54 protein-coding genes and 2 pseudogenes (1 of these 56 only partly in view) are annotated in these 55,929 nt (G+C 72.4%); 12 read left to right on the forward strand and 44 right to left on the reverse strand.

Annotated elements, in window-relative coordinates; translation table 11 throughout:
• The 23 genes from ACFZCP_RS09215 to ACFZCP_RS09325 all read right to left on the reverse strand — a co-directional run.
• A partial coding sequence (locus ACFZCP_RS09215; RefSeq protein ID WP_391425536.1) for an amino acid adenylation domain-containing protein occupies positions 1–2,136 on the reverse strand: 2,136 nt, incomplete at its 3' end.
• A 46-nt stretch (positions 2,137–2,182) separates the two neighbouring features.
• The gene (locus ACFZCP_RS09220) at positions 2,183–6,127 is read right to left on the reverse strand and encodes an amino acid adenylation domain-containing protein (RefSeq protein WP_391425537.1); all 3,945 of its coding nucleotides are present in this window, start codon (positions 6,125–6,127) and stop codon (positions 2,183–2,185) included.
• Positions 6,128–6,345: 218 nt separating this feature from the next.
• On the reverse strand, positions 6,346–6,558 hold the full coding sequence (locus tag ACFZCP_RS09225; RefSeq protein ID WP_391425539.1) for an MbtH family NRPS accessory protein: 213 nt from the start codon (positions 6,556–6,558) through the stop codon (positions 6,346–6,348).
• A 58-nt stretch (positions 6,559–6,616) separates the two neighbouring features.
• The gene (locus ACFZCP_RS09230) at positions 6,617–7,240 is read right to left on the reverse strand and encodes a DsbA family protein (protein WP_391425541.1); all 624 of its coding nucleotides are present in this window, start codon (positions 7,238–7,240) and stop codon (positions 6,617–6,619) included.
• 64 nt (positions 7,241–7,304) lie between these two features.
• On the reverse strand, positions 7,305–8,051 hold the full coding sequence (fabG, locus tag ACFZCP_RS09235; RefSeq protein ID WP_362685275.1) for a 3-oxoacyl-[acyl-carrier-protein] reductase: 747 nt from the start codon (positions 8,049–8,051) through the stop codon (positions 7,305–7,307).
• Positions 8,052–8,075: 24 nt separating this feature from the next.
• Positions 8,076–8,555, reverse strand: coding sequence for a 3-hydroxyacyl-ACP dehydratase FabZ family protein (locus ACFZCP_RS09240; protein ID WP_391425543.1), 480 nt, complete (start codon positions 8,553–8,555; stop codon positions 8,076–8,078).
• Positions 8,552–8,953 carry a hypothetical protein gene (locus ACFZCP_RS09245; RefSeq protein ID WP_362685269.1) on the reverse strand — a complete coding sequence of 134 codons (402 nt, stop codon included), beginning with the start codon at positions 8,951–8,953 and terminating at the stop codon, positions 8,552–8,554. Before ACFZCP_RS09245 ends, ACFZCP_RS09240 begins: the two co-directional genes overlap by 4 nt.
• Positions 8,953–9,201 carry a phosphopantetheine-binding protein gene (locus ACFZCP_RS09250; protein WP_391425545.1) on the reverse strand — a complete coding sequence of 83 codons (249 nt, stop codon included), beginning with the start codon at positions 9,199–9,201 and terminating at the stop codon, positions 8,953–8,955. Before ACFZCP_RS09250 ends, ACFZCP_RS09245 begins: the two co-directional genes overlap by 1 nt.
• A 52-nt stretch (positions 9,202–9,253) precedes the next feature.
• Complete coding sequence (locus tag ACFZCP_RS09255; RefSeq protein WP_391425547.1) at positions 9,254–10,366, reverse strand: beta-ketoacyl synthase N-terminal-like domain-containing protein; 1,113 nt, start codon at positions 10,364–10,366, stop codon at positions 9,254–9,256.
• Positions 10,367–10,594: 228 nt separating this feature from the next.
• Positions 10,595–10,996, reverse strand: a complete 402-nt coding sequence (locus ACFZCP_RS09260) for a hypothetical protein (RefSeq protein ID WP_362685260.1) — start codon at positions 10,994–10,996, stop codon at positions 10,595–10,597.
• Positions 10,996–11,403 (reverse strand): hypothetical protein, encoded by a 408-nt coding sequence (locus tag ACFZCP_RS09265; RefSeq protein WP_391425549.1) that lies wholly within the window; start codon positions 11,401–11,403, stop codon positions 10,996–10,998. Before ACFZCP_RS09265 ends, ACFZCP_RS09260 begins: the two co-directional genes overlap by 1 nt.
• On the reverse strand, positions 11,404–11,766 hold the full coding sequence (locus ACFZCP_RS09270; RefSeq protein ID WP_391425550.1) for a hypothetical protein: 363 nt from the start codon (positions 11,764–11,766) through the stop codon (positions 11,404–11,406).
• Positions 11,767–11,786: 20 nt separating this feature from the next.
• Positions 11,787–12,758 carry a hypothetical protein gene (locus tag ACFZCP_RS09275; RefSeq protein ID WP_391425551.1) on the reverse strand — a complete coding sequence of 324 codons (972 nt, stop codon included), beginning with the start codon at positions 12,756–12,758 and terminating at the stop codon, positions 11,787–11,789.
• Positions 12,755–13,603, reverse strand: coding sequence for an alpha/beta fold hydrolase (locus tag ACFZCP_RS09280; protein ID WP_362685248.1), 849 nt, complete (start codon positions 13,601–13,603; stop codon positions 12,755–12,757). Before ACFZCP_RS09280 ends, ACFZCP_RS09275 begins: the two co-directional genes overlap by 4 nt.
• Before the next feature lie 22 nt (positions 13,604–13,625).
• Positions 13,626–14,501 (reverse strand): beta-ketoacyl synthase N-terminal-like domain-containing protein, encoded by an 876-nt coding sequence (locus tag ACFZCP_RS09285; protein ID WP_391425552.1) that lies wholly within the window; start codon positions 14,499–14,501, stop codon positions 13,626–13,628.
• Complete coding sequence (locus ACFZCP_RS09290) at positions 14,498–15,649, reverse strand: beta-ketoacyl synthase N-terminal-like domain-containing protein (protein ID WP_391425554.1); 1,152 nt, start codon at positions 15,647–15,649, stop codon at positions 14,498–14,500. Before ACFZCP_RS09290 ends, ACFZCP_RS09285 begins: the two co-directional genes overlap by 4 nt.
• On the reverse strand, positions 15,646–16,953 hold the full coding sequence (locus ACFZCP_RS09295) for a beta-ketoacyl synthase N-terminal-like domain-containing protein (protein ID WP_391425556.1): 1,308 nt from the start codon (positions 16,951–16,953) through the stop codon (positions 15,646–15,648). The genes ACFZCP_RS09290 and ACFZCP_RS09295 overlap by 4 nt, the downstream gene beginning before the upstream one ends.
• Positions 16,954–16,984: 31 nt before the next feature.
• Entirely contained in the window at positions 16,985–17,239 is a 255-nt protein-coding gene (locus ACFZCP_RS09300) for an acyl carrier protein (RefSeq protein WP_361130947.1), read from the reverse strand.
• Positions 17,240–17,396: 157 nt separating this feature from the next.
• Complete coding sequence (locus ACFZCP_RS09305; RefSeq protein WP_391425558.1) at positions 17,397–18,149, reverse strand: helix-turn-helix domain-containing protein; 753 nt, start codon at positions 18,147–18,149, stop codon at positions 17,397–17,399.
• On the reverse strand, positions 18,146–18,898 hold the full coding sequence (locus ACFZCP_RS09310) for an alpha/beta fold hydrolase (RefSeq protein ID WP_391425560.1): 753 nt from the start codon (positions 18,896–18,898) through the stop codon (positions 18,146–18,148). The genes ACFZCP_RS09305 and ACFZCP_RS09310 overlap by 4 nt, the downstream gene beginning before the upstream one ends.
• 31 nt (positions 18,899–18,929) lie before the next feature.
• Positions 18,930–19,799 (reverse strand): acyltransferase domain-containing protein, encoded by an 870-nt coding sequence (locus ACFZCP_RS09315; protein WP_391425561.1) that lies wholly within the window; start codon positions 19,797–19,799, stop codon positions 18,930–18,932.
• Positions 19,800–20,083: 284 nt separating this feature from the next.
• Positions 20,084–20,875, reverse strand: a complete 792-nt coding sequence (locus tag ACFZCP_RS09320) for a LuxR family transcriptional regulator (protein ID WP_391425563.1) — start codon at positions 20,873–20,875, stop codon at positions 20,084–20,086.
• 216 nt (positions 20,876–21,091) lie between these two features.
• A complete protein-coding gene (locus ACFZCP_RS09325; protein WP_362685224.1) occupies positions 21,092–21,883 on the reverse strand; it encodes a LuxR C-terminal-related transcriptional regulator in 792 nt (263 codons plus the stop codon).
• Between the two features lie 708 nt (positions 21,884–22,591).
• Here ACFZCP_RS09325 and ACFZCP_RS09330 point away from each other — a divergent pair.
• The 3 genes from ACFZCP_RS09330 to ACFZCP_RS09340 are packed head-to-tail and all read left to right on the forward strand — an operon-like array spanning position 22,592 to position 26,847.
• Positions 22,592–25,408 (forward strand): AMP-binding protein, encoded by a 2,817-nt coding sequence (locus tag ACFZCP_RS09330; protein ID WP_391425566.1) that lies wholly within the window; start codon positions 22,592–22,594, stop codon positions 25,406–25,408.
• Positions 25,405–26,361 carry an NAD-dependent epimerase/dehydratase family protein gene (locus tag ACFZCP_RS09335; RefSeq protein ID WP_391425568.1) on the forward strand — a complete coding sequence of 319 codons (957 nt, stop codon included), beginning with the start codon at positions 25,405–25,407 and terminating at the stop codon, positions 26,359–26,361. Before ACFZCP_RS09330 ends, ACFZCP_RS09335 begins: the two co-directional genes overlap by 4 nt.
• 15 nt (positions 26,362–26,376) lie before the next feature.
• On the forward strand, positions 26,377–26,847 hold the full coding sequence (locus tag ACFZCP_RS09340; RefSeq protein WP_391425570.1) for a nuclear transport factor 2 family protein: 471 nt from the start codon (positions 26,377–26,379) through the stop codon (positions 26,845–26,847).
• 51 nt (positions 26,848–26,898) lie between these two features.
• On the opposite strand, the gene ACFZCP_RS09345 is transcribed toward ACFZCP_RS09340, so the two are convergent.
• Both ACFZCP_RS09345 and ACFZCP_RS09350 read right to left on the reverse strand, forming a co-directional pair.
• Positions 26,899–27,114 carry a hypothetical protein gene (locus ACFZCP_RS09345; RefSeq protein WP_391425571.1) on the reverse strand — a complete coding sequence of 72 codons (216 nt, stop codon included), beginning with the start codon at positions 27,112–27,114 and terminating at the stop codon, positions 26,899–26,901.
• Positions 27,115–27,313: 199 nt separating this feature from the next.
• A pseudogene (locus tag ACFZCP_RS09350) lies at positions 27,314–27,604 on the reverse strand (sigma factor); the annotation flags it as partial.
• Between ACFZCP_RS09350 and ACFZCP_RS09355 the strand changes: the two are divergent.
• Both ACFZCP_RS09355 and ACFZCP_RS09360 read left to right on the forward strand, forming a co-directional pair.
• A pseudogene (locus tag ACFZCP_RS09355) lies at positions 27,594–27,692 on the forward strand (hypothetical protein); the annotation flags it as partial. The pseudogenes ACFZCP_RS09350 and ACFZCP_RS09355 sit on opposite strands and share 11 nt — an antisense overlap.
• A 516-nt stretch (positions 27,693–28,208) precedes the next feature.
• On the forward strand, positions 28,209–28,451 hold the full coding sequence (locus ACFZCP_RS09360) for a hypothetical protein (RefSeq protein ID WP_391426218.1): 243 nt from the start codon (positions 28,209–28,211) through the stop codon (positions 28,449–28,451).
• Positions 28,452–28,505: 54 nt separating this feature from the next.
• Here the strand turns inward: ACFZCP_RS09360 and ACFZCP_RS09365 are convergent, their stop codons facing one another.
• The 8 genes from ACFZCP_RS09365 to ACFZCP_RS09400 all read right to left on the reverse strand — a co-directional run bounded on the left by ACFZCP_RS09365 (position 28,506) and on the right by ACFZCP_RS09400 (position 39,638).
• Positions 28,506–30,593 (reverse strand): SWIM zinc finger family protein, encoded by a 2,088-nt coding sequence (locus ACFZCP_RS09365; RefSeq protein WP_391426184.1) that lies wholly within the window; start codon positions 30,591–30,593, stop codon positions 28,506–28,508.
• 440 nt (positions 30,594–31,033) lie between these two features.
• Complete coding sequence (locus ACFZCP_RS09370) at positions 31,034–33,916, reverse strand: SNF2-related protein (protein ID WP_391425573.1); 2,883 nt, start codon at positions 33,914–33,916, stop codon at positions 31,034–31,036.
• A 94-nt stretch (positions 33,917–34,010) separates the two neighbouring features.
• A complete protein-coding gene (locus ACFZCP_RS09375) occupies positions 34,011–34,592 on the reverse strand; it encodes a sugar kinase (RefSeq protein WP_391425575.1) in 582 nt (193 codons plus the stop codon).
• The gene (locus ACFZCP_RS09380) at positions 34,589–35,734 is read right to left on the reverse strand and encodes an ROK family glucokinase (RefSeq protein ID WP_391425577.1); all 1,146 of its coding nucleotides are present in this window, start codon (positions 35,732–35,734) and stop codon (positions 34,589–34,591) included. Before ACFZCP_RS09380 ends, ACFZCP_RS09375 begins: the two co-directional genes overlap by 4 nt.
• Before the next feature lie 117 nt (positions 35,735–35,851).
• Positions 35,852–36,643, reverse strand: a complete 792-nt coding sequence (locus ACFZCP_RS09385) for an ATP-binding cassette domain-containing protein (protein WP_362685200.1) — start codon at positions 36,641–36,643, stop codon at positions 35,852–35,854.
• Entirely contained in the window at positions 36,640–37,704 is a 1,065-nt protein-coding gene (locus ACFZCP_RS09390) for an ABC transporter permease (RefSeq protein WP_362685197.1), read from the reverse strand. Before ACFZCP_RS09390 ends, ACFZCP_RS09385 begins: the two co-directional genes overlap by 4 nt.
• On the reverse strand, positions 37,701–38,702 hold the full coding sequence (locus ACFZCP_RS09395) for a sugar ABC transporter substrate-binding protein (protein WP_362685194.1): 1,002 nt from the start codon (positions 38,700–38,702) through the stop codon (positions 37,701–37,703). The genes ACFZCP_RS09390 and ACFZCP_RS09395 overlap by 4 nt, the downstream gene beginning before the upstream one ends.
• A 198-nt stretch (positions 38,703–38,900) precedes the next feature.
• Entirely contained in the window at positions 38,901–39,638 is a 738-nt protein-coding gene (locus ACFZCP_RS09400; protein ID WP_362685341.1) for a GntR family transcriptional regulator, read from the reverse strand.
• 130 nt (positions 39,639–39,768) lie between these two features.
• Here ACFZCP_RS09400 and ACFZCP_RS09405 point away from each other — a divergent pair, with 130 nt between their 5' ends.
• Positions 39,769–40,791, forward strand: a complete 1,023-nt coding sequence (locus tag ACFZCP_RS09405; RefSeq protein ID WP_391425579.1) for a Gfo/Idh/MocA family oxidoreductase — start codon at positions 39,769–39,771, stop codon at positions 40,789–40,791.
• 31 nt (positions 40,792–40,822) lie between these two features.
• On the opposite strand, the gene ACFZCP_RS09410 is transcribed toward ACFZCP_RS09405, so the two are convergent.
• The 3 genes from ACFZCP_RS09410 to ACFZCP_RS09420 form a co-directional block, all read right to left on the reverse strand.
• On the reverse strand, positions 40,823–42,013 hold the full coding sequence (locus ACFZCP_RS09410; RefSeq protein WP_391425580.1) for a cytochrome P450: 1,191 nt from the start codon (positions 42,011–42,013) through the stop codon (positions 40,823–40,825).
• A gap of 71 nt (positions 42,014–42,084) precedes the next feature.
• Positions 42,085–42,762: a response regulator gene (locus ACFZCP_RS09415; RefSeq protein ID WP_391425582.1), complete on the reverse strand. Its 678-nt coding sequence runs from the start codon at positions 42,760–42,762 to the stop codon at positions 42,085–42,087.
• Between the two features lie 83 nt (positions 42,763–42,845).
• Complete coding sequence (locus ACFZCP_RS09420; RefSeq protein WP_391425584.1) at positions 42,846–44,120, reverse strand: histidine kinase; 1,275 nt, start codon at positions 44,118–44,120, stop codon at positions 42,846–42,848.
• Positions 44,121–44,289: 169 nt separating this feature from the next.
• Here ACFZCP_RS09420 and ACFZCP_RS09425 point away from each other — a divergent pair, with 169 nt between their 5' ends.
• Positions 44,290–44,490, forward strand: a complete 201-nt coding sequence (locus tag ACFZCP_RS09425; protein ID WP_391425586.1) for a hypothetical protein — start codon at positions 44,290–44,292, stop codon at positions 44,488–44,490.
• A 55-nt stretch (positions 44,491–44,545) separates the two neighbouring features.
• Here the strand turns inward: ACFZCP_RS09425 and ACFZCP_RS09430 are convergent, their stop codons facing one another.
• From ACFZCP_RS09430 to ACFZCP_RS09440, 3 genes are all read right to left on the reverse strand, one after another.
• Entirely contained in the window at positions 44,546–44,941 is a 396-nt protein-coding gene (locus ACFZCP_RS09430) for a ribonuclease domain-containing protein (protein ID WP_391425588.1), read from the reverse strand.
• Positions 44,942–45,098: 157 nt separating this feature from the next.
• On the reverse strand, positions 45,099–45,725 hold the full coding sequence (locus ACFZCP_RS09435) for a dihydrofolate reductase family protein (protein ID WP_391425590.1): 627 nt from the start codon (positions 45,723–45,725) through the stop codon (positions 45,099–45,101).
• A gap of 74 nt (positions 45,726–45,799) precedes the next feature.
• Positions 45,800–46,612 (reverse strand): AIM24 family protein, encoded by an 813-nt coding sequence (locus tag ACFZCP_RS09440; RefSeq protein ID WP_362685171.1) that lies wholly within the window; start codon positions 46,610–46,612, stop codon positions 45,800–45,802.
• A 132-nt stretch (positions 46,613–46,744) separates the two neighbouring features.
• On the opposite strand from ACFZCP_RS09440, the gene ACFZCP_RS09445 reads away from it, so the two are divergent.
• Positions 46,745–47,554 (forward strand): SDR family oxidoreductase, encoded by an 810-nt coding sequence (locus ACFZCP_RS09445; RefSeq protein WP_391425591.1) that lies wholly within the window; start codon positions 46,745–46,747, stop codon positions 47,552–47,554.
• A gap of 63 nt (positions 47,555–47,617) precedes the next feature.
• On the opposite strand, the gene alc is transcribed toward ACFZCP_RS09445, so the two are convergent.
• Together alc and allB are read right to left on the reverse strand one after the other, a co-directional pair.
• Positions 47,618–48,733 (reverse strand): allantoicase, encoded by a 1,116-nt coding sequence (gene alc, locus ACFZCP_RS09450; RefSeq protein ID WP_391425593.1) that lies wholly within the window; start codon positions 48,731–48,733, stop codon positions 47,618–47,620.
• A gap of 53 nt (positions 48,734–48,786) precedes the next feature.
• Positions 48,787–50,127, reverse strand: coding sequence for an allantoinase AllB (allB, locus tag ACFZCP_RS09455; RefSeq protein WP_391425595.1), 1,341 nt, complete (start codon positions 50,125–50,127; stop codon positions 48,787–48,789).
• Between the two features lie 273 nt (positions 50,128–50,400).
• Here allB and ACFZCP_RS09460 point away from each other — a divergent pair, with 273 nt between their 5' ends.
• Positions 50,401–51,195 (forward strand): IclR family transcriptional regulator, encoded by a 795-nt coding sequence (locus tag ACFZCP_RS09460; protein ID WP_362685162.1) that lies wholly within the window; start codon positions 50,401–50,403, stop codon positions 51,193–51,195.
• Positions 51,196–51,393: 198 nt separating this feature from the next.
• Here ACFZCP_RS09460 and ACFZCP_RS09465 read toward each other — a convergent pair whose 3' ends face one another.
• Complete coding sequence (locus ACFZCP_RS09465) at positions 51,394–51,708, reverse strand: DUF5955 family protein (protein WP_362685159.1); 315 nt, start codon at positions 51,706–51,708, stop codon at positions 51,394–51,396.
• A gap of 130 nt (positions 51,709–51,838) precedes the next feature.
• Between ACFZCP_RS09465 and ACFZCP_RS09470 the strand changes: the two genes are divergently transcribed.
• Complete coding sequence (locus ACFZCP_RS09470) at positions 51,839–52,447, forward strand: NTP transferase domain-containing protein (RefSeq protein WP_391425598.1); 609 nt, start codon at positions 51,839–51,841, stop codon at positions 52,445–52,447.
• A 184-nt stretch (positions 52,448–52,631) separates the two neighbouring features.
• Complete coding sequence (aceB, locus tag ACFZCP_RS09475) at positions 52,632–54,257, forward strand: malate synthase A (RefSeq protein WP_391425600.1); 1,626 nt, start codon at positions 52,632–52,634, stop codon at positions 54,255–54,257.
• A gap of 50 nt (positions 54,258–54,307) precedes the next feature.
• On the opposite strand, the gene ACFZCP_RS09480 is transcribed toward aceB, so the two are convergent.
• A complete protein-coding gene (locus ACFZCP_RS09480; protein ID WP_362685151.1) occupies positions 54,308–54,583 on the reverse strand; it encodes a SelT/SelW/SelH family protein in 276 nt (91 codons plus the stop codon).
• Positions 54,584–54,593: 10 nt separating this feature from the next.
• Positions 54,594–55,505, reverse strand: coding sequence for a HipA family kinase (locus ACFZCP_RS09485; RefSeq protein WP_362685148.1), 912 nt, complete (start codon positions 55,503–55,505; stop codon positions 54,594–54,596).
• A 259-nt stretch (positions 55,506–55,764) separates the two neighbouring features.
• On the opposite strand from ACFZCP_RS09485, the gene ACFZCP_RS09490 reads away from it, so the two are divergent.
• A protein-coding gene (locus tag ACFZCP_RS09490; protein ID WP_391425603.1) for a hypothetical protein crosses the window boundary here: on the forward strand, positions 55,765–55,929 show its 5' portion. 12 nt of this gene lie beyond the right edge of the window; only the first 165 of its 177 coding nucleotides appear in the window; the start codon lies at positions 55,765–55,767; its stop codon lies off the right edge, out of view.

Genomic DNA, 55,929 nt, shown 5'->3' on the forward strand with positions numbered 1-55,929 from the left:
CAACAACACCTGATCCTCGGCACCCAGCACGAACAACTCCGCCCGCACCGGCACCTCACACCCCAGATCGAACCCACGGCCCGCCGCAGCCGACAACACCCCCTCAAGCTCCCCCTCACCCACCTCCACCACCGGCAACTCCAGGCGAACCCCCTCCAGCACCTCCTGCCACGGCACACCCCCCTCCTCCGGGAACACCGTCCGCAGACTCTCGTGCCGCGCCACCACATCACCCAACGCCGACCGCAACGCCTCCCGGTCCACCACACCCCGCAGCCGCAGGGCGTAGGGGAGGTTGTAGGCGGCGTTCCTGTTCTCCAGGCGGTTGAGGAACCACAGCCGGCGCTGCGCGGAGGACAGCGGGATGCGGGCAGGACGGACGGCGGGGCGCACCGCGGGGCGGGCGGTCTCCGCGTCGCCGAGCCTCTCGGTCAGCGCGGCCACGGTGGGGGCCTCGAAGACGGTGCGGACGGCGAGTTCGACGCCGAGGGCGGTACGGACCCGGCTGACCAGACGGGTGGCGAGCAGCGAGTGGCCGCCCAGCGCGAAGAAGTCGTCGTCGATGCCGACCGACGGCAGCGAGAGCACCTCGGCGAAGAGCCCGGCGAGCAGCTCCTCGTGCGGGGTACGGGGTGCCCGGCCCGTGGTCGTGGCGGCGAGGTCGGGGGCGGGCAGCGCGCTGCGGTCCAGCTTGCCGTTGGGGGTCAGCGGGAACCGGTCCAGGGTGACGAAGGCGGCCGGGACCATGTAGTCGGGCAGTGAGCGCGCGGCCAGTTCGCGCAGGCCGGCGGTGCCGGGGGCGGCCTCTCCCGCTGCGGGTACGACGTAGGCGGCCAGGAGAGGAGAGCCGGGGCGGTCCTCGCGGGCCACGCAGGCGACCTGGGCCACCGCCGGGTGCGCGGCGAGGACGGACTCGATCTCGCCGAGCTCGATCCTGAAGCCGCGGATCTTGACCTGGTGGTCGACGCGGCCCAGGTAGTCGATGTCGCCGTCGGCCCGCCGGCGGGCGAGGTCACCGGTGCGGTACATGCGGGCGCCGGGGGCCCCGAAGGGGTCGGCGACGAACCGCTCGGCGCTCAGGCCGGGCCGGCCCCGGTAGCCGCGGGCCAGTCCCTCGCCGCCGATGTACAGCTCGCCCTCGTCGCTGGGGCGCAGCCGGTCGTCGAGGACGTACAGGGAGGTGTTCCAGACGGGGCCGCCGATGCTGGGCAGGACGCCGGCGTCCTCGAGGCGCAGGGTGCTCGACCAGACGGTGGTCTCGGTGGGCCCGTACAGGTTGGTGACCTCGGCGCCGAGCGCGGTCATCGCGGAGGCGAGCGACGGGGGCAGGGCCTCGCCGCCGACCAGCATGCGCAGGCCGCGCACGGCGTCGGGCTGTTCGGCGGTCAGGGCCTGCCACAACGAGGGGGTGGCCTGCAGGACGGTGGCACCGCTCGCCGTGGCGAGCGCGCCGAGCCGGGCGGGGTCGATGACGGTGTCGCGGGGGGCGACGACCACCCCGGCTCCGGTCATGAGCGGCAGGTACAGCTCGACGACGGCGATGTCGAAGGCGACGGTGGTCACGGCGAGCAGCCGGTCCCGGGCGGTCAGGGGGAAGCGGTCCGCCATGAAGGACAGGAAGTTGAGCATGTTGCGGCGGGTGATGAGCACGCCCTTGGGCCGGCCGGTGGAGCCGGAGGTGTAGATCGTGTACGCGGGGTGGGCGGGCCGCAGCGGGGCGAGGCGTTCGGCGTCGGTGAGGTCCGCGCCGGGGAGACCGGCTCCCTCGGCCTCCGTCGCGGCGAGCCGGTCGGCGTCGAGGAGCAGGGCGGGGCGGGCGTCGTCGAGGATGTAGCGGACGCGTTCGGCCGGGTAGTCGGGGTCCAGCGGCACGTATCCGGCACCGGTCTTGAGCACGGCCAGCAGCGCGACGGGCAGGTCGAGGGAGCGGGGCAGGCTCACCGCCACCAGGGTTTCGGGGCCGGCGCCGCGGGCCACGAGTGCTCGGGCGAGCCGGTTGGCACGGGCGTTGAGCGTGGCGTAGGTGAGGTGCTGCCCCTCGAAGAGCACGGCGGTGGCGTGCGGGGTGCGGGCGGCCTGGGCCTCGATCAGCTCCGTCGGGTCGGCGTCCGGCACGGCGCGCACGGTGTCGTTCATCGTGTTAACCACCCTTGAATGGCTGTCGGTTGCGCTGTCGGTTGCGTCAGACGCCGGTTGTGGACGGCTCGGGGACCGCGGCGTCGATGCGCTGCAGCTCGGCCGCGAGGATCCGGCCGATCTCGGCGAGGGCCGCGGGCTTCATGAGGTCGTTGTGGCTGCGCTCCAGGTGGTGGGCGGTGATCTCGCCGCCGACGTAGGGGCGCCAGGTCTCCGGGGTGGGTGAGATGTCCACCTTGTCGAGGGTGGCGACCAGGACCGTGACGTCTCCGTGGAACCGGTCGGGCACGAACTCGTGGACCAGCTCCCGGCCGTTGGCGTAGACCCGGCCGATGGCCTCGATGTGGTGGGGTTCGAGGCTGGCGAGGGAGCTGCCGAGCTTGCGCAGGATCTGGATGACCTTGTCGTGCCTGAGGGGCTTCCTGCCGAGGTAGCGGCGGTCGTATCCGACCCAGCGCAGCAGGTCGGCAAGGATCTCCTGTTCGCCCAGCTCGGCCAAGGTCTGCCCGGGGTAGGTGTCGAGGATCGCGAGCAGTCCGACCTCCTCGCCGGCGGCCTGGAGGGCGCAGGCGATGACGTGGGCGGCGATCCCGCCGGAGGAGTAGCCCAGCAGGTGGTAGGGGCCGTGCGGCTGTACCCGGCGGATCTGCTCGATGTAGTCGGCCGCCATCTCGTGGAAGGAGGCGGGCAGGGAGCCGGTGCCGTCCAGGCCGCGGGCCTGGAGCGCGTACACGGGCACGTCCTGGTCGAGGTGGCGGATGAGTCCGGCGTAGCACCAGCCGAGCCCGCCGGCCGGGTGGACGCAGAAGACGGCGGGGCGGTTGCCGTGCGGGCGCAGCGGCAGCACCACGTCGAGCGGGTCCTCCTGCCGGTCGCCGCCCGCGATCCTGGCCGCGAGGAGGGCGGGGGTGGGGGCCTCGAAGATGCTGCGGATGGTCAGTTCGGCGCCGAAGGTGGCACGGACCCGGGCGACCAGGCGGGTCGCGAGCAGGGAGTGGCCGCCCAGGCCGAAGAAGTTGTCGTCCATGCCGGTCCGGGGCACGCCCAGCACGTCGGCGAAGAGCTGGCAGACCATCTCCTCGCGCGGGCTGCCGGGGGCGCGTCCGGTGCCGGGCGCGGCGCGTTCGGGGGCGGGCAGCGCGCGCCGGTCGAGCTTGCCGTTGGGGGTGACGGGGAGTTCCGGCAGGCTGACGAACGCCGTGGGGACCATGTGGTCCGGCAGCCGGCCGGCCAGTTCGCCGCGCAGCTCGTCGGGGCCCGGACCGCTGCCGTCGGCAGGTACGACGTAGGCGACGATCCGTTTCTCGCCCGGCTGGTCCTCGCGGGTGACCACGGCGGCGTGGCGGACGCCCGGGTGCCGGGCGAGGACGGCCTCGATCTCGCCGAGTTCGATGCGCAGGCCGCGGATCTTGACCTGGTCGTCGGTGCGGCCGAGGTAGACGAGCGCGCCGTCGGCGGTCCAGCGGGCGAGGTCGCCGGTGCGGTACATCCGCGATCCGGGCGGGCCGTACGGGTCGGCGACGAACCGCTCGGCGCTCAGGCCGGGCCGGCCGAGGTAGCCGCGGGCCAGCTGCACGCCGGCGAGGTAGAGCTCGCCCGGGGAGCCGGGCGCGGCCGGGCGCAGCGCCGCGTCGAGGACGTAGGTACGGGTGTTCCACACGGGCCGGCCGATGGGCACGGGGCCGGCTCCGGGGGCGCACTCCCAGCAGGTGACGTCGACGGCCGCCTCGGTCGGTCCGTAGAGGTTGTACAGCCCGACCCGCGGGAGCACCTGGAAGAAGCGGTTCTGGAGCTCCTCGGGGAGCGCCTCGCCGCTGCAGATCACCCGGCGCAGTCCGGTGCAGCGTGCGGCGGCCGGTTCCTGGAGGAAGACGTCGAGCATGGAGGGGACGAAGTGCGTGGTCGTGATCCGCTCGGCCCGGATCAGCCCGGCCAGGTAGTGGGGGTCCTTGTGTCCCTCGGGGCGGGCGACGACGAGGGTGGCGCCGGTGATCAGGGGCCAGAAGAACTCCCAGACGGAGACGTCGAACCCGGACGGAGTCTTCTGCAGGACCCGGTCGTCGGTGCCGAGTCCGTAGCGGTGCTGCATCCACAGCAGCCGGTTGGCGATGGCCCGGTGGGAGACGACGGCGCCCTTGGGGCGGCCGGTGGAGCCGGAGGTGTAGATGACGTACGCCGGCTGGTCGCCGGCCGGGGCCGGGCCGCCGGGCGGGGTGCCGGGCTCGGCGGCGAGCCGGTCCGCGGTGTCGTCCGTGTCCAGGACGAGCAGGGGCACGGGCAGTTCGTCGGGCAGGGCGGCGGCCGTCGACGTGGTGGTCAGCAGCAGCGCGGGGCGCGCGTCCGAGAGCATGAACCGGATGCGCTCGGCCGGGTAGTCGGGGTCCACGGGGAGGTAGGCGGCGCCCGCCTTGACCACCGCCAGCAGGGCGGTCACCAGTTCCACGGAGCGGGGCACGGCCAGCGCCACGAGGCTCTCCGGCCCGACGCCGGCGGCGCGCAGCAGGTGGGCGAGCCGGTCGGCGCGGGTGTGCAGTTCCCGGTAGGTCAGGCCCGTGTTCTCGAAGCGCAGGGCCTCGGCCTCGGGAGTGCGCCCGGCCTGCTGTGCGAGCAGCTCGGCCAGGGTGGTGTCCGGCACGGGGTGCGCGGTGTCGTTGTGCGCCCGTACCACCAGGTCGCGGTCGGCGGTGTCCAGGAGTTCGATGTGCCCGACCGGGGTAGCGGGGCCGGCCGCGGCCAGCCGCTCCAGGAAGCCGATGAAGCGGTGCTGATGGGCGGCGATCTCCTCGTCGGCGTAGAGGGCGGGGTTGGCGTCGAAGTCGACCTGGAGGCCCCGTCCGTCGGAGCGCTCGTAGACGATCACGGAGAGGTCGTCGGAGGGGCCGATGGAGAGGTTGTGCACGACGGCCGGGTACGCGCCGAAGGCGAGCCCGTAGTCGAACATCATGATGTTGATCTCGGGGCCGACGAGCCGTCCCCCGCCGCCCAGCAGATTGCGGTCGCGGACCAGGTCCTCGTACCGGTAGTGCTGGTGCTTCATCACCGCGCGCAGCTCCGCCGAGACCTGGTGGAGCAGTGTGTCCAGGGTCAGGTCCTGGGTGACGGGCACCCGCAGCGGCACCACGTTGGAGACCATGCCGGGCACCGAGCGGGCGGCGCGGCCGAGGCGGCAGGAGACGGGGACGCCGAGGACGACCTCGTCCGCTCCGGTGGAGCGCTGCAGATACAGGGCGGCGGCGGTCATCATCATCGCCGGCCAGGTGACGCCGGCCTCGCGTGCGGTGTCCCGCAGCCGCTCCAGGCCGTCCGCGGGGAGGAAGGAGGTGCGGCGGACCAGGCCGTGCGCCATGACCGGGGTGCGTCCGGACAGGCCGACCGGCTCGGGGCAGCCGGCCAGCCGCTCCTGCCAGAACGTGCGGTCGGCGGTGAAGCGTTCACCGGCGCGGTAGTCGGTGTCGGCGGCGACCAGGCCGGCGACCGTGCCGAATCCGCTGGGCTCCGGCTCCTGACCGGCGGCGAGCGCGGTGTACAGGTCGGCGGCCCGGCGGGCGAGCAGGGCGACGGCGAAGCCGTCCACGGTCACGTGGTGGTAGCGGTAGAACCAGAGGTAGCGGTCGGTGGCCACGCGCAGCAGGGCGAAGCGGAACAGCAGGTCGTAGCGCGGGTCGACGGGTTCCGCGAGGGCCTGGCGCATCCACTGCTCGGCCGCCGTCTCCGGGTCGTCCTCGTGCCGCAGGTCCAGCTGTTCGAGCATCCAGTGCGGGTCCGGGTCGGCGGTCTGCCACAGGCCCTCGCCGTCCTCGACGACACGCATCCTGAGGGCTTCGGCCTCCTCGACGAGGCGGCGCAGCGCCTGCTCGAAAATGCCGGTGTCGATGGCCCCCCGGATCTCCAGATATTCGGCCGCGTTGTAGATCGGGTTCTTCGGATCCAGCTGCTGGGCGAACCAGATTCCGGCCTGGGCCGCGGTCAGCGGTATACCGTCTCCAAGCATGACTCTCATCCACCCCTAACAGGCAACTTCATTGAAAAATCCCGAGCAGTGAGCGGGTCCGTACCGTGGTTTGCCGGGGAACGCATTGAACTCTCGCACCCATCGGAATTCGCCGACAATGCCCACTGCATCAAGCTGCCAAACGGTCCCGGACACGCGGAACGGGCGTTGGCAGCCAACTGCCAACGCCCGTTCGTATCCGACCGCGTGTGCCCTGGTCAGCCGCCCATGGAGCGGACCAGACTGGTCGGACGCATGTCCGTCCAGTGCTCGTTGATGTGGTCGAGGCACTCCTGCCGGGCCGCCGCGCCGTGCCGCACGGTCCAGCCCGCCGGCACCTCGGCGAACGAGGGCCACAGGGAGTACTGGCCCTCGTCGTTGACGAGTACGTAGTAGGTCGCGCCGTCGTCCTCGAAAGGATTGGTGGCCATGATGCTGTTCGCCTTTCTCTGAGACTTCTGCAGTCTTTTTGCGATGCTTCCCGATCGGTCAGGCTGCGGCTTTCGCCCGTACCGATTCGACGAATCCGGGCAGTCGGTCGACTCCCCAGTACTTGTCGAATCCGACGATGAAGAAGGGCACGCCGAACACACCGTCGCGGTGGAGCGAGTTCAGTGCTCGCAGGCCGATCTCCCGGATGGTCGGATCGTCGTGCGCGTGTTCCAGGACGAAGGGGTCGACACCGATGTCCCGGCCGATCCGGGCCATGGTGCGGGGGTCGGAGATGTCCTCGCCGTGCTCCCAGCGCGCCCGGTAGGTCTCGGCGATGAACTCGCGGCCGGCGCCGAGGTGTTCGGCGGCGAGGTAGGCGAGGTGCGAGACCTCCCAGCGCGGCGCGGGGTCCACCGGCCAGACCATCTCCAGGCCGCGCGCCCGGGCGAGGCGGCGCACGTCCTGGAGGATGTAGAGGTGCTTCTCCCTGGACATGGGGACGTAGGGCAGCGTGACGTTGTCGCGCTCCAGTTCGTCCAGGGCCGGCTGGTCGGGCTCCCAGAACGGCAGCCACTCGATACGGTCGGCGACGTCCGGGTGGTGGTCCAGCAGGTCCCGGTAGGCCATCCAGGAGTAGGGGCTGCGGAAGGAGAAGTACCAGCGCGGTCCGCGTCGTGCCATCACCGCCTCCAACTGTCGTCTTTTCAGGGGTTGTTCGGGGTCGGGGTCGAGCCGGCCGGGGGCCTCAGAGCGTGATGCCGCCGTCGATCTGGAGCACGGCGCCGGTGATGTACGCGGCCCGGTCCGAGACCAGGTAGGCGACCAGGTCGGCGACCTCCTCGGCGGTGCCCATGCGGCGCAGCGGGATGCCGGCCAGGGCGTCCTTGCGGGCCTTGTCGTTCATCTCCGCGACCATGTCGGTGTCGATGAAGCCGGGGGCGACGGCGTTGACCCGGATGCCGGAGCGTCCGGTCTCCTTGGCCAGGGCCCGGGAGAAGCCGATGATCCCGGCCTTGGACGCGGAGTAGTTGGTCTGGGTGGCGTGGCCGTGCACCCCGGCGACCGAGGAGATGTTGACGACGGCTCCGCCGCGGCGCTTCATCATGCCGAAGACCGCGGCACGGCACACGTGGTAGACGCCGTCGAGGTTGGTGTCCATCACCTGACGCCACTGCTCGTCCGTCATGAGGACGAGCGGGTTGTCGCGGGTGATGCCGGCGGCGGTGACGACGGCGTCCAGGGCGCCCAGGTCCGCTTCCGTCGCCTCGACCCAGGCACGTACCGCGGTGGCGTCGGCGACGTCCACGCGGGTGCCGGCGATCCGGACGCCGAACTCCTCGCCCTCCTTCTCCAGGGTGCGGGCCGCGGCGTCGTCCGAGCGGTAGCAGAAGGCGACGTCGAAGCCGTCGCGGGCCAGCGCGCGGACGGTGGCCCGCCCGATGCCGCGCGACCCGCCGGTGACGAGTGCCACCCGGTTGGTGCTGTCGGTCATGGCTGTCTCTTTCGTGAGGGTGTGTCAGTCGCCGTCCGGTCGCAGGACGGAGGCGGGGCGGAAGGCCATGACGATGCGTTCGACGCTCATCACCGGCTCACCCGCGGACCGGCACTCGCCCTCGAAGAGCACGGTGTCGTCGACCCTGCGGTCGAGCCGGACGCGGTGCTCCAGGACCTCGCCGGGCAGCACCGGGCGGTGCAGGACGACACCGGTCATCCCGCCGAACAGCATCACCTGGCCCTTGAGGACGTCCGGGTTGGGGTCGTCCCAGGTGGCGAGGACGCCGGCGGCCTGGCACCAGGACTCCACCAGGAGCGCGGGCGGGTAGGCGAAGTCCTCGTCCGGGGTTTCGGGGCCGTGCTTCTCGTACCAGGGCTCGTTGCAGGTGACCGCCTTCAGGGCGACCAGCCGCTCGCCGGGGACGATGTCGACGAGCCGGTCCACCAGCAGCATGGGAAAGCGGTGCGGCAGCCGGGCCCGGATCTCGCGCTGGCCGGTCATGCCGCCGCCTCGCCGGCCGCCCGCGGGGCGTAGCGCAGCCGGACGCTCGCGGCCGGTCCGCGCCCGGTGCGGAGCTTGGCCCGGCACTGCCAGTCGCCTGCCGGGGTCTGCTTCCAGGCCATGGCGATGTCCACCCGGTCGCCGGGGAAGACGGGGCCGGTGAACCGGGCCGACTCCACGGCGGCCAGCGAGACGGCCTCGGCCTTCTCGGGCACGGTGGCGAGGGCGCCCTGGTGGGTGCACTCCACGAGACAGACGCCGGGGAAGATCGGGAACCCCGGGTAGTGGCCGGGCAGCACGGTCTCGGCGGCGTCCACCGTGAAGCGGGCCGCGGTGGCGTACTCGCCGTCGCCGGGCAGCACCTCCACGGCCCCCGCGAGCGGACTGGCGCCGGTCATCAGGCCACCCGCGCCGCGTCGAGCTTGGCGAGCAGGAGCTCGTAGGCGCTCTGCAGGGTGACGATCTGCTTGAGGTCGGACTCCGGCAGCTTGATGCCGTACTTCTTCTCCAGGATCACGACGACCTCCAGGGCCATCAGGGAGTCGACCTCCAGGTCGTCGACGAACCGGGCGTCGTCGGTCACCTCGGTGACGTCGACGTCGAGCACCTGCGCCACGACGGCGCGCAGTTCTTCCTTGTCCAGCACGGCTGGGTCCTTTCCGGAATGCGGGGAGGCGGGCAGTGGGGTCGGGCGGTGGTCAGCGCAGCCGGAGCAGGGCGCAGCCGACGCTGCCGGTGCGGTCCACGGAGGTGATCACACCGATGCGGCCGGCCGCCCGGTCCGGCCGGTCCGCGGCGTGTGCGAGGAGGGCGGCGGCCTGGAAGGCGGCCGCGGCGGCGCCCGTGTCGCCGATCAGCGGGGCGGGCGTCAGGTCCGCGGGGGCGGCGGCGCCCAGCACCTCCTGCACCGCCTCGGTCTCGGCGCCGCCCTCGCGGCCGGGCGCGCCGGAGCGGGCGACGGCCGCCACGTCGGCGGGCTCGACCCCGGCCCGGCGCAGCGCCGTGCGCAGGCAGGACACGAGGGCGGGGTACGGGTCGGCGCCGTCGAGGACGATGCCGAGTTCGACGGCGAGGATCTCGGCGAGCACGGGCTGCCCGGCGTCCTCGGGTGCCGGCGGTTCCACCAGGAGCATCGCGCAGCCCTCGCCGAGCGGCGGGGCCGTCGCGTCGGCGCCGTCGCCGCAGTGGTGCTCCAGCCAGGCACGGGCCTGCGAGAACTCCTCGGCGGCTCCGCACAGTACGGTGCGGGCGCGGCCCGAGCCGAGCAGCCGGCGCGCGTAGTTGAGGGCGTGCAGGCCCGCCGTGCGGCCGCCCGCGATGGTCGCGTTGGGGCCCTTGAGCTGGTACCAGATGGCGCTCTGGCCCGCGGCGCAGTTCATCACGGTGTTGGGGAAGCGCGCCGGGTCGACGAAGAAGGGCTGTTCGCCGGTGAGCGAGTCGCGGGTGAAGTCCATCATCGACTGGGCGCTGCCGGTGGTGGTGCCGAGGGTGAACGCGGCGCCTTCGCCGGTGCCCACGGCGCGGTTGCGCTCGGCGTCGTCGAGGAGCGCCCCGACGGCGGTCACCGCGAGCCCGGTGACCCGGTCCATGGAGCGTGTGCCCTTCTTGCCGAGCACCTCGCGCACGCCGAAGGAGGGCACGACGCAGCCGACGCCGTCGGGGGTGTCGCCGTGCTCGGGGCCGAGGCCGGTGACGGTGCCGCGCCGCTCGCGCAGGCCCGCTGCGTACGCGTCCCTGCCGATGCCGTACGGCGACACGGCCGACCAGGCGGTGATCACCGGGTGCCCGGTGTCCGTGGCGGGAGTGGTCATGACCGTCACGTGTTCCTTCCGTTCGGAGCGTTCGGAGACGCAGGTGTTCGGTGGCCCGGTCCCTGGTCCCCGGACCCCGGACCCCGGTACCGAGGGCCGGAGACCGGGGCAGCCGGGGTCCGGCGGTTCGGGCGGTGCGGGTGGGGGGATCCGGGTGCTGGGGATTCGGATACTGGGGATTCGGATACTGGGGATGCAGGTGGTGGGGGGCGTGGTGGGGCGGGCAGGTCAGAGGAAGAAGACCGCCCGGTAGTCCTGCCAGTGGGCCGCCACTTCGCCCTCCTGGGCGAGCCGGATGCCGGGCAGGGGCCGGCGGGGGGAGCCGAGTGCCGCGAGGGCGGGTTCCTCGACCCAGACGCCGACTCCCGCCGCGAGCAGCGAGCGCAGGCCCGCGCGGGGGTCGGTGACGGTGTCGACGGTGCGTGCGCCGATCCGCAGGGCCGGTGGGGGCGGCGCGTCGAGTGCGTAGGTGACGGCGGAGCCGCGCAGCAGGATGTCCAGGCCGCCCAGCTGGCGGTGCAGTTCGGTGGCGAGGTACAGCTCGTCGAAGAACTGCTTGTCCAGGGTGCCCCGGTAGCCGCGCTCCACGATCGCCAGCACCCGCTGACCACCGGATGACCGATGATCCATCAGATCACTCCGATCAGCAGGGTCTTGTCGGCGGCGGCGACGTTGGCCGCGTAGCCGGCGGGCGGGCGGAGCACCACCTGGGGCAGGTGTTCCACCACGCCCCGGTCGTCGCTGCAGAACCGGCAGCCGTACCAGTGCAGCCGGTCCGGGAAGGCGTGCAGCAGTTCCTCGGCCAGCCCGGGCAGGGACGGGTAACTCCGGTTCCACTCGGCGAGGTTGCGCGGCTTGTCGGGGCCCTGTCCGGCCTGGGTCAGCAAGGTGGCGTACCCGCACGTCCACACCTGGACGGCGGCGCCGCGCTCCAGCAGCGCCTGGGTGAGCCGCAGCGCGCTGGTGACCTGGTCGCCGGCGTGCGGGGCGCCCATGAGGGTGAGGAGCACATCGGTGTGCGGAATCTGCCTGGCCACCTAATGCCACACCACCCGGACCGCCGGATCGAGGATCCAGCCCGCCACCACGTCCATGCCGACGACGCGCAGTTCGGGCCTCAGGCCCGCGGTGTCGAGCCCGTGCTGGGCCAGGGAGAAGCTGTCCGCCGCGAGCACCCCGCCCTCCTTCTGGAACCGGTCCAGGTCCGCGTCGCTGCCCGGTACCGCGAGCACGACGCCTTCCTGGACCAGGAAGAGCAGGGCGGACTGCCCGGTGATCACCTGGGTGACCGCGTCGCGCCGGAACCCGGTGTCCGCGCCGGTGCCTGCCTGGCTCTCGACGAGCAGCAGCCGGGGGGTGCTGCCCTCCCAGTCGGCGCCGTCGGCCGCCTGTTCCGTCACGCCGCCTGTCGCCTGCTCCGTCACGCCTGCTGCGCCGTGCCGTTGAGGGCGTCCAGGACGCGCTGGTCGAAGTTGACGAGCTTCCAGTCCCGGCGGTTCTCGATGAGGGCGTACCCGTGGACGATGCGTCCCGTGGCGGTCTTCACCAGCTTGCCGTCGCGCAGCACGTACCAGTCCATGCGGGAGGTGTAGGTGAAGTCCTTGAAGACCTCCTCCACCGTGTACACGGTGTACAGGTCCTCCTCCATCAGGGCCTCGTCGAGGATGCGGATGTCGGAGCGGGGCACGACGGGGATCCAGCGGCGGTCGTCCAGCAGGGTCTTGATGGAGATGCCGCGGTCGGCGACGAAGCGGTCCTTGCCCTCCTCCATCAGCCTCAGGTAGCCGGACATCTGGATGCGCTCGGTGAAGTGGCAGTACGGGTAGGGGATGTTCCACTTCCAGGCGTAGGCGTTCTGCCCGGCGGTCAGAGAGGCGAGGATCTCCTCCTCGGCCGGTGCCGCGGTGCCCGGCTCGCGCTCCAGGTCGTCACCGAGGCCGGTGACGGCGAAGCGGGCGAGCTGTTCGGGCACCTCGCCGGCCGCCTCCAGATAGGTGTCCATGCGCAGCGAGACGCGGACCTTGGAGGTGACGGCCTTGTGGATCTCGCCGTCGCGCTCGAACTGGACGGTCACCTTGAACCCGAGGGTCGCGTCGCCGTCCTTGGTCCAGGGCACGACCTGCGCCTCGGCGACGTCGTCCATGTGGAAGGCGTGCAGGATGCGCGTGTCGATCGAGACCAGGTCCAGGCCGAGCCCGTGCTCCTCGTACAGCGCCCGGGCGGGCAGTCCGGCCTGCCGGAAGTGGTCCAGGACGGCTTCCTCGACGAGGTAGTTGACGTGCTTGAACCCGATCCAGGTGCAGATGTTGGAGCCCTCGTAGCGGGGGCGCACCTGCGTGGTGGTGGCGGTGGTGAGCAGCGCCTTGACGGCGGTGTCCGTGACGAGGGTCATCGCTGGGGCTCCAGTGCGTGGACGGGGGCGGCTCCCTCGCGCGGGGAGAGGCCCAGGGTCGAGTTGACGAAACTGCCGACCTCGGCGGCGAACTCCTCGGCCGCCTCGATCATCGGGAAGTGTCCGCAGCCGGGCAGGATGCGGGCGGTGGCGTCGGGCAGGGCCCGGGCGAGCGCGAGGCTCTCCGCGGGACGGGCGGCGAAGTCGGTCTCGCCGCCCAGCACCAGGGTGGGCACGGTGATGCGGCCGGTCTCCAGCGCGGGAGTGCGCAGATAGAGGTCGAAGAACCGCAGCCAGCCGTGCGGGCCGACCCGGTCGCGCACCCGCAGGCCCATGGCCTCCTGGACGTCGGCGGGGATCCGGCCGCCCGAGTGGACGCGGATGCCCTCCTCCATGATCAGGTGGAAGTCGTTGAGGTAGTAGCTGATGGTGGTCCAGTCGAACTCCTCGGCGGCCGCCCGGTAGAAGGGCGACACCAGCACCAGGGCCCGGATGCCGAAGCGGCGCAGCGCGTCGACACCGCCCCGCTGCTTCTGGTCGAGGAGGTCCAGCAGGACGTTGGCCGCCATGGAGTGGGCGACCACCACCTCGGCGCCGCCGGGCACGGCCGAGAGGGCCTGGGCGAGCCGGCCGCGCAGGTTGGGCTGCTCGTCCCAGTCGGCGATGGTCTCGGTGCGCCAGGGCAGCCGGGCGGTCCACACCCGGCACCCGTCCGGCAGCAGCGGCAGGGTGCGCTCCCAGACGCTGTCGTTGGCGGCCAGGCCGTGCAGCAGCAGGACGCGGGGGCCGCTGCCGTCGGTGCGTTGTTCGACGGAGACGGGTCGCAGGTCGATGTGCGTGTTCATGGGGTTCTTCTCCTCGCCGGTCTCAGGCGGCTTCGGGCGCGAGCAGCAGCAGGCCCGCCCCGGCGTCGTGGTGGGCGCCGCCGGCCACGGCCCGCACCGGCTCGCGCCGGCCCGCGTCGAACCAGCCGACGGCTGCGGCCACCTGCAGCACCCCGTGGGCGCCGGAGGCGCTGCCGAGGTGTGCGGGCAGTTCCCAGTGGCCGGCCGGCCGGTGCGTCTCGTCCGCCGCCCTGCGGTAGGCGCCGAGCACGGCGCGGACGGTGGCGGAGCGCCGGGTGGCGGCGGCGCGGGCCTCCAGGACGAGGGCCGCTCCGCCGTCGACGGCGCGGCTCCCGCCCAGCAGACGGCGTACGACCTCGTTGTCGGGTTCGACGCCGAGCACCAGGAACCGGTCGGCACGGCCGGCCGCGATCATGGTGGCCGCCCAGTGGACGGCGTCCAGGCCGGACGTCTCGCCGTTGCAGACCATCAGGTTCGGGCCGCGCAGCCCGTAGCGGATGGCCGCGGAGGAGGCGATGACGTTGCTGGAGGCGTTGGGCAGGTCCATGGGGCTGGTGGCGGTGACGGTCTCCTCGCGGATGGTGTCGAGGGCGCGGGCCACGGTGTCCAGGTTGCCGAAGTTGGAGCTGGCGACGATGCCGGTCGTCTCGGCGGCCACCGTCAGGCCGTCCTCGCCGAGCAGCCCGGCGTCCCGCAGGGCGGCGGCGGTGAGGGCGTAGCCGAGCTGGGTGGCCCGGTCCTTGTAGCGCAGTCCCTTGCGGCCGACGTGGTCGGCCGGTTCGACGGGGGCCGCGCCGGGGGCCGGTCCGTCGGCCAGGGCCCGTACGGTGTCGGCACCCGGCAGCAGTACGGCGGCGCCGGAGACCACCACGGTGGCTTCGGTGGTCGTGTCGGTCATCGGGTCCCCTCCACAAGGGCGACGGCGTTGATGCCGCCGAATCCGAAGGCGTTGAGCTGGGCCACGTTGAGTTCGCGGCCGATCGCGGGCTCGCCGGTGACGAAGCGGAACGACGCCGCCTCGTCGACCGGGTCGTCCAAGCCCGCCGTGGGGGGCACCCGGCCCTCCTGGAGGGCGCGGACGCCGACGATCAGGTTGATCAGTCCGGAGGCACCGGAGGTGTGACCGGTCATGGACTTCACGGCGGTCATCAGCGGCGCGGAGGCGTCCTCTCCGAGCACCTCGCGCAGGGCGGCGGCCTCCGCCTCGTCGTTGAGCAGGGTGCCCGTGCCGTGCAGCATCACCAGGTCGATGTCGGACGGCTTGACGCCGGCGATCCGGTGGGCCGTGCGCATGGCCTGGGCGATGCCGTCCGGGGACGGTGCGGTGACGTGGTAGGCGTCGCAGTTGACGGCGACGCCGCGCAGCCGTCCGTGGACCCGGCGGCTGCCGTCGTCGGTGCGGCGCAGGACGACGGCGGCGGCGCCGTCGCCCATGAGGACGCCGGTGCGGTTGCGGTCGAAGGGCCGTACCCGGTCCGGGGGTTGCGGGTGGACGCGTTCCAGCAGCCCGTACATGGACTCCGTCAGGACGTCGACACCGGCGACGATCACGGTGTCGGGGGCGCCGTCCCCCTCCTGGTCGAGCAGGTCCGAGGCGAGCGCCAGCGCATACAGCGAGGCGGAGCAGGCGTTGGAGAAGGTGTGGGTGACGTCGGCGTCGAAGCGTTCGCGCAGCCCGGTGCCGAAGTGCAGTCCGGAGTCGGCGAACGGGGAGCCGTCACGCCACCACAGCTCCATCGAACGCAGCTCCCTCAGGCCGGTGCCGACCAGTACGGGTATGCCGCGGAGGTCCTCACCGAGCCCGGCGTCGGCGGCGGCCTGGCCGACCGCGTCGAGCAGCAGCCGGGTCGCCCGGCCGGGTATGTCCTGGCCGGCCACGGGCCGGTCGTCGACCTCGTAGGCGTGCTGGGCGCGGAACCTGGTGCGGTCGAAGCCGCGCAGCTCCGCGCGGCCGCTGGTGCCGCGGCACAGGGCGTCGAAGAGTTCGTCGACACCGTGGCCGGTGGCGGCGACGGCGCCCATTCCGACGATGGGACGGTGCGTCATGACGCCTCCCTGGTCATGTCGTTCGCGTCGGCCACCGTGCCGGCGTCGGCCGGGTCGGCGTCGTAGCGGCCGAGCAGCACCGCCGCGTTGTTGCCGCCGAACGCCAGCCCGTTGTTCTGGACGATCCTCAGGTCGGCTTCCACCGCGTGGTTCGGCACGCAGTCGACGTCGCACTCGGGGTCGGTGGTGACGTGGTTGATGGTGGGCGGGATGAAGCGGTTCCTGATGGCCAGGGCGCAGCCGATGGCGCCGAGTGCGCTGGCCGCGCCCATGGAGTGACCGAGCATCGACTTCATGGAGACGGTGCGCGGAGGCGTGTCCCCGAAGACCTGGCGGATGGCGCCCGCCTCGGTGATGTCGTTGGCCTTGGTGCCGGTGCCGTGGGCGGAGATGAGGTCCACCTCGTGCGGCGCGACGCCGGCGTTGTCCAGGGCGAGCCGCATGAGGCCGGCGACGCTGTCCTGGTCGGGCGCCACCTGGTGGTGGGCGTCGCAGTTGAGGCCGTAGCCGAGGACCTCGGCATAGATGGTGGCGCCGCGCTCCAGGGCGGTCTCCAGCCGCTCCAGGACGAGGACGCCGGCGCCTTCCCCGGTGAGGATGCCCTTGCGGTCGACGTCGAAGGGCTGGCAGCGGTCGGGGGCGATGGTGCCGAGCCGGTAGAAGCCGGTGAAGGTCTTGCGGCACATGGCGTCGGCGCCGCCGCAGAAGGCGAAGTCCGCCTCGCCGGAGCTGACGGCGTCGAAGCCGTAGCCGATGGCGTAGTTCCCCGCCGAGCAGGCGGTGGGGATGGTGAGTGCCTCCACATTGCTCAGGCCCAGTTCCTGGGCGATGGCCACCGACAGTCGCCCGGCCGGTACCCGCCGGGCGACCGCGGGGTCGAACGTTCCTGTGCCGTGGGCGAGTTCGTGCTCGACCAGCTGGTCGAGATCGTAGCTCTCGCCGTCGGTGGTGCCGATGGAGATCAGCCCGCGCCGGGCGCGCAGCCAGGTCAGGTCGAGACCGGAGTCCTGAAGGGCCATCCGGGCAGCCGCCGTCGAGAACTGCGCGGCCCGGCCGAGCTGTTCCACGTCGAGGGTGCTGATCCAGTCCCGCGGGTCGAATTCCGTGATCTCGCACCCGTTCGCGTGGGTGAAGCCCTCGGTGTCGAACACGGTGATGGGCCGGGCACCGCTGCGGCCCTCACTGAGTCCCTGGAGGAACTCCTTCGCGCCGAGTCCGATGCTGGAGACCACCCCGAGTCCGGTGAGGACCACCCGGTGCCGCTCCGGCCGTATCCGGCCGGGGCCGCTCACTGCCGTCGTCATGCCAACCTCCCAGTCCGCGTGAGCGGTTCGACTACCAGCCGGCCGGCTCCGAGACGACCTCGTAGACGCCCTTGAGGTTCACCATGCGGGGCAGTTCGCTCTGGTTGATGACGACGCCGAACTCCTTCTCCAGGGCCGCGAGAATCTCGATGGCGCGGAGCGAGTCGGCGTTGTGCTCCTCCTTGAAAAGACTGACCTCGGTGACCTCGTCCTCCTCGATCTCAAGAATGTCGCAGACGATTTCCTTGATGGTTTCCAGACGCTCGTCGCGCGTGACAGTCGACACGCTCTTACCCCTTTTCTCAGTAGGCCGCTAAATCCGCTCGAATCGGCGTGCGGCACGTTTTTCATCGCCAGGAAAATGGTGCGGGAGGAGCTTGTTCCCCCACAATGACGGCTGCAACAAGCTGCCATCACCCGGGGGGAATTCAGGCGGCGCCGGGTCAGACCGGCTGGAAATCCGGGCGCAGTCGCAGCAATGCGTCCGTCAGCCCGGCCACCGCGTCGAACATGGCACCGCCGAGCCGGCGCGTGGGCGCCTCGGGCATGCGCGCGGCGGGCCCGGTGAGGGCGAGCGCGGCGGCGATCCTGCCGTCCCCGGCGCACACCGGTACGGCGTAGGAGACGCTGCCGGGTGGCACGGCGTCCGGCCCGTAGGCCCACCCGCGGCGGCGTACGACGGTGAGCTGGGCGGCGGTGAACCGGGCGGAGGTCAGTCCCTGGTACAGCTCGTCGGGTTCCGCCCAGGCCAGCAGCACCTGGGCGATCGGCCCGACGGAGGCCGGCCGGATCGAGCCGACGGGCACCGCTGCGGGGCGCCCGGAGGGGTCGACGGAGGCGGCGACGCAGATCTGCAGGCCGTCGCGGCGCCGGTAGAGGCGGGCGTCCAGGCCGGTCATGGTGTGCAGTTCGGCGAGGACCGGTCCGGCGGCCATCGCGAGCCGGTCGTGGTGCACACCGACGGCAGTCGCGTCGAGCCGGGGGCCGAGCACCCAGCGGCCGTGCCGGTCGCGGGTGAGCAGTCCGTGCCGCTCCAGGGCGATAGCGAGGCGGTGCACGGTCGGCCGGGGCAGGCCGCTGAAGGTGACGAGGTCGCCGAGCGAGGCGGGGCCGCCCTCGACGATGTCCAGCAGGGTCGCCGCCTTGTCGAGTACCCCGACCCCGCTGGTCCGCCGGGGCTGGGTCGCGGTGCTCACCACTGTGCCGCCAGCCGTGCGCGGATGTCCGCGACGAGGGCGTCGCGCCGGGGCACCAGGTAGAAGTGGTCGCCGGGCAGCACGGTCAGGCCGAAGCCCTGCGGTGCCACGGCGGCCCAGCCGGCCATGTCGTCGGCGGTGACGTCCGGGTCGCCGGCGCCGACGTAGGCGGCCACCGGGCAGTCCAGCGGGATGCCGGGCCGGGCGGAGTAACGGGCGACCGCGGCGAAGTCGGCGCGGATCGCGGGGAGCACCAGCTCGCGCAGGTCCGGATCGGCGAGCAGCGCGGCATCGGTGCCGCCCAGGCGCCGTACCTCCGCGATGAGCGCGGTGTCGTCGGTGACGGCGGCGGAGCGCGGCGTCAGCAGGTGCGGGGGCTTGCGGCAGGAGACCATCAGCAGCTGCGGGCTCACCTGGTGGCGGTCCCGGAGCCGCAGCGCGAGTTCGTATCCGACGGATGCGCCCATGCTGTGGCCGAAGACGGCCAGCGGGGTGTCCAGCAGGGGCGGCAGCTCGTCGGCGAGGGCCTCGGCGAGCTCCTCGACACTGCCGGGAGGATCATCGGCGATGCGTTCCTGCCGGCCCGGGTAGCGCACGGCCAGGACCTCCACGTCGTCGCCGAAGGCATGCCCCCAGTCGTGGAAGAAGCCGGCCGAGCCGCCCGCGTGCGGCAGGCACAGCAGCCGCAGCCGGGGCGGCGCGGCGGTGGCGTGCCTGCGCAGCCAGATGCTTTCGGTGCCAAGTGCCATGGTGGGTTGGTCTCCTTGTGCGTGTCAGTGGTCAGTCCAGGGCGCCCGGGGCGTCCAGCGACACGACCTCGGTGTCCGGGGTGATCCGCCGGACCAGCCCGGCCAGGGTGCGGCCGGGCCCGAGTTCGACGAGGCGGGTGCAGCCGAGCGGGGGGCCGACGAGGGTGTGCACGCTCTGTTCCCACAGCACCGGGGAGGTGAGCTGGCGGGTGCCGAGGTCGGGCCAGTCGCAGTCGGCGGCGTGTGCCTCGGCATCCACGTTGGCCACGACGGGCAGGTGCACCGGCGCGAAGGCGGTGTTCTTCAGGGCGGTGCGCAGGGTCTCGGCGGCAGGTGCCATGTAGGGGCTGTGGAAGGCGCCGCCGACCTGGAGCCGGATCAGCTTGGCGCCGATGGAGGGGGCCTGGTCGGCGATGCGGTCGATGCCGTCGGCGGAGCCGGAGACGACGGTCTGGCCGGGGGCGTTGACGTTGGCGACCCAGAGCTCGAAGCCGTCGGCCCGCAGCCGTTCGGTCAGGGCGGCCACCTCGTCCAGTGGCGCGGCGACGAGGACGCCCATGGTGCCCTCACGGGCCTCGGCGGCCTCGCGCATGGCCCGGCCCCGGGCCGCGACCAGGGCGGCCGCCGCGGGCACGGTGAGCGCGCCGGCGGCGACCAGGGCGGCGTACTCGCCCAGGCTGTGCCCCGCGCAGGCGGCCACCGGGCCGCCGAGCACGTCGCGGCGCACCGCCTCGGCGTGGGCGATCACGGAGAGGCTGAACACGGCGAGCTGGGCCAGGTCGGTGCGGCGCAGCCGCTCGCCCGGGGTGTGCAGCAGGAGTTCTTCGATGTCCTCTCCGGTGACCTCGGAGATGTCCTCGGTGAGTTCCCAGGACGGACTGTCCCGCCAGGGTTCTCCCATGCCCTCTTTCTGCGATCCCTGCCCTGGAAACAGCAGGGCTACCGGCATGCGACTCATGGACCCGCCTTCCGCGTGAATTCACCGGGTAGGGGCGGGGATCCGCGCCGGGATGGGTGGGCGCGGATCCCCGCACACCGGCGGACCGGAAACGGGGGATTCTCGGTCGCTGCCGGGGAAGGAATTCAGCAAGCCCCGTACGGGGTGAATCCCTTTCTTGCGCTCCATACAACTGTCGGGGCGCGCCGGGCGGCAACAGAGGTTTCAGGAAGCTGCCAGCGGTGAGGTCACGGCCGGGTGCCGGGGCGGCCGCCGGGCGGGGCGGCCGGGGGCAGCAGGCCGAGTTCGGCGGCCCGTACTCCGGCCTGGAAGCGGGAGTTGGCGCCGAGCAGGGCCATGATCTCCGCGACATGGCGGCGGTAGGTGCGCACCGAGACGGCCAGGTCGCGGGCGGCCACCTCGTCGGTGACGCCGGCCCACAGGGCGGCGAGGATCTGGCGGGCGAGGGCGCTGCGGTCGCGGTTGCCGAAGACGATGCGCTCGCCTGCGGGCACGGCGTCGCGCCAGACGTTCTCGAAGAGAGTGGACAGCGTGTGCAGCAGTTCCGGGGCCCTGATCATGGAGGCGCGGCGCCCGACGGCGGACTCGGCGACGACGAGCGCGGCGGCGCCGTCGACCATGAGCGCCTGCAGGGGCGGTACCCGGGCGATGCGGATGGCCACCGGTCTTTCCATGCCGAGCTGTTCGCGGACGAAGTCCTCGTCGACCAGCGCGGGACTGCTGAGCAACCGGACCGTGACGGTGTCGGCCGCGTCGTAGATCAGTTGTCGTTCGGCTCCCTCGCCGCCGCCCGGTTCCTCCTGGGCGTCCGGCATCCGGGCGTGCACGATGTCGATGCTGCGCGTCGCCCCGTGGATGAGTTCTCGCGCCTGTCTGAGCACCGTGCGGTAGCCGCCGTCGATCACGGTGATCCGCTGTTCCTGGACGCTGCGGTCGCGGTGGATGGCCACCGTCGACTCGATCAGGGTCTGCACTTGGAGGAGCGCCTGCTCCAGCTCGTCCTCGGCCCTGTCGGACACGTCGTACTCCCCGTTCCCCGTTGTCCTCGCCGAGGGTGCTTTCCTGCTCGTCGGGCGCCTGCCCGTCGGCGGCCGGTGGGATCGGCCGCGTCCGGGGGCGGGCCGTGTGCGCACCGGCCGGCGAGGGCGTGCGGGTGCGCCACGGGCACCCGGCTGCGAGAGGGGCCGCCGTACACCCGGGGCGCGCGGTGTGTACGGCGTTGTCGGGCCGCCCGGCTACTTCGGCTGCATCAGCCCCAGTTCCACCGCGCGCGCTCCGGCCTGGAAGCGGGAGGTGGCACCCAGTTCCCGCATGATCTCGGCGACGTGGCGGCGATAGGTACGCAGGGAGACGTTGAGCTCGCGGGCCGCGACGTCGTCGGTCTGACCGGAGCGCAGCCGCTCCAGGATCCTGCGGCTGAGATCGCTGTGCAGCCGCTGCCCGAGGGCGAGGTGGTCGTCGAGCCGGCGGCAGCGGGACCAGGTGCCGGCGAAGAGCAGCTCCAGGGCGCGTACGGCGGCGGTGTCGGTCACCAGGGTGGCCTGGGCCCCGCCGTCGTCGCTGCCCGGCAGGGTGCGCACCAGGGCGCGGGCGCCGTCGACCACGACCGCGTCCCGCAGTTCGCCCTCCGAGCACCGCACCTCGAAGCGGGCGCCGCCTGCGGCGCTGAGCCGGGCCAGGGTGCAGTCCACGACCGCGGTGGCGCACAGCACCCGGACGTTCGGGCCGGGGCGGGCCGAGGTCAGCAGACCTTTCACGGTGGCGCTGAACTCGTCGGGCGCGGTCAGTGCGACGCACACCGTGTGGCGGGCCTCGCCGAGGAGCTGGACGAGGGCCTCCCGCGGAACCGCGACGCTCGTGTGGGTGCCGTCGGATCCGCCGGGCCGGTGCCGGCGGTAGTGGGAGACGGTGGATTCGATGAGTGCCCGGGCCTGCAGCAGCGTCTGTTCGACGTGGGCCGCATGGCCTCCTGGGTCGGGCTCCCGTCCTCGGTTCGTCCCTGGTGAGTCGATGACGGCTCCGGTCACATTTCCCCCTTGGTTAACCACGAGACGTGGTCGCGTCTCACGCACACCGCTCACCGGCGGTCGGCGTACCCTCCGGACTCACCCGGCCAAGATCTGTGAAATTAGAACTGTTCAACAGTGAATCTTCTTGGCGGGGAGCGAGGTCGAGATTCGTTCCAGACACTAGTTCGTTTACTCTGAGTCGGTCAACAAGATCAAGCCTGCTGAGGCAGTCGTGCATGTCCTCTTACTTTTCGCGGTAGTCACTGCATTCCTCCAGGAACGCTGACAGCAAACTGACACCCCTTCCCCGAAGTCGACCCTCCACTTCCGGTTGTGCCACGGTCCGCGACCTTTGCCCTCACTCGCTGTCGCAACGCTGTCCCCTTCCGGCCAACCACCCTGTCTCGAACCGCCCTTGAGCCTTGACCAGCCTACGGTGACGGGGTGACGACGAGCCATCTGCGCACCGCTTTCCGAACGCACCGAAGCGGTCGCCACACGGGGGAAGACACAGGCCGGAAGGTACGGCCGACATGATCCGGAAATCCCGCGGCGAGAACCGGTTTTCCGCACGACGTCCGAGGAAATCCGGACGGCCGAAGAGCAGTCCCGGCCGACGCGCATAAGTCACTCACATCGCACCTCACGTCCGTTCCTTCACGTCCTTCACATTCCGGCCCGCGCGGTGTCCGCCGCGATGTGCCGAAGACAGGGAGAGACACGACCGTGAACCCCGCATGCCCCACACCGGGTTCTATCGCCGACCTGCTGCTGAGCGCCGCCGACCGGTACCCCGCCTCGGGTCTCGTCCACTGCCTCGGCCCGGCCGACGCACCCTGGCGGGACCAGTCGTATCCGGAACTGCTGGCCGAATCCGCCCGCCTGCTGACCGCGCTGCGTGCCCGCGGGCTGCGGCCGGGCGACCGGGTCGTGCTGATCCTCGAACGGCCCCAGGAGTTCCTGCCGATGTTCTGGGCGGCGGTGCTCGGCGGATTCGTCCCGTGCCCCATGGCACCGCTGCGTGGCGACCGCGAGCGCTGGGGCGCCCAGCTGGAGCACGTGAACACCCTGCTCGGCAGGCCCCTCGTGGTCACCGGCGGGGCGCTGGCAGCCGAATTGCCTCCCGTGGCGGAACTGTCGGTGGCCTCCCTGGAGGAACTGCAGGCCGGCCGGGGAAGCGCCGCGGACGACTTCCACCGCGCGGCGCCCGAGGACACCGCCGTGCTCGTCCTGACCTCCGGATCGACCGGAAACGCCAAGGCGGTCGTCCTCAGCCACGCCAACCTGCTGGCCTCCATGGCCGCCAAGAACGGCCACCACCGGCTCACCGCCCGGGACACCACCCTCAACTGGGTCTCCTTCGACCATGTGGCCGCCCTGCTGGAGTGTCATCTGCTGCCCCTGTCCACCGGCAGCCGCCAGCTGCACGTGGAGGCACCGGTCGTCCTCGGGGAGCCGCTGGAGTTCCTGCGGCTGATCTCCCGGCACGGCGTGACCATGACCTTCACCCCGAACTTCCTGCTCGGTCTGATCAACGCGGCCGCCGAGCGGCTGCGTGCGAGCGGCGAGCAGCTGGACCTGTCCCGGCTGCGGCACATCATCAGCGGCGGCGAGGCCGTGGTCGTCGCCACCGGCGAGGCGTTCCTCGACGGCCTCGCCCGCCACGGGCTGGCACGGGACGCACTGTGGCCCGCCTTCGGCATGACGGAGACCTGTGCGGGCAGCGTGTACTCCCGCAAGGGCTTCCCGGACGTCGACCGCGGCGCGGAGTTCGCCGGTCTCGGCACCCCGGTCCAGGGTCTGGGGATCCGCATCGCCGACCCGCAGGACCGCCCGCTGCCCGAGGGACAGGTGGGCGAGCTCCAGCTGCGCGGCCCGATGATCACCTCGGGGTACTACAACAACGCGGCCGCCACCCGGCAGGCGTTCACCGCCGACGGCTGGTTCCGCAGCGGCGACCTGGGCCGGCTCGACGAGGGGCGGCTGACCCTGGTCGGGCGCAGCAAGGACAGCATCATCGTCAACGGCGTCAACTACTTCAGCCACGACATCGAGGCCGCCCTCGAACCGCTCGACGGCGTCGCCCGCTCCTACGTCGCCGCCTTCCCGGTCCGCCCGGCCGGCAGCGACACCGAGCAGCTGGTGATCGCCTTCGCCCCCGAGGGCGGCACGGCACCCGGCACCGGCGCCATCGGCGAGGCCGCTCTGCACCGGGTCGTCACGGCCATCCGCAGCACCGTCGTCCTGCACTGGGGTTTCCGGCCCGCTCTGGTCCTGCCGCTGCCCCCGCAGGCCTTCCCGAAGACCAGCCTGGGCAAGATCCAGCGCTCGCTGATGCGCCGACGGCTGGAGGAGGGCGCGTACGACGCCGAGCGGCGGGCCGTGCGCGAACTGACGCTGCGCATGCTGGGCGGCCACACGGCCCCCGGGAGCCGGACCGAGCAGGTGCTCGCGGAGATCTACGCCGAGCTGTTCGGCACCGGCCCCGCGGAGATCAGCGCCACCGCCAACTTCTTCGACCTCGGCGGAACCTCGCTGGACATCCTGCGGCTGCGCGCCAGGGTCACCGAGCGGCTCGGCGTGAGCGACCTGGAGGTCATCACGGTCCTGAGGGCTCCGACGGTCCGTGCCCTGGCCGCGCGGCTCGACGCGGGCACCAGCTCCGGCAGCGCGGCGTACGACCCCGTGGTGCCCATGCAGACCGGCGGCGACAAGACGCCCCTGTTCTGTGTGCACCCGGGCGTGGGCGAGGTGCTGGTCTTCATCAACCTGGCCAAGTACTTCACGGGCGACCGGCCGTTCTACGCACTGCGGGCCCGGGGCTTCGACGAGGGCGAGAAGCCGTTCGCGACGTTCGAGCAGATGGTGGACTGCTACGCCGACGCCGTCCAGCGGCGGCAGCCGCACGGCCCGTACGCGGTCGCCGGGTACTCCTTCGGCGGCGCGGTCGCCTTCGAGATCGCCAAGGTGCTGCGAGAGCGCGGCGAACGGGTCGACTTCGTCGGCAGCTTCAACCTGCCGCCGCACATCAAGTACCGCATGGAGGAACTGGACTTCGCCGAGACGGCGACGAACCTGGCCTTCTTCCTCGCGCTGATCGACAAGAAGCAGAGCCTGGAGCTGCCGGCCCGGCTGCGCCCGCTGCCCCGTGAGGAACAGGTCGCCCGGCTCATCGAACTCGCCCCGGCCGACCGGCTCGCCGAACTCGACCTGACCGTCGAGCGGTTCGCCGCCTGGGCGGAACTCGCCGACTCCCTCACCGACCTCGGCCGCTCCTACGAACCGAGCGGTTCGGTTCCCTCGATGAGCGTGTTCCACGCGATACCGCTGCGCGGCACCAGGCAGGACTGGCTCGACAACGAACTGCGCCGCTGGGACGCGTTCACCACCGGCCCCAACCACTACCTGGAAGTGCCCGGCGAGCACTACACGATGCTGGCCCCGGCGCACGTGGCCGAGTTCCAGGCGGTCCTGCGCCGGGAGCTGGACCTGCGCCTCGCCGAGGCCGACGCGATCGCGACCCGACGGGAAGGAAACCGATGACGAGGTCCCAGGCCGGCACCGCCGCTCCCCTGCGCGGCGCGAAGATCCTGATCACGGGCGGCACCGGACAGGTCGCCCGGCCGGTCGCCGAGGCGCTGGCCGAGCACAACGACGTGTGGTGCCTGGGCCGGTTCGGCGACCCGGCCGCCGAGCGTGACCTCGCCCGGCGTGGGATCACCACCTGGCGGTGGGACATGACCGACCTGTCGCCGCATGCGCTCAAGGGACTCCCCGAGGACTTCACGCACGTGCTGCACGCGGCGGTGCGCCGCGGCGAGGACGGCGACTTCAACGCCACCGCCGAGATCAACGCGGTCGCCACCGCACACCTGATGAACCACTGCCGCACCGCGGAGGCCTTCCTGTACGTCTCCACGGGCGCGCTGTACAAGCGGCAGACCCTGGACCACCGGTACACCGAGGAGGACCCGGTCGACGGCGCCGCGGACTGGCTGCCCGCCTACCCGATGGGCAAGCTCGCCACCGAGGGCGCGGTGCGCGCCTTCGCCCGGGTGCTGGACCTGCCCACCACCATCGCCCGGCTCAACATCGCCTACGGGCCGGGGAGTTACGGCGGGGTGCCGATGCTCTACTTCCGGCAGATGCTCGCCGGCGCCCCCATCGCCGTACCGCTGGAGGGCCAGAACTGGTGCTCGCTGCTGTACACCGACGACCTCGTCGACCAGGTCCCGCATCTGTGGCGGGCCGCGTCGGTCCCGGCGACGCTGGTGAACTGGGGCGGTGACGAGTCGGTGGGCGTCACCGACTGCATCCGGCACATCGAGGCCCTCACCGGCGTGCCGGCCCGGCTGGTGCCGAGCGAGGTCACCCGGGAGACCTACCAGTTCGACCCGGCCCTGCGCCGGCGGCTGACCGGCCCGTGCCGGGTCGGCTGGCGCGACGGCATAGAGCGCACCCTGCGCGCCCTGCACCCCGAGCATCTCAGCATCTGACAAGGGACCGACGGCATGACTACGGCAACGGCGACAACGGCCATACCGGAGACGACGGAGAGAGCGGAAAGGGAAGGGGAGAGGGAGAGGGAGAGCCGTAATCTGCGGCTGGTCCGGCGCGCCTACCAGGCGTTCCGCGCCCGTGACGTGGGCGCGCTGCTGGCGACCCTGGATCCCCAGGTCGAGTGGGTGCATCCCGACGGGATGGCCGAGTACGGGCTCGGCGGCACCCGACGGGGCCACGACGGCGTCAGGGAGTTCCTGTCCCGCGTCCCCGCCGTACTCGGCGGAATGCGCCTGGAGCCCCGGGAGTTCGTGGCCGCCTGCGACCGGGTGGCGGTGTTCGGGGTGCGCGAGGTGACCTCGGTGCGGGGCACCTCGGCGACCCTGTCGTTCGTCCACTCCTGGGTGCTGCGGGACGGACTGGCGGTCCGCATGGAGGACATCTTCGACACGGTCGAGTTCCATCGCCTGATCGAGAGCTGAGGCGGGCCGTCGCCGAGCCCCGCGGCGGCGAGAGGCTGCGCTCCGGGAGGTTCACCGCCACAGCCGTGCCCGGACGCCGTCCGCCACCGGGGCGCAGCTGCCCTCCCCGAGGGCCTCGGGCTGCGGGTAGGGGAACGGGACGGGCGTGCCGTCGGGTGCGAACGCCCAGGCGACCCCCGGCCTCGACCTGACGGCGGAGACCAGCCGCGGCGGACAGGAAGGCTGCTCGGGCACCGGCGCCGTGGTCGCGGGGTACGGGTCGTACATACAGAAGACGACGACCGCTCCCTGCGGCAGCGGGGGCAGGGGTTCCGAGTCGCCTTCGTCGGTGGGGGCCCGCCCCTCGAAACCCGGTGCACCGCCGGCCGTCGTTCCGTCCGGAGAAACCGGCGGAACGCCGGCACCAGGTCCGGGCCGCCGTGCCGACGGGCACCCCGATGCGGGTCGCGGTCTCGGCGGCCGTCCGGTCCTTGAAGTACAGCTCGACCACCTCCCTGTGGTGCTCGGGCAGGCGGGCCATGACCTTCGCGACGTCGCAGGCCTGCATGACGTACTCGTAGGGGTCGGGATGGACGCAGGGTTCCATCTGCTCCTCGCTGCCGACCTCCCTGGCGCGGCGGGACAGCTTGCGGTGCTGGTCGATCGTCAGGTGCCTGGCCACGGTGAGCACCCAGGGCAGCGGGGTGTCCGCATTCCTCTCGAATGCCTCGGGGTGCTGCCAGGCCCGCAGGAACGTCTCCTGCACGATGTCCTCGCTCTGCCGAAATCGCCGGTCAGTCTGCCGACCGCACGCAGCAGCCGCGGCGCGGTACGCCGCCCTCCTGCGCCGTCTCAGGGAAGAGCTGGGCATCTCCCCCGGCCCCGCCGTCACGGAACTGCACCGGCGCATCCTGCGGGCCGAAGCCGGGCTCGGGGGCGAACCGGCACGGCACACGGCTCTGCCCGCCCCCTGCCAGCTGCCGGCCGACGTCCTGCACTACGTCGGCCGTCATCGCGAGGTCGCCCATCTCAGCGCCGCTCTCACGGCGGGCTCCGTCTCCTGCGCGGTGGTCGCCGCCATGACCGGCATGGGCGGACTGGGCAAGTCCGCCTTCGCCGTCCATGTGGGACACCTGGTGCGCAGTCACTTCCCCGACGGCCAGTTGCTACGCCCGGCTGTCCGGCTCGCAGACGGCCCCGGCCGAGCCGGGCGACGTGCTCGACACGCTCCTGCGTGCTCTCGGGGCGCCCACGGACGCCATCCCCTTCCCTCTGGAGGAACCAGTGGGACCGGATCATCCGGCCCGCCCGGACGATGCTCGCCCGGGCACGTGCCCGTCGGGACGACCGCAGCCAGGGACGCATGGGCTACATACTCGGCGGTGCACTCCTGCAGATCGGCCGCCTCTAGCCACCGGCTGGCCCAGGCGCACCATCTGCCGCTGCTGGAGATCGCCAACCGGATCTCGGAGGCCGAATGCCGTCTCGCCCTCGGCCGGACGCAGGACGCCGTCGGCATCCTGGAACGGGCGGTCGACGACAGCCGCCGGCTGCGCGCCTCCCCACTGGAATCGAGGGCCGCGCAGCTGCTCGCCGAGGCCTTGGAACAGACCGTACGGCCCTGAGACGCCGCGTCCCTGCGAGCCCGAGGGCAACGGCCGGGCGGCGGGCGGTGTTGCTCAGAGGTCGTCCGGTGTGCCGAGGCCGGTGAGTGCGCCGACCGGATCCAGGTCGGGGGTGCCGCGGGGCCACCAGTCGTCGTGGTCCGGCTCCGACTCGTAGGCGTACCACAGGCCGTCCCGGCCCAGGCGGAGCTGGACGTGACCGCGAGGATGGGTGAGGCGGTTGCGCCGGGGGCGGAACGCCGGCAGGTCGGCGGCGAGCAGCAGCGGGCGGGCCCGGTCGAAGCGGCCGGCCGGCGGGTCCCACGGCTCCTCCAGGACCTCCAGCCCCGCCGGGCCGCCCTGCCGCCAGGCCGCCACCGCGCGGGCCAGGTCGGCCGGGGTGCGGCCGACGGCCGTGGCGAGCGTGGAGTACAGCGCGCGGGTGGCGGCGGTCAGGCCGGAGCCGGGGCGGGCCGCGGCGAGGCGCACCGCGTCCTGCCACAGGGTCAGCTCGCCGACGGGGTCACGGCCGGTGGCGAGCAGCGCGTGCGCGCGGGCGGCGGCATCGGTCGCCAGCTGGTCCAGTGCGAAGGGATCGGGTCCGCCGGGTGCCGCCGGGTAGACCGGCGGCTGCCCGGGGTGCGGCGGAACGGGCAACGGCGGTGGCAGCGGAGCGAGTCGGCGCGGTGCCAGGGCCTCTGAAGCCCGCACTCCGGGCAGGGCCCGCGGCGAGCGCTCCTGAGCGGCACGGGCCGCGCGGGCGGCACTGCGGCGGGACAGCGTGTCGAGCAGTTCCTTCTCCCCACGGCCGCGCAGCAGGAGCAGCACGAAGGGGTCGGCGTCGAGCAGGCGTGCCGTCTGGTAGCAGAGGGCGGCCGCGTGCTTGCAGGGGTGGCCGGAGTCGGGGCAGCTGCACTGCGGGGCCAGGTCGCGGGGACCGGGCAGCAGGGGCACACCGCAGTCGGCCAGCGACTCGGGCAACTCCTTGTCCAGCAGCGCCGCGATGTGTCCGGGCCGGTCGGCGGCCGCGTCCAGGAACCGCTCCCAGTCCTCGTCCTCCAGCGTCCGCAGCCGCACCTGGACCCGGTACGGGCGGGGGCGGCTGCCCCTGACGTACGCCAGCACCAGCCCCGGGGTCACCGTGATGGCGTCGACGTGCCCCAGGTCCGCGTAACCGCGGCCCCGGGCCAGCCGCTTGACGTCGAGCGCCCCCTGCTCCAGAGCGTCGACCCAGGCGTTGCCCCACCAGGTCTCCGCGAAGGAGGAGTCCTCCGCGCAGACCGCCCTGGGCGGGAACGCCGTGAAGGTGCGGCGCAGTTCGGTGTCGCGATGGGGAGTGCCCATGCTGGCGGGGATCTGCGGGGCCGCGGCTGCCGGGGTGCGGGGCCCGGCGGGACCGTGCGGGGCACGCGCAGCGACCGGCGCCCGCTCGGACACCGGCACGGGTACGGGTACGAGGGAAGGGCGGGGCTCGGTGAGGCTGGTGTCACCACCGGGCGTACGGGAGGCAAGCGCGTGCCGATCTGGCGTGGGCCGGTTCAGTGCGTGCCGGCCCGGGGTGTGCGGGCCTGGGGCGTGCGGGCCCGATGCGTTCGGACGCGGCGTGTGTGTGCTCGCCGTGTCCGTACTCGGATTGTCAGTACTCAGCTTGTCCGTACTCGCCTGATGCGTACTCGCCGTGTCCGCGCTCGGCTGGTCCGTGCTTGCCATGTGCGTGCTCGGTGTGTCCAGGCTCGGTGTGTCCGTGCTCGGCGTCTGCATGCTCGCCGTGTGCGTGCTCGGCCTGTCCCTACCCGGCGTGTCCGTACCCGGCGTCTGTGTGTCGGGGCCGTCCGTCGTGTCGAGCGTGTCGGCCCACGTCGGCATGCGGAAGGCGTTCGTCAGGAACTGCCGCATCTCGTGGGCGGCCTGCGCCCGCGCGGACCGCGGTTCGTCACCGGAGTGACCTGGGGCAGGGGCGGCCGCGCGCGCCTCGCCGCGCGCACGCCGCCGGGAGCCGCCCTCCGACGCCTCGGCGCGCAGCGCCTCCCGGCGAGCGGACCGGAGCGCCTCCCGGGCCACGTCGGCCGGACGCGCCGACGGACGGCCCCCAGGCTCTGCGACGGGGCGCGCCGCAAGCTCGCCGGCGGGGGGCACCACGGTGACATCGGCAGGTCCGGTCATGGCGGCATCAGCGGTGCTCGCCACAGCTGCCTCGAAGGAGCCCACCACAGCGGCCTCGACGGGGCGCGCAGCAGGGTGTTCCACGGGGTGCGCCGCAAGGTCGTCGGCGGGGCGTGCCGCAGAGCCATCTTCGGGGCGTGCCGCAAAGTCGGCGGCGGGGTGCGCCGCAAGGTCGTCGGCGGGGGCGGCCCCGTGGGCGGCCCCGTCGGCCGGTCCGTCCGGTGGGGCCGCGGGCGCGGGGGCACGCAGTGCGGCCCGCGCGGCGTCCGCGGGCCGCGGCCCGGCCGCGTCCGGCCGTACGGCCGCGCCCTCGGGTGCCCTCGGCTCAGTCGTCTCCTCCCGCCCGGACTGCGCCCCCTCGGTCCGTTCTGCCTCCGCTCGACGCCGTGCCGCCCGCAGTGCCTGCCGTGCGGCGTCGCCGGGCCGCTGTTCCCCGGTCGTCACGACGTCCTCCGCAGCGAGACGAGGTCGGCCAGCTCACGGTCGGTCAGCTCGGTCAGGGCCGACTCGCCGGAGCCGAGGATGGCGTCGGCCAGCGCGCGCTTGGCCGCCAGCATCTCGGCGATGCGGTCCTCGACCGTGCCCTCCGTGACCAGGCGGTGGACCTGGACGGGCTGGGTCTGACCGATGCGGTAGGCGCGGTCGGTGGCCTGTTCCTCGACGGCCGGGTTCCACCAGCGGTCGAAGTGGACGACATGGCCCGCGCGCGTGAGGTTCAGGCCCGTTCCGGCGGCTTTCAGGGACAGGACGAGGACCGGTGTCCGCCCGTCCTGGAAGCGGTCGACCATGCGCTCGCGCTCCGGCACCGGTGTGCCGCCGTGCAGCAGGTCCACGGGGACCGCGCGGGCGGACAGATGCGCCACGATCAGGCGGGCCATGCCGACGTACTGCGTGAAGACGAGCACCGATCCGTCCTCGGCGAGCACGGTGTCCAACAGCTCGTCGAGGAGGGCGAGTTTGCCGGAGCGGGCCGCGAGCCTGTCGGCGTGCGGGTCCTCCTTCAGATACAGCGCCGGGTGGTCGCAGATCTGTTTGAGGGCGCCGAGCAGCTTCAGGACCAGGCCCCTGCGGGCGATTCCCTCCGCGGTCTCGATGGCCAGCATCGACTCGCGCACCACCGCCTCGTACAGCGCGGCCTGTTCCCGGGTGAGCGGCACCGGGTGGTCCGTCTCGGTCTTGGGCGGCAGCTCGGGGACGATGCCCGGGTCGGACTTCTTGCGGCGCAGCAGGAACGGCCGTACCAGACGGGCCAGGCGGTCCACCGCCTGCTGGTCCTCGCCGTTCTCCACCGCGCGCGCGTGCCGGGCGCGGAAGGACTTCAGGGGGCCGAGGAGTCCGGGCGTGGTCCAGTCGAGCAGGGCCCACAGCTCGGAGAGGTTGTTCTCCACCGGGGTGCCGGTGAGGGCCACGCGCGCGGGGGCCGGGATGGTGCGCAGCGCCTTGGCGGTCGCGGAGTACGGGTTCTTCACGTGCTGGGCCTCGTCGGCGACGACCATGCCCCAGGGCTGCTCGGCGAGGTGCGCGGCCGCGGAGCGCATCGTGCCGTAGGTGGTGAGGACGAAGCCGCCGTCGAGGCCGTCCAGGGTGCGGTCCGGGCCGTGGAAGCGGCGGACGGGGACGCCGGGCGCGAACCGTGTGATCTCCCGCTGCCAGTTCCCCAGCAGGGAGGCGGGGCAGACCACGAGGGTCGGCTCCGTGCGGGCCCGCTTCAGGTGCAGGGCGATGAGCGTGATCGTCTTGCCGAGGCCCATGTCGTCGGCGAGGCAGCCGCCGAGGCCGAGGGAGGTCATGAGGTCGAGCCAGGCCAGGCCGCGCAGCTGGTAGTCGCGCAGGGTGGCGTCGAGGCCGGCGGGGGGCTCGGCCGGGCCGAGGCCCCCGGTGAGACGGTCGCGCAGGGTGGCCAGCGCGCCGACCGGAACGGCCGCCACGGTCTCGCCGTCGACCTCGGCGGTTCCGGTGAGCGCGACGGAGAGCGCGTCGACCGGGTCGAGCAGGCCCAGTTCGCGTTTGCGGGCCTTGCGGACCAGGGCCGGGTCGACCAGCACCCAGCGGTCCCTGAGCCGTACGACCGGCCGGTGGGCCTCGGCGAGCGCGTCCATCTCGGCCTCGCTGAGCGGTTCGCCGCCGAGCGCCAGCTGCCAGCGGAACCGGAGCAGGTCCTCGCTCTCGAAGAAGCCGGTGCCGTCGGTCGCCGAGCCGGGTGCGGGCCGGAGAACCGCGGCGGCGGTGAGGTCGCGGGCGAGGTCCCGGGGCCAGTGGACGGCCACCCCGGCGGCGGCGAGCCGGCCGGCCGCCACGCCGAGCAGATCGCCCAGCTCCTCCTCGGACAGGGCGAGGACATCGGGCACGTCCTGTTCGGTGAGCCGGTCCAGGGGCGGCCACACGCGGGCCGCGCGCCGTACAGCGAGGGCGGCGTCCACGCGGGCGCGTGGCCCGAAGGCCTGCTCGGCCTCCCCCGCCCACAGGGCCGTCGCGTCGGCCACCAGGGTCGGGTCGGCGAGGCTGTGCACCTGGACGATCGCCGCCCCCGCGGCGCGCGCGCCGTCGGCGGCACCGGCGTCGAAGACGTCGTAGGCGGACAGGTCCAGGCGCAGTGAGATCCGGACGCCCGCGTCCATGCCGGCCGCGACCTCCGCCGCCCAGTCGTGGGCGCGGGGCAGGGCCATGGGTTCGCGGGCGGCGAAGGGCCGGCCCGAGGTGTAGGGGGCGGCGGGGGTGCGCGGCAGGGTGTCGGCGACCGCGTCGAGGAAGGAGCGGACCAGTGCCTCCGGCTCGGGCAGGCGGAGCGGGCCGGGGTCCGGGAGCGGCACGGCGTGGCCCTCCGGGGGCAGGGCCGCGGCCACCGCGCGCAGGTGGGCGATGTCGTCCGGTTCGAGGGGGCCGGCGCGCCAGGCGTCGTGGCCGCCCGGGGTCAGGCCGGGCAGCAGGCGGCCGCGGGCGATCAGTCGCAGGGCGTGCAGGGCGGCGGCGCCCCAGCAGGCCGTGGCCGGGTGGGCGGCCGGGTCGCGGCGGGCCCGGACCAGCAGCGGCAGGGCCTCGGCGAGCGGCAGGGTCAGCGCGGGCACCTGCCGGCGGCGCACGCTCGCGCCGTGGCGTCGGACCACCGTCAGCTCGTCGGCCGCGACGCCGGTATCGGTATCGGTGCCGCCGCCGTTGCCCGTGCCGGTGGGCAGCGGGCCGCCTTCGGGGTCCCAGAAGGCGATGCGGCCCTCGCGCGGGAGGGGCGCGGGCAGGTAGACGGAGGCGAGGCGCACCGGAACCGGGCTCCCGGCCTCCCCGGAACCCTCCGTGCGCTCGGCCACCGCAGCCGTGCCGCCGCTCATACGTCCTGCCACCTCCCGCCCGTGTGTCGGATCGGACGTCTTCGACTCTACGGGCGGGGTCTGACAACCGGCTCCGGGCGGGGCGGGGAGCGGGCTACGGGACCGTGCGCGAGACGAGGTACACCATGGGATAGGTCGGGTCGGAGGTGTTGACGACCACGTCCTGGGTGGGTGCCGGGTTCTTCTGCCGGTGGGTGAGACCGGCCCAGGGTCCGGGGCCGGTGAAGTCCCAGCCGGAGACCTTCCGGTCGCGGGTGCCGATGGTGATGTCGTCCTTCTTCAGCTGGTCCCGGCGCGCGCCCGTCGCCCCCAGGAAGCTGTCCAGGCCGGCCTCGGTGGTGCGGAACTGCACGTAGAGGCGGCTGGTCTTCCAGTTGTTGGTCTCGTAGAAGGCGATGTGGTCGACGGGGTGCGGGATGGCCACCTGGTAGAGGCGGCGCTGCACCTTCGACGGCCAGCCCGGGGCGAGGCCGGTCGCGGAGTACCTCGACTCCTTGTCCTTGCCGCTGTTGCGGCTCTGGTTGGCGGAGATCACCAGGTAGCCGGCCGGGACACCGATGAGCAGCCCGATGATCAGCAGGGTGATCGCCCTGCGTCTGGCCTTGTGGCGCGGTTCCTCGGGCCGTCGGCGCGGCTCGTCCGGGGAGGCGGCCTGGTGGGGCAGCGACGCGGTCATGCGGAGTCCCGGTCGCGGCGGGCCTGGGCGTAGCGCTCGTAGCGCTCGAAGCGTTCCACCCGGCGCCGTTTGGCGCGCCGGAAGCGGCGGGCGACCAGCCGGGCCAGGTCGGCGGCGCCCACCATGCCGGCCTCGGGGCCGAGCTGGGCGCGGGTGATGCGGGCCTCGGGGCGGTAGCCGCGGCCGGTGAGGTGGCGCTTGAAGGCGTCCCGGGCCGGGCCGATGAGCAGGTCGTCGGCGGCCGAGACGCCGCCGCCGATGACGAAGCAGGACGGGTCGAGGGCGGCCGCGAGGTTGGCGATGCCGACGCCGAGCCACTGGCCGATGTCCTGGAGCAGTTCCACGCACATGGCGTCGCCCTCGCGGGCCAGCTCGGTGATCGTCGGGCCGGTGATGTCGTCGATGTTGCCCTTGACGTGCTCGATGATCCCGTAGGCCACCGGGGAGTCGGCCGCGGCCAGTTCCTTGGCCTCCCGCACGAGCGCGTTGCCGGAGCTGTACTGCTCCCAGCAGCCGCGGTTGCCGCACGGGCAGCGGTGGCCGCCGGGCACGACCTGCATGTGGCCGAACTCGCCGGCGACGCCGTACTTGCCGCGCTTGACCTGGCCGTCCTCCAGGATGGCGCCGCCGATGCCGGTGCCGAGTGTGATCATGACGAGGTGGTCCTCGCCGCGGCCGGCGCCGAAGCGCCACTCCGCCCAGGCTGCGGTGTTGGCGTCGTTGTCGACGAGGACCGGCACGGAGAGCCGTCCCGAGAGGCGGTCGCGCAGCGGTTCGTTGCGCCAGGACAGGTGGGGCGCGAACAGGACGCGGTTGCGGTCGGCGTCGACCCAGCCGGCGGCGCCGATGCCGACCGCGTGGACGTCGTGGCGGTCGGACAGGTCGAGGACCAGTTCGACGATGGTGTCCTCGACGACCTTGGGGCTCTTGGACTTGTCCGGGGTCTCGGTGCGGAGCTTCTCCAGGATGTTGCCGTCGGCGTCCACGACGCCCGCCATGACCTTGGTGCCGCCGATGTCGATCCCCACCGTGGGCACCCGGGGTGCGGTCAGGTGGGAGCGGCGTTCCCGGGTGCCGACCGTGCGGAGCACGGGGGCCCGGCGGGAGCCGATGGGGGCGGTGAGGTCGCGGTAGGTGCTCATCGGGCTCGATTCTGCCGCACCGCGGTGACAGGTGCCGTACGGGGCATGGGGAGGGGGGTGCGCGATCGTTGCCGGGTGCGGGGGCACCGTCGTTGATCGCGCAGTTCCCCGCGCCCCCTACGTCCGCTGCAGTTCGTGGACCAGAGCGTCCAGGTCGGCTCCTCCGGCCATCTGCCTGGTCAGCTCGTCGAGCGTGATCTCGTCCCGTGTGTGATTGCCCACCATCGTGCCGCGCCTCAGCAGGACGAAGCGGTCGCCCACCAGATATGCGTGGTGCGGGTTGTGGGTGATCAGAACGACCCCCAGGCCCTCGTCGCGTGCTGCCGCCACATATTTGAGGACCACACCGGACTGCTTGACGCCCAGTGCTGCCGTCGGCTCGTCGAGGACCAGGACCTTCGCGCCGAAGTAGACCGCCCTGGCGATCGCCACGCACTGGCGTTCGCCGCCGGAGAGGGTGCCGATGGGCTGGTCGACGTCGCGCAGGTCGATGCCCATGCGGAGCAGTTCCGCGCGGGTGGTGCGGCGCATCAGGTCGACGTCCATGCGCTTGAAGGGGGCCATGCCCTTGCGGGGCTCGGAGCCGAGGAAGAAGTTGCGCCAGACCGGCATCAGCGGGACGACCGCGAGGTCCTGGTAGACGGTGGCGATGCCGCGGTCCAGGGCCTCGCGCGGGGAGGACAGGCGGGTCTCCCGGCCGTCGATGCCGAGGGTGCCGCCGTCGTGCTGGTGCAGACCCGCGATGATCTTGATCAGGGTCGACTTGCCCGCGCCGTTGTCACCGAGGACGCAGGTGATCTCGCCTGCGTGCACCTCCAGGGAGACCCCGTCGAGGGCACGGACGTTGCCGTAGCGCTTGTTGACGTCGGTCAGTTCGACCAGCGCCGTACGCTCTGTCGTCTCGGTCACTTCGTGGCCTCCGCACGCTTGCGGACCCAGTGGTTGAGCAGGGTCGCGAGGAGCAGCATCGCTCCGAGGAAGAACTTGAACCAGTCGGGGTTCCACTCGGCGAAGACGATGCCCTTGCTGGTCATGCCGAACAGGAGCGCGCCGACGGCCGAGCCGATCGCGCTGCCGTAGCCGCCGGTGATCAGGCAGCCGCCGATGACGGCCGCGATGATGTAGATCAGCTCGTTGCCGACGCCCTCGCCGGACTGGACGGCGTCGAAGGAGAAGAGCAGGTGCTGGCCGGAGATCCAGGCGCCGAGGGCGACGCCCATGTAGAGGCCGATCTTGGTCCCGGCGACCGGGACGCCGACCGCGCGGGCCGCGTCCTGGTTGCCGCCGACCGCGAAGATCCAGTTGCCGGCGCGGGTGCGCAGCAGGATCCAGGAGGCGAGGGCGACGAGGCCGAGCCACCACAGGATCGTGACCTTGAAGTCGACGCCGCCCACGGTGAGGGTGGAGGCGAAGACGGCGTGGGCGCTCGGGAAGCCCTCCATGTCGGCGATGGTCTTGGTGGAGACCGTGCCGTCGATCAGCTTGGTGAAGCCGAGGTTCATGCCGGTCAGCATCAGGAAGGTGCCGAGCGTGATGATGAAGCTGGGCAGTTTGGTGCGGGTGAGCAGGAAGCCGTTGAAGGCGCCGACGGCGAGGGTGACCAGCAGGGACACGCCCACGCCGACCCAGGTGTTCGCCGTCATCTGGTAGCTGAACATCGACGAGATCAGCGCGGAGGACGTCACCAGGACACCTGCCGACAGGTCGAACTCGCCGCCGATCATCAGCAGGGCCACGGGGACGGCCATGATGCCGATGGTCGAGGAGGCGTACAGGACCGTGCTGAGGCTCGCGGGGCGCAGGAAGCCGTCGGCCGCGACGGCGAAGACCGCGAGGACGGCGAGCGCGCCGACGACCGAGCCCAGCTCCGGGCGCGCGAGCAGCCGCCGCAGCGGCGAGGTCCTCAGAACCCGTTCGTCCGCCGTCGCGGGGGCCGCCTCACCGGGCGTGCGCTCGGTGGTCGCGCTCATCGGGTGCCCCGCTCGGTGTACTTCGCCAGCGCGGCCGCCTGGTCCTTGGTGATGATCTGCGGGCCGGTCAGGACCGGCTTGCCGCCGCCGAGGACGTCGCCGTTGTACTTGTAGGCCCACAGCAGGTCGACCGCCTCGTAGCCCTGGAGGTAGGGCTGCTGGTCCACCGCGAAGCCGAGGGTGTCGTCCTTCAGCTCGGCCGCGACCTTGGCGTTGAGGTCGAAGGTGTCGACCTCGGCCTTGCTGCCCGCGTCGGTCTTCGCCTTCACGGCGGTGTCGGCGTAGGGGGCGCCGAGGGTGACGACGGCGTCGACGGACTTGTCGGCCTGGAGCTTGGCCTCGATCGCGGACTGCACGTCGGGCATGTTGGTGCCGTTGACGTAGAGCTTGTGGACCGTGCCGTGGAAGGTCTTCGCCACGCCGTCGCAGCGCTGCTCGTGGCCGACGTTGCCCTGCTCGTGCAGGACGCACAGGGCCTTCTTCTTGCCGCGCCGGTTCAGCTCGTCGCCGACGGCCTCGCCGGCGATGGTCTCGTCCTGGCCGATGTGGGTGAGGGCGCCGAAGGCCTTGGACTCCTCGGAGCCGGAGTTCACGGTGATCACCGGGATGCCGGCCTTCTCGGCGCGGGCCACCGCGGCCTTGAGGGCGTCGGGCTTGGCGAGGGTGACGATGATGCCGTCGACCTTCTTGTCGACCGCCGCGTCCACCAGCTGGGCCTGCTGCTGGGCCTCGTCGTCGTGCGAGTACAGGAAGTTGATGTTGTCCTTGACCGCGGCCTGCTTGGCGCCGCTCTGCACGATGTCCCAGAAGGTGTCGCCGTCCCCGGAGTGGGTGATCATCGCGAAGGTCCAGCGGGGCGTGTTCACCGCCGCCCTGCCCTGGGCGGCGGCATTGCGGGCGTCCTCGGCCCGCTTGCCGCCGGTGCTGCTGCAGCCGGCGAGCGCGACGCTCAGCGCCCCCGCCACCGCGATGCCTACCCAGGTCCGAAACCGTGCCACGAGGCCGTGCCCTTCTTGCTGTGCTGACTGTGCTCCGACGTGCGCAAGGGGCGGGCGATCTCACCGTCGGTGCGTCCCGGCGGCGACCTCACCAGCCCCAAACGCTTCAGTATCGAACACAGGGAACACGCATGACACGCCCGGGGACCATGCGACGGTCGCATTGTCCGGACATTGCGACGAAGTGCGGCCCCGGACTCAGGGGCGCACGAGCAGCTGGAACTCGAAGGAGTAGCGGGCCGGACGGTAGGTGTGGTCGCCGAACTCGACCGCGCGGCCGGTGTCGTCGAAGGTGGTGCGCTGCATGGTGAGCAGCGGGGCGCCCTCCGTCTCGGCGAGCCGCTCGGCCTCGGCGGCCGTGGCGCCGCGGGCTCCGATGGACTGGCGGGCGCTGTGCAGGGTGATCCCCGCGGAGCGCATCAGCCGGTACAGGCCGGTGGCCTCCAGCTGGTCGGTGTCCAGGTCGAGCAGGCCGGGCGGCAGGTGGTTGATCAGGTACGCCATCGGCTCGCCGTGGGCCAGACGCAGGCGCTCGATGCGGTGGACGTCGCTGCCCTCGGTGACGCCGAGCGCGGCTGCGACCTCGGCGGAGGCGGGGACGACGGTGTTGACCAGAACCTTGGTCGCGGGGCGCTGGCCGGCCGCCTCCAGGTCGTCGTAGAGGCTGCTCAGTTCCAGCGGGCGCTTGACCTGGCTGTGCACGACCTGGGTGCCCACGCCCCGGCGGCGGACCAGCAGGCCCTTGTCGACGAGGGACTGGATGGCCTGCCGGACGGTGGGCCGCGACAGGCCCAGCCGGGCGGCCAGCTCGATCTCGTTGCCCAGCAGGCTGCCGGGAGTGAGGCTGCCGTGCTCGATGGCGGCCTCCAGCTGCTGGGAGAGCTGGAAGTACAACGGCACCGGAGAACTACGGTCCACACGCAGGTCGAGTGACACGGTCGGGTCCACATCTGGTTTGGGCACGGGCCCGAGCGTAGCCGCGTGCATGGTTGACGGGAAGTTGTGTAGTCCGATTGTCCGGACATTCGCATTGACAGGGTGCGGGGTCCGCCCTCACTTTGATTCCATGCGCATCGGGGTCATCGGTACGGGCCGCATCGGCACCGTTCATGCGAACACACTGAGCCGTCACCGCGAGGTCGGATCGCTGATCCTGACGGACGCGGATCCGGCGCGGGCCCAGGGGCTGGCGCACCGGCTGGGCGAGACGGCGGCGCCGGGGGTCGACGAGATCTTCAGGTGGGGCGTGGACGCGGTCGTGATCACCACGACGACACCGGCGCACGCCGATCTGATCGGCCGGGCCGCACGCTCGGGACTGCCGGTCTTCTGCGAGAAGCCGATCGCCCTGGACCTGCCGGGCACGCTCGCTGCGCTCGCCGAGGTGGAGGCGGCCGGAACGATTCTGCAGATGGGCTTCCAGCGCCGCTTCGACGCGGGATACGCGGGCGCCCGGGAGGCGGTGCGCTCGGGACGGCTCGGGCGGCTGCACACGGTGCGCGCGATGACCTGCGACCAGTCCCCTCCCCCGCCTCAGTGGCTGCCGCTGTCCGGCGGGCTGTTCCGGGACACGCTGGTCCACGACTTCGACGTGCTGCGCTGGGTGACGGGCCGTGAGGTGGTGGACGTGTTCGCGACCGGCTCGGACGCCGGGCCCGCCCTGTTCCGCGAGGCGGGCGACGTCGGCACCGGCGCGGCCCTGCTCACCCTGGACGACGGCACGCTGGCCACGGCGACGGCGACCCGGCTCAACGGTGCGGGCTACGACGTCCGGATGGAACTGGCCGGGGAGCAGGACACGGTCGTGGTGGGCCTGGACGACCGGACGCCGGTCGCATCCACCGAGCCGACCGGGCCGCCGCCCGCCCAGAAGCCGTGGACCGGATTCCTGGAGCGCTTCGGGCCCGCCTACGAGGCCGAGCTGTGCGCCTTCGTCGAGGTGCTGCGCGGTGAACGGCCCAATCCGTGCGACGGCCACGAGGCCCTGCAGGCACTGCGCATCGCCGAGGCCTGCGAGACCTCCCGGCGGGAGCACCGCCCGGTGGGGCTGGCGGAGGTCCCGGACCGGGGCCGGCCGCCGGACGGCTGACCCCTCGGCCCGTCGTCGGCTCCTTGGGCGCTCACCAGCGCACCGGAAGGCTGCGCATCCCCCGCATCAGCATGCCCGGCAGCCATTCGCCCGGGGGACCGTCCAGGGCGAGGCCCGGGGCGCGCTCCAGGAGCGTGCCGACGGCTATGCGCCCCTCCAGGCGGGCCAGGGGGGCGCCCAGGCAGAAGTGGATGCCGTGGCCGAAGGCGAGGTGGCCGCGGGTGTCGCGGCGGATGTCGAAGCGGTCCGGGTCGCCGTAGCGGTCGCCGTCGCGCTGGGCGGCGGTGAGACCGACCACCACGTGCTCGCCCTGTCCGATGGCCGTGCCGGCGATCTCCAGGGGCTCGGCGGCGTACCGGAAGGTGGCGTTCTGCACCGGGGGCTCGTAGCGCAGCATCTCCTCGACGGCGCCGTCCAGAAGGCTCGTGTCGGCGCGCAGGGCGGCGAGTTGGCCGGGGTGGGTGAGAAGGGCGTGGACGCCGTTGCCGATCAGGTTGACGGTGGTCTCGTGGCCGGCGACGAGCAGCAGGTAGGCCATGCCGCGCAGTTCCTGCGCGGAGAGCCGGTCACCGTCCTCGGCGGTGGTGCGGATGAGGTCACTGAGCAGGTCGTCGGTCGGTCCGGCCGCCTGTTTGGCCTCGATCAGCTCGGTCAGGTACTCCGCGAGGCGGACGACGGCGGCGTACTCCGTGTCCCCGTCGGTGGGTGCGACGACCTCGGTGGACATCTTGCGGAACTCCGCGCGGTCCATGTCCGGGACGCCGAGGAGTTCGCAGATGACGGTGATGGGCAGCGGGAAGGCGAGCGCGTCGATCAGGTCGGCGTGCCCCTGCGGCATCACGGCGTCCAGCAGGTCGTCCGTGATCTGCTGGATCCGGGGGCGCAGCCGCTCCACCCGGCGCATCGTGAACGCGCGAGTGACCAGGGTGCGCAGACGGGTGTGCTGAGGCGGGTCGGCGGCCAGCAGGTGCTTGCCGATCATCTCCTCGTCCAGGAAGGTCGCGCCGATCCTGCCGCCGTCCTTGGCCAGCCGGGGGTCGGCGAGGGCCGCGCGTGCCTCCTCGTACCCCACGATCAGCCAGGTCGCGTAGCCCGCGTCCGAACCCGGCAGCCGGACGCGGTGCACCGGCCCCTGCTCGCGCAGGCGCGCGTACACCGCATGCGGATCCCGGCGCAGCGTGTCCTCGAACTCCCCCAGGTCAAGCACGTGTTGGCCGTCCATCGCTCCCCTTCCGGACTCCCCGAGGCCTTCCGGGCGCCTCCCGGTGCAGGGACAACGCGCAGGGTGCCCGCTTAGTGCCCGCCCTCCTCCAGAAGTCCCGCGTCATAGGCCAGCAGGGCGATCTGGACCCGGTTGTTGAGATCCAGCTTGGCGAGGATGCGGGAGACATGGGTCTTGACGGTGGCCACGCTCATGAAGAGTTCGGTGGCGATCTGGGCGTTGGCCAGGCCCCGGCCGACGGCTACGGCGACCTCCCGCTCGCGGTCGTTGAGCGCGGCGAGCCGCTCCCGCGCGTGTGCCTGGCGGGAGTCGGCGGCCGTGCCGGCCGCGTGCTTCATCAACTGCCGGGTGACGGCGGGTGACAGCACCGGCTCCCCGGCCGCGACCCGGCGCACCGCGTCGACGATCTCGGCGGGCGGGGTGTCCTTGAGCACGAACCCGGCGGCGCCCGCGCGCAGCGCCTCCAGCACCTGGTCGTCGGCGTGGAAGGTGGTGAGCAGCACGACCTGCGGCGCGTCCGATCGCGCCCGCAGCCGCCGGGTCGCCGTGAGCCCGTCGACCGACGGCATCCGGATGTCCATGAGCACGACGTCCGGCCGGCTCCGTCCGACCGCGTCCTCGACCGCGTCCCCGTCGGCGGCCTCCCCGACGATCTCGATGTCCGCGGCCCCGCCGATCATCAGCGCGAGCCCGGCGCGCACCAGAGGATCGTCGTCGACGAGGAGGAGCCTGATCGGAGTCGTAGTCATGGGGGTTACGTAATCATGCGCGGGCCGGCCGATGGGCGGCCGCCGGCCACGGCGGGCGGGGTGCGCGCCCTCCGTGGGGCCGGTCAGCCGCCGCCCCACGGCAGCCACCCCCGCACCTCGAACCCCCCGTCCGCCGTCGCCTGGTGCTCCAGGCGGCCCCCGGCCAGCGTCGCGCGCTCGGTCAGGCCGATCAGGCCCTGGCCGGAGCCGGGTACGGGCGGGACGTCGGATGCGGGGGCGGGGTTGCGGACCGTGATCGTCAGGCCCGTTCCGGGGGCTCCGGAGACCTGGACGGTGACCTCGGTGCCGGGGGCGTGCTTGCGGGCGTTGGTCAGGGCCTCCTGGGCGATGCGGTAGGCGGTGCGGCCGACGGAGGCGGGGACGGCTGCCGGGTCGGCGACGCGGTGGTCGAGGGTGACCTTCATGCCCGCCTCGCGGCTCTCGGCGACGAGGGCATCGACGGCGGCCAGCGTCGGCTGCGGCCGGCCCCCGGCCGCGTCGTCGGGATCCCCTGCACGCAGCACGCCGATGATCTCCCGCAGGTCCTGCAGCGCCTCGTGGGCGCTCTCCCTGATCACCCCGGCCGCCCGTGCGATCTCCTCCTGGGGCGCGTCCGGCCGGAACTCCAGGGCGCCGGCGTGCACGCTGAGCAGGGTGAGCCGGTGCGCGAGCACATCGTGCATCTCGCGGGCGATGGCCTCGCGGGCGAGTTGCTGCGCCCGCTCGGCGCGCAGCAGCGCCTCGGTCTCCGCGCGCCGGGCCCGGTCGCGCAGGCTCAGCATGAGCTGCCGCTTGGAGCGGACGAACATGCCCCAGCCGATGACGGAGACGGTGAGCAGCACCGTGAACGCGACGACTCCGGCGTAGGGCAGTTCGGGGTCGGGGCGCAGCCAGTAGAAGAGCGGGATCAGGGCGAGGTCCGCGCCGCCGATCCAGGCGACGTCACGGAAGGGCCGGTGCACGGCCAGCGTGAACAGGACGACCATGGCCGCGCCGCCCGCGGTGTTGGACAGCAGTCCGACCGGGACCATCGCGACGGCGAGCGCGACCGGCCACCGTCGGCGCAGCCAGAGGGCCACGCAGGCGAGACCGCCCAGCGTCCGGTCGAGGGCGGCCAGGGAGTGCGGCAGGCCGGGTTCCTGGGACAGGGAGTGTGCGGCCGCCAGCCCGAGCACGACGGCCAGCAGGAAGCTGGAGATGTCGACGGCCCAGTCGCGTGCCGTGCGCCGGGGCCGCCGGCCCGAGGCCCTGGCGCCCGGGTCCAGTTCGTGGACCAGGGCGGACGGGAACAGCCACCGGCGTCGGACCGCGAACTCCTGCGGCACCAGCGCCGGCTCGTCATTGCTCACGGTCGACAAAACTACGCAGGTTCGGCCGCCGCGTCCGCCACGCGTGCCCGATCGCCGACCAAAGTCGCGGCATCGCCGACTTTCGGCGGTCGGCACCGGCGCGGAAGCAGCCCTGCGGCGGACGGACAGCGCCCCACGGCCGACGCGTGGGGCGCGGCCGCGGGGCGAGAGTCGTGCCGTGAAACAGTCACTGGAAGTTCTCGGATTCATCGCCCTGGTACAGGGCGCAATGGGCCTGGTGCACGAGTTCACGCGCTGGCACGTGGGGTTCGTGCAGCGGCTCGGCTTCCTCCACGGCTACGAGGTGTACGCGAGCGTCGGGCTCGTGCTGCTCGCGTTCGCACTGTTCGCCGTCGCCGAGGGCCGGGGATCCGGATGAGCGCGGATCGGATCCCCGGCCGGATGCACCGTCCGTCAGGACCGGACCGGCCGGTTCAGCAGCCGAAGTCGATCAGGTCGAACGTGGCGTAGTGGTCGGAGGTGTAGTAGTCCTCCTGGCTCTCCTCGCCCGTCACGATGCGCCGGGCGCCGCGCGTGGGGGAACCGGGCGTCTTCACCGTGTACTCGTGGTAGTACCCGGACGACTGGGCAGGCAGGACGCCTTCGCGGTTCGTGAAGACGACGCCGTCCTGCGAGTAGGGGAAGGGGCCGCCCTGATCGATGAGCGTCAGGGTGTCGTGGGCCTGCGAGGGCAGGTCGCCGTAGCAGATGCTGCCGACCGACGCGGCGGAGGCGTCCGCCGTGGTGGCGGAGACCGTGCCGCCCACGAGGAGGGCGGACAGGAGGGCGGCTGCGGCGCCGATGCGAGTTGCGTGTGGGGGGAATCTCATGACCTCATGATGACGCGCGTAGACGTTGGCATGTCAACGACAAAGTTGAAGATTTTCCCTTCAAGTCAGCTGAGTTTTCGAGGAGTTAACCTGCCGCCCCGGGCCGCCACGGGGTCCCCACAGGGACCGACGCCACTGAGGCAACCTCGCCGGGGATCTACACGTCCTCGGGCAGTGCGTAGGACCCGTACTCGGGGCTGCCCAGCAGGTCGTAGGACTGGATGGACACGCCCGCGCCGGTGACGCGGCCGCCGGTCGGGCGGAAGCGGGTGGGGACCGCGCCCCGTTCGAACAGGCGGCTGCCGGCGCCCAGCACGACCGGGAAGGTCAGCAGGTGCAGGGTGTCGATCAGCCGGAGGTCCAGCAGGGAGCGGACCAGGGCGCCGCTGCCGTGGATCTGGAGTTCGCCGTCCGTGCGCTCCTTGAGGGCGCCGACCTCCTTGGCGAGGTCACCGCCCACCACGGTGGTGCCGGGCCACTGCGGTGACGTCAGTGTGGACGAGACGACGTACTTCGGCAGGGCGTTGAGCCTGGCGGCTACCGGGTCGGCCGGGTCGGTCATCCTCGGCCAGTAGGAGGCGAAGATGTCGTACGTACGGCGGCCGAGCAGGAAGCCGCCGGCCCGGTCGAAGACCTCGGTGACGAAGCGGCCGAAGTCGTCGTCGCCGTACGGAAAGCTCCAGCCGCCCTGGTCGAAGCCGCCGGAGGGGTCCTCCTGGGGGCCGCCGGGTGCCTGGTGGACACCGTCGAGGGTGACGAACACGGTGGAGACGAGCTTGCCCATGACGGGTGCCTTCTTCCGGGTGCGGGGTCTGTTGTCATCACCTCGGACCCCGCACCCGCCCGCAACTCATCGGTTCAGCCGGCGTGCGTCGAGAACAGTCCGCCGGTCGGGCCCTGCTTGTCGCCGCCCTGGGCCTTCCTGAGGGCGTTGGCGAGGCTCTCGATGGTGAGGGACTGCAGGATCACTCGGCCGTTGCCCTCCAGGGTGGCCAGGGACAGGCCCTCGCCCCCGAAGACGGCGTTCATGACGCCCTGTCGGTTGAGGCCGCCGACGCGCTGGACGCCGTACTGGATGCCCTCCTCGAAGGCGACCACACAGCCGGTGTCCACCTCGATACGGCCGCCGAAGTCCGCCGGGTTGAGGTCGATGAAGTTGCCCGCGCCCGCGATGATCACCGTGCCGTGCCCGGTGAACTTCTCCAGGACGAAGCCCTCGCCGCCGCTCATGCCGGTGCGGCCGCCCTGGAAGGCGATGCCGAACTCGACGGTGGACTCGGCGGCCACGAAGGCGTCCTTCTCGGCGAACCACGCCCGCCTGCCGTCCAGCTCCAGGGCGCGCATCTCGCCGGGCAGCACGCCCGCGAAGCCGACCGTGCCCTCGCCGCCCTGGGCGGTGAAGTACTGGAACGCCAGCGACTCGCCGGCCAGCATGCGCTGGCCGACCTGCATGGCGGTGCCCATGGCCTGGCGGAGCATGCCGCCCATGCCGCCGCCCCCGCCGCCCTGTGGCCGGCCGTCGCCCGAGGGGCCCGACAGCCGGGTGTCCATGGTCACGTTCACCGTCTTGAACAGGAATTTTCCGGCCTCGCAGTACACGGTCTGGCCGGGGTGCAGGTTGACGACCGCCATCTGCATGGCGTTGCCGACGATCTCTTGCTGAAGGGTCACGGGGGGAGAACGCGGGAGGTGGAGCGAAGAGTTCCGGACACGGCCGGATGCGGTGTCCGTTCGCCGCCAGCGGACGGAACGCCGGGACGGTGGGATGGAGACATGACGAACACGGCGAACGTGACAAAGGGAATGAATACGACGAACTCGGCGGCGACACGGGGCGGTCCCGAAGAGAAGGACGGAGGTCTCGACGGGAACCACGGCGGCCTCGACGGAAAGGCGGCTCTGGTGACCGGCGGCAGCCGGGGCATCGGCGCGGCCATCGCCCTCCGGCTGGCGCGGGCGGGCGCGGACGTGGCCGTGACCTACGTGAACAGCAAGGACGGGGCCGAGGAGGTCGTCCGGGCCGTGCGGGCGCTGGGGCGCCGCGCGGTGGCCCTGCGCGCGGACTCCGCGGACGCGGCCGAGGCGGCGGGCGCGGTGGAGCGCACGGTGGAGGCGCTGGGCAGGCTGGACGTACTGGTGAACAACGCGGGCGTGGGTGTCGTCGCACCGCTGGGCGACCTCGCGCTCGCGGACGTCGACCGGGTGCTGGCGGTCAACGTCCGCGGGGTGTTCCTGACGTCCCAGGCGGCGGCCGCGCGTATGACCTCCGGCTCCCGGATCATCACCATCGGCACCTGCATGACCCAGCACGTGCCGGGGCCGGGCGGGACCCTGTACAACACGAGCAAGGCGGCCCTCGTGGGGCTGACCAGGGCGCTGGCCAGGGAGCTGGGCGAGCGCGGCATCACGGCCAACATCGTCCATCCCGGCCCGACCGACACCGACATGAACCCGGCGGACGGGCCGCAGGCCCCCGGCCAGGCCGCGATGACAGCCCTGGGCCGCTACGGCACGGCCGACGAGGTGGCCGCGACGGTGGCCCACCTCGCCGGCCCGGACGCCGCCTACGTCAGTGGCGCCGAGTTCTCGGTGGACGGAGGTTATGCGGCCTGATACGGCACGTGGAGCGCACCGGTGCTGTCGGGCCGGTGCGCTCCACGCACGTGCGGGGGCGGGTCAGCCGCCCAGTTCCTGGTGGCGGGCCGCCAGAGCGGCCGTGCCCTCCTCGGTGAGGGAACCGTGCAGGCGCAGCCGGGAGATGCCGCCGTCGGGATAGATGTCCACGCGCGCGTGCGTGCCCACGGCGGCGGCCGCCAGGACGAAGCGGTGGTTGGTGTCGGGCTGGAGGCGGGTGCGCGCAACGACCTCGGTCCAGACGCCGTCCTCGCCGTCCTTCACCGACACCGAGGCCCAGCCTGCGCTGTTGCCCTTCAGATAGGCCGTGTCGATCTCGATCGCGCGGATCCCGGACCGGGCGGCCAGCCGGTAGGTGATCCAGTCGTTGCCCCGGTCGCGGCGGCGGCGGGTCTCCCAGCCGTCGTCCATCTTGCGGGAGCGGCCCGGCTGGATGGTGTTGGTGGCCGGGGAGTAGAAGAGGTTGGAGGCGTCCTCCACCTGACCGCCGTTCTCCAGCGCGACCACGTCGAAGGTGCCGAGGGCCGCCAGCCACTCGGGGTCGGGGACGACCTCGCCGTACACGCGCAGCCGGGCGATGCCGCCGTCGGGGTGCTGGTTGACCCGCAGGTGCGTGAAGCGCTGCTCGGCCTGGACCGCGAAGCCGTTGGCCGCGTGGCCGCCGACCGGCGTGCGCGGGACCAGCGTCGTCCACTTCACGTCGTCGCCGAGCAGTTCCTCGGGGGACGGGGAACCGGGCACCGAGGCGCCCTCGACCGACACGGCCTGCGGGTAGTTGCCGCGGAAGTGGGCCGTGTCGACGACGATCCCGCGGATCACGCCCGGGGCGCCGAGGCGGACCAGCGCCCAGTCGTGGTCCTCGGCCGTCGGCCACGGGTGCTCGGCCGACACGCCGCGCCGGCGCCGGGTCTCCCAGCCGTCCATGATCTTGCCCTTGTGCCCGAAGTGCTCGGGGTCGAACTCGGCCCGCTCGGGCACCAGCAGGTTCTCGCGCTGGGCGAAGAACTCGTCGTTGGCGGCGATGACCCCGGCGCCGAGCTGCCGGTCGGCCAGGTTGGCGTACCGGGTGAAGGGGAAGTCGGCGGTGCGGTAGTCCGCGTACGGGTCGCCGCCTCCGTAGGGGTTCGCGTCGCCGGTGAAGCTGGGTATCGCCGTCACGGTGATCAGGGGTTCCTTTCGGGGGGTCGGCGGGATGCGGATGCAGCGGTGGCTCATCGGGGGCGGGTGAGCAGGCGGCCCTTCGGCTCGGTGAACTCTCCGTCCGCGAAGATGCGCTCGCCGCGCAGCCAGGTGGACTTCACGACGCCGTGCAGGGTCCGGCCGGCGTACGCGGTGACCCGGTTGCGGTGCTGGAGGCCGGCCGGGTCGACGGTGAAGGTCTCGTCGGGGGCGAGTACCGCGAAGTCGGCGTCATGGCCGGCCGCGACGGCGCCCTTGCGCGCGCCGAGGCCCACCAGCGCGGCCGTCTGCGCGGACATCCAGCGGACCACGTCCTCAAGACCGTGCCCGCGCCTGCGGGCCTCGGTCCATATCGCGGGCAGGCTGAGCTGGAGGCCGGAGATGCCGCCCCAGGCGGTGGCGAAGTCGTCGGTCTTCAGGTCGGCGGTGGAGGGCGAGTGGTCGGTGACGACGCAGTCGATGGTGCCGTCGGCCAGGGCCTGCCAGAGCAGGTCCTGGTTGGCGGCCTCGCGGATGGGCGGGCAGCACTTGAACTCGCTGGCGCCGTCGGGCACTTCCTCGGCGGTCAGGGTGAGGTAGTGCGGACAGGTCTCCACGGTGACGCGCACGCCCTCGGCGCGGGCGGCCGCGATGAGCGGCAGCGCATCGCTGGAGGACAGATGCAGGACGTGCACGCGCGCGCCCAGGCGCCTGGCCTGCGCGATGAGGCCCGCGATGGCCGTGTCCTCGGCGTCGCGCGGGCGGGAGGCCAGGAAGTCCGCATATCTGGGGCCGCCGTGCTGCGGGGCGGCGGCAAGGTGGTGCGGGTCCTCGGCGTGCACGATCAGCAGACCGTCGAAGCCGGCCGTCTCCGCCAGGGACTGGGCGAGCCGTTCCTGGTCGAGGTGCGGGAACTCGTCGACGCCGGACGGGGACAGGAACGCCTTGAAACCGAAGACCCCGGCGTCGTGCAGCGGGCGCAGGTCCTTCACGTTGTCGGGCAGGGCGCCGCCCCAGAAGCCGACGTCGATGTGCGCCTTGTCGGCGGCGACCTGCTGCTTGATCCGCAGGTTCTCGACCGTGGTGGTCGGCGGCAGGGAGTTGAGCGGCATGTCGATCAGGGTGGTGATGCCGCCGGCCGCCGCCGCGCGCGTGGCGGTCCAGAAGCCCTCCCACTCGGTACGGCCGGGGTCGTTGACGTGCACGTGGGTGTCGACCAGGCCGGGCAGCAGGACGTGGTCGCCGAGGTCCTCCAGGCGTGCCGTGTCCGGGACCGCGGCGTCGTACGGCCCCACGGCCGTGATCGTGCCGGCGGACACGGTCACCGTGGCGGCCCGCATTCCCTCCGGAGTGATGACGCACGTCGAACGCAGCACCAGTTCAGCGTCGGACACCCAAACCCCTCTCTCCTCCACCGTTTTACGTCCAGAAAACGGGATTTTCATCCACGTAACGGAATTCAACGTTCTGTTGAAGAAGTCTTCACTCCCGCCACCCCGCCGTCAAGGGGCACACTTCCGAGCGATGCGGGCGGGCGTCCACTCTGGACATTTCCACAAAGCGGAATTACAATTCCGGCAAGCAGAACGTAGCTACGTACGAGCAGGGAGTCAACCGACTGCCGGGTAGGCTTCTGCCCTTCCTGCCAGTCCCGAAAGGAACGCGCCGTGCCGACGTCCAGCGCCAGCACCAACGACTCCGCCAAGTCCACCGCCAGTGGCGGGGTCCAGTCCCTGGAGCGTGCCTTCGATCTGCTGGAGCGGATGGCCGACGCGGGCGGCGAGGTCGGCCTGAGCGAGCTGTCCGCCTCCAGCGGGCTGCCGCTGCCCACCATCCACCGACTGATGCGCACGCTGGTGGCCTGCGGTTACGTGCGCCAGCAGCCGAACCGCCGGTACGCACTCGGCCCGCGGCTGATCCGCCTCGGCGAGTCCGCCTCCCGCCTGCTCGGCACCTGGGCGCGGCCGTATCTGGCCCGGCTGGTGGAGGAGACCGGCGAAACGGCGAACATGGCACTGCTGGACGGCGACGAGATCGTGTACGTGGCGCAGGTGCCGTCGAAGCACTCGATGCGGATGTTCACGGAGGTGGGCCGCAGGGTGCTGCCGCACTCCACCGGAGTGGGCAAGGCACTGCTGGCCGCGGTGCCCGACGAGGAGGTGCGGGGGCTGCTCTCGCGGACCGGGATGCCGGCCGCGACGGAGAAGACCCTCACCACTCCGGAGGGCTTCCTGGCGGCCCTGGAGGACGTGCGGCGCCTCGGGTACGCGGTCGACGACAACGAGCAGGAGATCGGGGTGCGCTGCCTCGCGGTGTCCGTGCCGGACTCCCCCACCATGGCCGCCATCTCGATCTCCGGGCCCGCCGGGCGGGTCACCGAGGCGGCGACGGACAAGATCGTGCCGGTGCTGCAGCAGGTGGCCCTCGAACTCTCCCAGGCACTGGCCAGTTCCGGCGCCTGAGCGAAGGGGACCGCCGACCGGCGGCTGAGCACAGCGAGCCGCTGAACGTCGGCTGAGCGAAGAGGACTGCCGACCGCCGACCGGGTACAGAGGAGTCCCGGCCGCCTGCTGAGCGCAGGGGACCGCCGACCGGCGGCTGCGGGTGCGGGGCGGCCTGTCGCGCAGTCCCCCGCACCCCTTGGCCGGACCCCGGCGCTTTCAGGGCCTGGGGGCCTCCCCGAACAGGTCCACCGCCTCCCGTACGTCCGACAGTCCCCGCGCCAGCGCGCTGACCGAGCCGATCGCGCCCGCGATGAGCAGCAGGGAGCTGCGCAGGCGCGGCGTCTCCACGGGTCCACCGGCCGCCATCGCCGCCAGCGTGGCCAGTTCGTCCTCGGCTATGCCGCGGTCGGGGAACTCGGCCGGTAACGCGGCGAGCTCGCGACGCAACCGGGACACCGCGGTCCGCAGTTCCGCCACTCTCGGGTCCTCGTCGCTGCCGGTCACCGGCCTCTGCCCCAAGCTCCGCAACACAGCTCTCCCCCCTGGCGCTCCGTCGTGCGCGGGTCAGTTAACGCCACCCCGTCCGGGAGCGCCACCGCGCGGACCGAAATTCAGCCCAAGGGAACGGGCCGCCGCCCGCCGCGTCAGGTATGCAGGACGCATGACGGACAAGCAGGACCGATACGAGGAGATCGCCGGGCTGCTGCTCGCCGCGGGCGGCGGGAGGCGGCTCGGCGGGCGGCCCAAGGCGCTGCTGGAGCACCGGGGGCGCCCCCTGGTCGAACATGCGGTCGGCGTGCTGCGCGCGGCCGGATGCGGACGGATCCACGTCGTGCTCGGGGCACAGGCGGACGAGGTCCGCACGCGCGCCGAGCTGAGCGGCTGCGTCCTCGTGGACAACCCCGACTGGGCCGAGGGCATGGGCTCCTCACTGCGCGCCGGACTCGGCTCGCTCGCCGCCACGGACGTCCGCGCGGCCCTGGTGAGCCTGGTCGACCAGCCGGGGATCGGGCCGGCCGCGGTGGCCCGGGTACTCGGCGCGTACGAGGACGAGAAGTCACTGGTCTCGGCCGCCTACGACGGCGTGCGCGGGCATCCGGTCCTCTTCGGCGCGGCGCACTGGCCGGACATCGCGGCGACGGCCACCGGCGACCGCGGGGCACGCGCCTACCTGAAGGACCACGCGGCCGCGATCAGGCTGGTGGAGTGCGCGGACGTGGCCGCGCCGTACGACATCGACACCGAGGCCGACCTGAGCCACCTTGAGTGAACGGGGTGGCACTGAGCGCCACCTTTCCTCGACCCAGAGAATCTCGACGTCAACAAACCATTGAAGTTCCACAATGAGGAAACTACTATCCACTGTTCAGAAGCGTCCGACCGCACAGCGGGCGCTGATTGCCCTGTTCGTGCCTCTTGGCACCCGGTGCCACCGCTGAAGGAAGTGACAGCTCATGTCCGCACCAGCGCCGTCTCCGCTGGCCATCGTCGACGCCGAGCCCCTGCCCCGGCAGGAGGAGGTCCTCACGGACGCGGCGCTCGCCTTCGTGGCGGAGCTGCACCGGCGGTTCACCCCGCGCCGTGACGAACTCCTCGCCCGCCGGGCCGAGCGCCGCGCCGAGATCGCCCGCACCTCCACGCTCGACTTCCTTCCGGAGACGGCCGCCGTGCGCGCCGACGACTCCTGGAAGGTCGCCCCGGCCCCGGCCGCGCTGAACGACCGGCGCGTCGAGATCACCGGCCCCACCGACCGCAAGATGACCATCAACGCGCTCAACTCGGGCGCGAAGGTCTGGCTCGCCGACTTCGAGGACGCCTCCGCGCCCACCTGGGAGAACGTGGTCCTCGGCCAGATCAACCTGGTCGACGCCTACACCCGCAGCATCGACTTCACCGATCCGAACTCCGGGAAGTCGTACGCGCTGCGCCCGGACGAGGAGCTGGCGACGGTCGTCATGCGCCCGCGCGGCTGGCACCTGAACGAGCGTCACCTCGTCGACGCCGACGGAAAGGCCGTCCCCGGCGCCTTCGTCGACTTCGGTCTGTACTTCTTCCACAACGCCCGGCGCCTGCTGGACCTCGGCAAGGGCCCGTACTTCTACCTGCCCAAGACCGAGTCGCACCTCGAGGCCCGGCTATGGAACGACGTGTTCGTCTTCGCGCAGGACTACGTCGGTGTCCCGCAGGGCACCGTCCGCGCCACCGTCCTGATCGAGACGATCACGGCCGCGTACGAGATGGAGGAGATCCTCTACGAACTGCGCGACCACGCCTCGGGGCTGAACGCCGGCCGCTGGGACTACCTGTTCTCCATCGTCAAGAACTTCCGTGACGGCGGACCGAGGTTCGTGCTGCCGGACCGCAACGCGGTCACGATGACCGCCCCGTTCATGCGCGCGTACACCGAACTCCTCGTGCGCACCTGCCACAAGCGCGGCGCACACGCCATCGGCGGTATGGCGGCCTTCATCCCCTCCCGCAAGGACGCCGAGGTCAACAAGGTGGCCTTCGAGAAGGTCCGCGCCGACAAGGACCGCGAGGCGAACGACGGCTTCGACGGCTCCTGGGTCGCCCACCCGGACCTGGTGCCGATCGCCATGGAGTCCTTCGACCGCGTCCTCGGCGACCGGCCGAACCAGAAGGACCGGCTGCGCGAGGACGTCCACGTCGAGGCGGCCGACCTGATCGCCGTCGACTCGCTGGCCGCGAAGCCGACGTACAACGGGCTCGTCAACGCCGTCCAGGTCGGCATCCGGTACATCGAGGCCTGGCTGCGCGGGCTCGGCGCGGTCGCCATCTTCAATCTGATGGAGGACGCGGCCACCGCCGAGATCTCCCGCTCGCAGATCTGGCAGTGGATCAACGCGGGCGTCGAGTTCGAGAACGGCGACAAGGCCACGCCGGAGCTGGCCCGCAAGGTCGCCGCCGAGGAACTGGACGCGATCCGCAAGGAGATCGGCGAGGAGGCCTTCGCGGCCGGCCACTGGCAGCAGGCACACGACCTGCTGCTCCAGGTCTCCCTCGACGAGAACTACGCCGACTTCCTCACGCTGCCGGCGTACGAGCAGCTCAAGGGCTGACCGGAACGCGGCTCACAGGCCGGCACCGGCGTAGATCAGGGATCCGGCCCCTACGGGGATCCGTCCGAGTGGCCCAGGGACTTTCCCGGGGCCACTCGGTCGCGTACGACCCGCTTCACCGCCGTGGGCTCCGGAAAGCCCTGCTCGCGGCGGTCCCAGACGACCTCGTCGTTCACCCGGACGACGAAGACGCCTCCGGTGCCGGGCTTGAGCGACAGCTCGGTCAGCTCGCTCTCGAAGGTGGTGAGCAGTTCCTGTGCCAGCCAGGCCGCGCGGGGCAGCCAGCGGCACCGGGTGCAGTACTCGATCTGGACGCGCTGGGTCATCGGGGGCTCCTCATCCCAGGTGCACCGACCAATCCTGTTCCGCGGCCGGCTTGCCGTGCAGGTCGGGGACCCGCTTGAGCCAGGCCGGCCGGCCCTGCCGGGACCTGGCCGCGCGGGCGGCCTCCTCGGCCGCGAGTTCCTCGGGGCCCGGGAAGTCGGTGGGCAGCCACTCCCGGGACAGCCGTACGCGCGCGAGGAGGTAGTCGACGTAGGCGGCCCGGACGTCGTCCGGGGTGGCGAACCCCGCGTCCTCGGCGAGCCACGCGTCCGGCACCTCGGCGGCGATCCCCCGCAGCAGCTCCTCGGTGACCCGGGGGGCCAGTTCCGCGTCGGCGGCCCGGACGTCGGGGGCGTAGTGGCCGAGGGCATGGTGACGGAAGTCGTACCTCCTGCCCGGGGTCGTGGTGTCCCAGCGGTGGTGGAAGACGAGGGCGGCACCGTGGTCGATCAGCCACAGGCGCGGCGGCGCGGTGCCGAGCGTCGGCCAGACCATCAGGTTGGAGCTGTGGACCGTGCGGTCCACGTTGACGGTCAGGGCGTCGAGCCAGACGATCCTGCCCGCCTCCACGGGGTCCACCGGGAAGCTCTCGGCGATCTCCGGGGTGAAGTCGGCGGCACCCGGCAGGTAGTCCATGCCGAGGTTGACCCCCGCGCTCGCGCCGTGCAGTTCCCGCACCTCCTGGTGCGGCTCGTCGGCGGCGACGGCCGGGTCGAAGTGGACGAGGACCAGTTCCGGGAAGCGCAGGCCGAGCGCTCGGGCGAGTTCACCGACGATCACCTCGGCGACCAGCGCCTTGTGGCCCTGGGCGGAGCCGGTGAACTTCACGACGTAGGTGCCGAGATCGTCTGCCTCGACGACCCCGGGCACGGAGCCACCGGAGCGCAGGGGTTCGATGTAGCGGGTTGCGGTGACCTCTCTCATCGTCTCTCCAGCAGTCCGTCCATGGCGGTACGCCCCTTGCTGCCGGCCTCCGGCATGAAGTGAGCATAGTAACCAAGCGTGACGTTCGGGGAGGAGTGCCCGAGCCGTCGGGGCCGGCGCCGCCACGCACCCCCGGTCCTCGGCAGGAACGGGCCGGCAGCTGGACCGCCGGCCCGCTCGCGCTCCGAGCAGGTGGGCACCGCGTGGGTCAGTCGGCCGGCCTGCCGGGCCGGTCGTGTGTGGAGCAGTGGATGCCGCCATGTGCGCCGCCTACGGCGCGAGGGAGGTCATCCGGTTCGACGGTGTGAAGGGTCAGGACATCACCGACGACCACGTCGACGCCACCTCACGCTTCCTCGCCCCGGGCGGGGCAGTGGTCCAGATGCCCCTCGCGTCGGACAACGACGCCTTCGCGAACGACGCG

This window comes from Streptomyces sp. NPDC007971 (assembly GCF_042958635.1).
In the GTDB taxonomy this organism is placed as follows: Bacteria; Actinomycetota; Actinomycetes; order Streptomycetales; family Streptomycetaceae; genus Streptomyces.

Coding starts and splice junctions, on each gene's coding strand:
- ACFZCP_RS09280 (WP_362685248.1), bottom strand. CDS start 13,603: ATGAACACGCACATCGACCTGCGACCCGTCTCCGTCGAACAACGCACC.
- aceB (WP_391425600.1), top strand. CDS start 52,632: ATGTCCGCACCAGCGCCGTCTCCGCTGGCCATCGTCGACGCCGAGCCC.
- ACFZCP_RS09480 (WP_362685151.1), bottom strand. CDS start 54,583: ATGACCCAGCGCGTCCAGATCGAGTACTGCACCCGGTGCCGCTGGCTG.
- ACFZCP_RS09365 (WP_391426184.1), bottom strand. CDS start 30,593: ATGACCGGACCTGCCGATGTCACCGTGGTGCCCCCCGCCGGCGAGCTT.
- ACFZCP_RS09435 (WP_391425590.1), bottom strand. CDS start 45,725: ATGGGCAAGCTCGTCTCCACCGTGTTCGTCACCCTCGACGGTGTCCAC.
- ACFZCP_RS09445 (WP_391425591.1), top strand. CDS start 46,745: ATGAATACGACGAACTCGGCGGCGACACGGGGCGGTCCCGAAGAGAAG.
- ACFZCP_RS09415 (WP_391425582.1), bottom strand. CDS start 42,762: ATGACTACGACTCCGATCAGGCTCCTCCTCGTCGACGACGATCCTCTG.
- ACFZCP_RS09375 (WP_391425575.1), bottom strand. CDS start 34,592: ATGACCGCGTCGCTGCCCCACCAGGCCGCCTCCCCGGACGAGCCGCGC.
- ACFZCP_RS09390 (WP_362685197.1), bottom strand. CDS start 37,704: ATGAGCGCGACCACCGAGCGCACGCCCGGTGAGGCGGCCCCCGCGACG.
- ACFZCP_RS09340 (WP_391425570.1), top strand. CDS start 26,377: ATGACTACGGCAACGGCGACAACGGCCATACCGGAGACGACGGAGAGA.
- fabG (WP_362685275.1), bottom strand. CDS start 8,051: ATGACCGACAGCACCAACCGGGTGGCACTCGTCACCGGCGGGTCGCGC.
- ACFZCP_RS09370 (WP_391425573.1), bottom strand. CDS start 33,916: ATGAGCGGCGGCACGGCTGCGGTGGCCGAGCGCACGGAGGGTTCCGGG.
- ACFZCP_RS09255 (WP_391425547.1), bottom strand. CDS start 10,366: ATGACCACTCCCGCCACGGACACCGGGCACCCGGTGATCACCGCCTGG.
- ACFZCP_RS09470 (WP_391425598.1), top strand. CDS start 51,839: ATGACGGACAAGCAGGACCGATACGAGGAGATCGCCGGGCTGCTGCTC.
- ACFZCP_RS09290 (WP_391425554.1), bottom strand. CDS start 15,649: ATGACGCACCGTCCCATCGTCGGAATGGGCGCCGTCGCCGCCACCGGC.
- ACFZCP_RS09295 (WP_391425556.1), bottom strand. CDS start 16,953: ATGACGACGGCAGTGAGCGGCCCCGGCCGGATACGGCCGGAGCGGCAC.
- ACFZCP_RS09240 (WP_391425543.1), bottom strand. CDS start 8,555: ATGACCGGCCAGCGCGAGATCCGGGCCCGGCTGCCGCACCGCTTTCCC.
- ACFZCP_RS09380 (WP_391425577.1), bottom strand. CDS start 35,734: ATGAGCACCTACCGCGACCTCACCGCCCCCATCGGCTCCCGCCGGGCC.
- ACFZCP_RS09260 (WP_362685260.1), bottom strand. CDS start 10,996: ATGGATCATCGGTCATCCGGTGGTCAGCGGGTGCTGGCGATCGTGGAG.
- ACFZCP_RS09310 (WP_391425560.1), bottom strand. CDS start 18,898: ATGGCACTTGGCACCGAAAGCATCTGGCTGCGCAGGCACGCCACCGCC.
- ACFZCP_RS09220 (WP_391425537.1), bottom strand. CDS start 6,127: ATGCTTGGAGACGGTATACCGCTGACCGCGGCCCAGGCCGGAATCTGG.
- ACFZCP_RS09430 (WP_391425588.1), bottom strand. CDS start 44,941: ATGAGATTCCCCCCACACGCAACTCGCATCGGCGCCGCAGCCGCCCTC.
- ACFZCP_RS09275 (WP_391425551.1), bottom strand. CDS start 12,758: ATGACCCTCGTCACGGACACCGCCGTCAAGGCGCTGCTCACCACCGCC.
- ACFZCP_RS09225 (WP_391425539.1), bottom strand. CDS start 6,558: ATGGCCACCAATCCTTTCGAGGACGACGGCGCGACCTACTACGTACTC.
- ACFZCP_RS09230 (WP_391425541.1), bottom strand. CDS start 7,240: ATGGCACGACGCGGACCGCGCTGGTACTTCTCCTTCCGCAGCCCCTAC.
- ACFZCP_RS09335 (WP_391425568.1), top strand. CDS start 25,405: ATGACGAGGTCCCAGGCCGGCACCGCCGCTCCCCTGCGCGGCGCGAAG.
- ACFZCP_RS09315 (WP_391425561.1), bottom strand. CDS start 19,799: ATGGGAGAACCCTGGCGGGACAGTCCGTCCTGGGAACTCACCGAGGAC.
- ACFZCP_RS09345 (WP_391425571.1), bottom strand. CDS start 27,114: ATGTACGACCCGTACCCCGCGACCACGGCGCCGGTGCCCGAGCAGCCT.
- ACFZCP_RS09485 (WP_362685148.1), bottom strand. CDS start 55,505: ATGAGAGAGGTCACCGCAACCCGCTACATCGAACCCCTGCGCTCCGGT.
- ACFZCP_RS09410 (WP_391425580.1), bottom strand. CDS start 42,013: ATGGACGGCCAACACGTGCTTGACCTGGGGGAGTTCGAGGACACGCTG.
- ACFZCP_RS09285 (WP_391425552.1), bottom strand. CDS start 14,501: ATGACCGACACGACCACCGAAGCCACCGTGGTGGTCTCCGGCGCCGCC.
- ACFZCP_RS09245 (WP_362685269.1), bottom strand. CDS start 8,953: ATGACCGGCGCCAGTCCGCTCGCGGGGGCCGTGGAGGTGCTGCCCGGC.
- ACFZCP_RS09405 (WP_391425579.1), top strand. CDS start 39,769: ATGCGCATCGGGGTCATCGGTACGGGCCGCATCGGCACCGTTCATGCG.